This window comes from Paenibacillus sp. BIHB 4019 (assembly GCF_002741035.1).
Taxonomy (GTDB): Bacteria; Bacillota; Bacilli; order Paenibacillales; family Paenibacillaceae; genus Pristimantibacillus.
On sequence record NZ_CP016808.1, the window covers coordinates 2120001 to 2177340 of the forward strand.

Here is a 57340-nt window from a genome sequence, read left to right on the forward strand (position 1 = left end):
GCACATGATCAGAAAACACGATCTCTCCTACCCGTTCATCACTAAGCCTTACCATTGTTCCATTATGGAACTGCGTAACCTTCTCAACAAACACTCGAACATAAGTCGGATCAAGCTTGCCGAAAGCATCGCTTTGGATCTGCTCTAGAACTAGATAAGGCGAGACCGCCTTACGATAAGACTTGTTCAAGGTCATAGCATGAAAAATATCAGCAATAGCTACAATCTTCCCGTATGGATGGATTTTAGCCGCATCAATGCCAAGAGGGTATCCCGTTCCGTCTACCCGCTCATGATGCTGAAGAGCAGCCAGCTTGGCACCATCGTTCAGAGATGCTACATTTTTGAGCATTTGGTAGCCCAGCACGGTATGTCGTTTCATCTCTTCCAGCTCTTCTACGGTTAGCGCAGTCGGTTTAGAAAGAATCGAGCGATCAATACGCGTATTCCCAAAATCATGAAGCAAGCCGCCGAGAGCAACTTGCATCCATTCTTTTTGAGGAAAGCCGTTCCACTGCGCAATAAGATAAGAGGTGAGCGCACAAGCAATGCTATTATGAAGCAAATAATCACGCTCCATAAAACTGCGCGGCACAAACGTCAAAATCTGATAGTTCTTAATATGCTGCAGCAAATTCTCCATCTGATTGCGAATATCCATAATAGGGATGCCTTGCGGCGCTGCATGATCATTAAATACTTGTCTCAGCAGCACCAGCATCTTGTCATATTCATCATGCAGGGATGATGCAGCAATTGGCTTATCGTCCACTTGTTTGGAGGCAGTGCCTGCTTTCGCATCTTCAGACGCTTTAGCAGCAGGTGGTCCATCGACCGTCACGTTTGAAACGGTGAAAGCCCTCAAAATTTCAAGCTCGCGGCCAGCGATAACCTTGCCTTTCTGAAGTAGTACCCTTCCTAAAGGGGTAAGGACATCTTCACTAATCTTATCGCCTAACTTCACTTGTGATAAAGTCACCGTTGGCACAACGGTTCCCTCCCCATGTCCTGGATTCCCCTGATATAAAAATTATTCGTTCTCTTCGCTGTCTGAAGGCTGTGCAGCATCAAATTCAGTTGCTTCGCCTTCTTCCAGGTCATCGCTCACTTCTTCACTGCGGGCAATACGAGTAACCGTTGCTACCGTATCTTCATCACGGGTATTAATCAATTTAACGCCCTGCGTATTGCGGCCCATTGTAGAGATGCCTTCCATGCTTGTGCGAATCAATGTGCCTGATGCAGTCATAATCATCAGATCCTCATCATTTACAACGACCTTCAAGCTGACGATCGGGCCGTTCTTATCCGTAACGTTAAGCGTCTTAATCCCTTTACCGCCACGATTTTGAATACGATATTCGCTCATTGGCGTCCGTTTGCCATAGCCTTTGGACGTAACGATCAGCACATCATTATCATTCATGACGATATCCATATCAATAACAGCATCGCTGTCATCAAGCTGGATACCCTTCACGCCTGTAGCCGAACGGCCCATAGAGCGCACATCATTTTCAGAAAAACGAATCGACATGCCTTCCGCCGTTCCCATAACAATCTCCTGCTGACCGTCCGTCAGCTTGACGCCAATCAGATCATCGTCTTCACGCAGCGAGATGGCAATGAGGCCGACTTTGCGAATGTTGATATAGTCATCGAGAGGCGTTTTCTTCACGACACCTTGACGGGTTGCGAAGAACAGATAGTGATCCGGGTCAAAATCCTGTACAGGAATTACCGCATTAATCGTCTCGCCCTGCTCGATTTGAATTAAGTTAATAATCGGCGTACCGCGTGCTGTCCGGCTGAGATCAGGAATCTCATAAGCTTTCAGCTTGTACACCTTGCCCTTATTGGTGAAGAAGAGCAAGTAGTGATGCGTATTGGATACAAAAAGATGCTCGACAAAGTCATTGTCCTTCGTATCCATGCCGACGACACCTTTACCGCCCCGCTTCTGGCTCCGATAAGTCGTAACCGGCAGGCGCTTAATATAGCCGCTGTGCGTGATGGAAATAATTACATCCTCACGAGGAATCAAATCCTCATCTAGAATTTCCTCATCACTAGCCGTAATTTCCGTACGGCGCTCATCGCCAAAACGATCTCTAATCTCGTTGAGCTCTGTGCTAATAATTGCAAGCACCAGCTGCTCATCAGCGAGAATCGCTTTGAACTCGGCAATTTTCTGTAGAAGCTCTGTATATTCTGCTTCGATCTTATCGCGTTCCAGACCTGTCAGGCGCTGCAAACGCATATCGAGAATGGCTTGTGCCTGCTCGTGGCTAAGGTCGAATCGAGTGATCAAGCCTTCCCGAGCAATTTCTGCTGTTTGGGAACCGCGTATTAACGCAATAACCTCATCCAGATGGTCCAGCGCAATCCGATAGCCTTCCAAAATATGAGCGCGAGCTTCGGCTTTCTTCAAATCGTATTCCGTACGACGACGGATAACCTCGATTTGATGCTGCAAATAATGATAGAGTACTTCGCGCAAATTCAGCGTCTTTGGCTCGCCATTAACAAGAGCCAGCATATTAATGCCGAAGTTGGACTGCATTTGCGTCTGTTTGTATAAATTGTTAAGCACAACGCTAGGATTCACATCACGGCGAAGCTCGATAACAACCCGCATGCCTGTACGGTCAGACTCATCACGCAAATCCGTAATGCCGTCAATCTTCTTCTCCCGAACAAGCTCGGCAATTTTCTCAACGAGACGGGCTTTATTTACTTGATAAGGCAGCTCATATACGATAATACGCGCTTTGTTGCCATTCTCTTCAATCGTTGCCCGCGCACGCATGGTCACCGTTCCGCGACCCGTCAAATAAGCTTGACGAATGCCGCTTAATCCCATAACAATACCTGCCGTCGGGAAATCAGGACCTTTTACATAATCGATCAATTCAAGCGGTGTTATATCCGGATTAGCAATAAGCGCCTGTACACCGTCAATGACTTCCCCCAAATTATGCGGAGGAATATTCGTTGCCATACCTACAGCTATCCCTGTTACACCATTGACTAGCAAGTTAGGAAAACGCGCCGGCAATACCGCAGGCTCCTTCTCTTCACCGTCATAGTTCGGAATGAAATTCACTGTTTCCTTGTTAAGGTCACGCAGCAGCTCCATTGCAATCTTCGATAGACGAGCTTCCGTGTAACGCATGGCTGCTGCCATGTCACCATCAACCGAACCGAAGTTGCCGTGTCCATCTACCATCATGTACCTCATTGAGAAATCCTGTGCCATACGCACCATGGACTCATACACAGCCGAATCACCGTGAGGATGATACTTACCGATAACTTCGCCTACAATCCTTGCGGATTTTTTGTGAGGCTTGTCCGGTGACATCCCAAGCTCCGACATTGCGAATAAAATCCGGCGATGAACAGGCTTGAGTCCATCCCTTACATCGGGCAATGCGCGACTTACGATAATACTCATCGCATAGTCCATAAAGGAATCGCGCATTTCCGTGCCAATATCACGGTCTTTAATCTGCGAATATTGTTCTTCCGCCATGCTTTACCTCCCTGACGTCTATCTGCAAACCTGTAAACATCATTGTCTCTCTAGTTCTTTCTCAAATAAGACGATACTAAACCTAAATTCCACGAACATAGACGAAAAAATAGGTTAAACACCGTATTCCGTTACGCTCCGATTGCCATAAACTAAACAAATCCAACTTTTATTATACCACTCATTCTAAACTCTGTCTCCTGCCGGAATAAGAATCGATAGGCTCAGGCAGTGATTTAAAGAAAGGGGAATCAAGCTTGTCTATACAGCGCGTTACTAGCAAATGGGCTAAAACGCAGGTGCTCCTGCGCTCCGAACATTTGCGCGAATACATGCCTGCTACCGAGCTGTTCAGCAAAGAAAATCTGCTCGCAATGCTTACCGAGTACGGCATGGTTTATGTGAAACCCGTCAACGGCACCTTTGGAAAAGGAGTCATTCGGGTCGAGCAGTATGCCGCTCCTGGCCGAGGCTTCCGATACCAGATTGAAACCAGCGTTCGCACGTTCGCCACCTTCGACCAATTGTACAACAGCCTTTATCGCTATCAAGTAGGCAAACGCTACCTCATCCAAAGGGGGATTTTCCTGCTTCGCCATCAGAAGCGGCGCTTTGATATCCGCGTAATGGTGCAGAAAAATCCGCAAGGTAGCTGGGAAGCGACAGGCATCATCGGCCGCCTCGCCCATCCCGCAAAAATCGTCACCAACTACCATAGCGGCGGCACGCCAATGCCATTTGAACAGCTTATGAATGGTCATTTGTCAGCATCTGAACAGCAAGCGTATAGACAGCGTTTGAACAAGCTTAGCCTATCCATCGTCCACCAATTGCTTCAGGCTTATCCGCGAATAAAAGAAATCGGTGTCGATATTGCAATCGATACGAAGCTGCGCCCATGGATACTAGAGGTCAATACTTGTCCCGATCCGTTTATTTTTCGCAAGCTTCCCGACAAGTCTGTGTTTAAAAAAATATATCGCTACGCCGTTGCCTATGGCCGGTACAAAAGAAAATAGCCGCCACTAGTGCATATCTTCATACTGTGAGCATAGCCCCGTATAAAAACGCATTCTAGAAACGACTATTTTTAATTTCAAGCGGCAAGCTATGCCGCTGTACTTAAAAGATTGAGCAATTAACGATCCCAAGGAAAGCTAAATATCGAGATTTTTAACGCTTAAAGCATACTGCTGGATGAAGTTACGACGCGGTTCAACGTTGTCGCCCATCAGCGTATCAAAAATCGTATCGGCTTCAATGGCGTCATCAATCGTTACTTGAAGCATCGAACGGCTTTCCGGATCCATCGTTGTTTCCCAAAGCTGGACAGCATCCATCTCGCCCAAGCCTTTGTAGCGCTGGATGTTAATTTTGCCGGTTTGACCAAACTCAGCAATAATTTCATCACGTTCCTTCTCGTTCTGCGCATAACGAATGACCTTGTTGCGCTCGACTTTATAGAGCGGCGGCTGGGCGATATAAATATAGCCCGCTTCGAGAATTTTGCGCATGTAGCGATAGAAGAACGTCAGCAGCAGCGTACGAATATGCGCGCCGTCAACGTCGGCATCCGTCATAATAATGACTTTGTGATAACGCGCCTTCGCCAAATCAAAGTCCTCGCTGATGCCTGTTCCGAGCGCCGTAATAATCGCCCGGATCTCCGCATTGCCGAGAATACGGTCGAGTCTTGCCCGCTCAACGTTCAGAATTTTACCACGCAGCGGCAAAATAGCCTGGAAGTGACGGTCACGGCCTTGCTTAGCCGAACCACCAGCCGAGTCACCTTCTACGATGTACAGCTCGCTAATTGCCGCATCCTTGGAGGAGCAATCTGCCAGCTTACCTGGCAGCGAGCTGACTTCAAGCGCACTCTTACGGCGCGTCAGCTCACGCGCTTTGCGCGCTGCTTCCCGTGCTCTGGCAGCTTGAAGGCCTTTTTCTACAATTTTGCGGGATACAGCCGGGTTCTCATCGAGAAACTCCTGAAGCTTCTCTGCAAGCAGCGATTCGACGATACCGCGAACCTCGCTGTTGCCTAGCTTTGTCTTCGTTTGTCCTTCGAATTGCGGCTCGGGAATTTTGACCGAAATAATCGCTGTCAAACCTTCGCGCACATCATCGCCGGAGAAATTGGAATCATTGTCCTTCAGCAAGTTCGTTTTGCGGGCGTAGTCATTGATAACCCGCGTGAGCGCACTTTTGAAGCCGGACTCATGCGTTCCGCCCTCATGGGTATTAATATTATTCGCGAAGGAATAAATGTTTTCGCTATAGCCGTCGTTATACTGGAGGCCTAATTCCACCTGGATATGATCCTTGGAGCCTTCTACATAAATCGGCGCTTCATGCAGCGCTTCCTTGTTGCGGTTCAAAAACTGGACGAATTCATTAAGGCCGCCTTCGTATCTGAACGTATTGGTCATCCCTGTACGCTCATCCGTCAACGAAATTTGAATTCCTTTATTTAGAAAAGCAAGCTCCCGAATCCGGGACTGCAAAATATCGTATTCATAAACCGTCGTCTCCGTAAAAATCTCTGGATCCGGCTTAAAGTTAATCGTCGTACCAGTATCTTCTGGCGATGTCTCTCCGATAACCTGAATGTCTGATTCTGGCGCTCCGCGGCGATATGCCTGCTGATGGATTTTCCCTTTAAGCTTGACGGTTGCTACTACACGCTCCGACAAAGCATTAACGACAGACACGCCGACCCCGTGCAAGCCCCCGGAAACTTTATAGCCTTCTCCGCCAAATTTACCGCCGGCATGAAGCACGGTCATGACGACTTCAAGCGTCGACTTCTTCAGCTTGGCATTCTCGCCGACAGGGATACCACGTCCATTGTCGACTACGGTAATGCTGTTATCTTCATGAATCGTGACATCAATTTGATTACAATAGCCAGCAAGCGCCTCGTCGATACTGTTATCGACAACCTCCCATACGAGATGGTGGAGTCCCTTGCTGCTTGTGGAGCCAATATACATACCAGGGCGTTTGCGGACGGCTTCCAGTCCCTCTAGCACCTGGATCTGACTCTCGTCATACGTATGCTGCGGATTCAAAGACATTAATGCTCACTGCTCCTCTCAACTGCTCTTGCTACACGTTATTCTGGCCCTTGTCAGCCATTCGCTACAAAATGATGAGCCCGCTTCTTCAAGGTGGAGGATGAAATTGGCGAATAATAGATTTTCTGCTTCGTCACAACGATGGATTTCGGCTCCTCTTCGCCAATCGTCTCCACGTCCTTGCGCTTGCGAGCGCCTGCAACGAACTGCTTGGATAACTTGGAGGATTGCTCTATGGATATATCGAAAATGGCTACCAGCTCGGCAGCCCGAATAATTTTCTCGCCGCCCAAATGGATATACATGCTCCCCCGCCTCCCGATCGTTTGCGCTTATCCGCGCGTCACTTGGCCTTCACGCACATTATAGATACAAGCGTCCTGCAGCTTGCTAATATTGACGCTCTCAAGCCCGGTTGTCGTGATGAACGTCTGCACCTTGCTCTGAAATGTTTCTATGAGCTGCGTCTGCCGGTGCTGGTCAAGCTCAGACAGAACATCATCAAGAAGCAGCAGCGGATATTCCCCAATCTCCTCAGCAATCAGCTCAATTTCTGCCAGCTTTAGCGAGAGTGCGGTTGTGCGCTGCTGTCCCTGGGAACCATATACAGATGCCTCTTTGCCGTTAATAAAAAAGGCCAAATCATCGCGATGAGGCCCGACGAGCGACATCCCTCTGCGAATCTCCTGCTCTTTCACTTGTGTTAACTTTATCATAAATTGCTCAAATAAAACAGATTCATCTTCCGGCTCGCCGCTGCCAAGCGATGGACGGTAGGTAATCGTGAGCTGTTCGCTGCCAGCCGTAATGCCAGAATGGATCTGCTCAGCCCAGCGCTGCAGTTTATGTATGAAGTGTTCCCTTTTTTTCATAATTTTAACACCTAGCTCGGCGAGCTGCGTATTCCATACATCCAGCATCGTCTGCTGCATGGAGGCGGGGGATGCAGACTTCAGGTAGTTATTGCGCTGTACAAGCACCTTGCCGTATTGCTGAAGGGTATGCAAATAACCGGGCTGCACTTGACCGATTTCCATATCCAGAAACCGTCTGCGTACACCCGGCGTGCCTTTTACAATTTCGAGATCCTCTGGCGCGAACATGACCACATTCAGCGACCCGATAAAGTTGCTCAGCTTGCGCTGCTCGAGCCCGTTAATTTTCGCTTTCTTCCCCTGCGTCGACAGCAGCAGCTCAAGCTGCGCCGTACCATAGCGCTTATCTACCATGCCTTGCAGGCGAGCCGAATCCGCTTCCCAGCCAATCAGCTCCTTGTCCTTGGACGTGCGGTGCGATTTGGTGAGGGCAAGCGCAAATATCGCTTCCAGCAAATTCGTCTTGCCCTGGGCGTTCGGACCGACGAACAGATTGACCTGATTACTCGTCTCCAGCTCAAGCTGTCCGTAGTTGCGGTAATTTTGCAAATGAATATTTTTTAAAAACACGTCTGCTGCCCCTCCCGGTCCTTAGCTAATCGTTATGAACCGGTAACAGTAAAGACGCCGAAGCCTTCTACTTCGACACGGTCCCCGACATACAGCTTGCGTCCACGTCTGTTATCCGTCTCGCCGTTGATCGTAATCTTGTTCTCCTGCAGAAAAAATTTAGCTTGTCCACCTGTGGATATACAATCCGATAGCTTTAAAAACTGCCCCAACGGAATATATTCGGTGCGAATGGCAACTTCCTTCATCGTGGCTTGCCCACCTTCCTCTTCTCGAGCTCTATCCAAATCTTTCGCTAGCCTTCTCGCGAGGCTGCTACGTTGTTGTCCGGTAAGGCAAAATTACGTACATGTTGTACGAATGATCGGTCGGCTTAATGATAATCGGGCTCATAGCACCTGTAAAGCCAATGAAAATTTGCTCGCTGTCAATTACTTTGAGCACATCGAGCATGAACTTGGAGTTGAAAGAAATGCGCAGCGGCTCGCCTTCAAATTTCTTGGCATCGATCTGCTCGGTTACGCGGCCAAGCTCGGTCGAGCTTGAAGAAATCTCGATCGAATTGTCATCAAGCGTAATCAGACGCACAATATTCGTCTTCTCTTCACGCGACATCAAGTAAGCGCGGTCGATTGCATCCATTAAATTTTTGGTATCGACGACAAGTTCTGTTTTGTACGTCTGCGGAATAATCTTGGAAGTATCCGGGTACATGCCATCAAGCATACGTGTATAGAACAGTACATTTCCAAGCTTAAACATGACCTGGTTGTCGGCGACGACAATATCCACGAGGGCATTTTGCTCAGGGACAAGCTTTGACAGCTCGACCAGCGTTTTTGCGGCGATAATGACATTGGAGAATCGATATTCCGGATCGGTTTCGGTATGCGCATTGCGGCTTGCCAGACGGTGGCGATCCGTTGCTATAAATTTCAGCTGTTGATTGTTCAGCGTCCATAATACGCCGGTCAATACCGCGGTTTGCTCATTGGTGGAAGCGGCTAATACCGTTTGGCGGATCATCGTTTTCAACAAATCGCCTGGCATTTGAAATAAGCCATTTTCTTCAATAGACGGCAAAATTGGAAATTCCTCAGGATCAAGACCGACCATTTGGATGTCGGAGGAGCCGGAGCGGATCATCGTCTGGAACTGAGCGCCAACCTGAATTTCAACATTATCGGAAGGCAGCTTTTTAATAATCTCGACAAAAAATTTAGCAGGGAGAACGACGCTTCCCGGTTTATCCACATGTGCAATAAATAAATTATCGCGTTCTACCGGGATGAAACTTTGAATAGATATTTCAGTATCGCTTGCCGTTAAGGTTACACCTTGATGGGTAACATCTATTTTGATTCCACCGAGAATCGGGATGGCTGGTCTGGAGGAGATTGCTTTCGCTACCTGCTGGATCGCATCGTTTAGTTCATTTTTTGAAATCGTTAATTTCATAATTTCTCTCCTATATCCGCAGGGAGACATAGCGAATCATAGTGGATGTTTCGCGAATGTCTTATTCCGCTTATGGATGATGTTTTTTTAAAGATTTTTAGTAGTCGTAGTAGTAGGGGGCCTGAATATGTGGATAAGCGGGACAAGTGCTGATAGATCAAGCCTATCCACATGTGTATAGACTGTGCATAGGCTTGTGTTCGTTTTCCGTATAAAAGTGGATAACTTTTCAGCGCAAATTGTCCTGCTTAACGGCTTACGTATGATTTTTGATTTTTTCAGTCAGGTTTTGCAAAATTTTGTACAAGTCCTGATCAATTTTAAGCTGCTGCGTAATTTTCTCATGGGCATGAATGACCGTCGTATGGTCCCGTCCGCCAAATGCTTCGCCAATCTTCGGCAGCGAGTGGTCCGTCAGCTCGCGAGAGAGGTACATGGCGATTTGCCGCGGATAAGCCACAGCTTTCGTCCGTTTGCGCGCTTTAAACTCCTCAAGCCGCAATCCATAAAACTCCCCGACTTTCTGCTGGATCTCGTTGATGGTAATCAGCTTCGGCCGGCTTGAAGGAATAATATCCTTCAGCGCTTCGGCTGCCAAATGGGAGGAAATATCCTGATTAATGAGCGAGGAATAGGCGACAACCCTGATCAGGGCGCCTTCCAGCTCACGAATATTCGTATCGATCTGGTTAGCGATATAAACCATCGCTTCATTGGGAATATCGAGATTTTCGGCCTTGGCCTTCTTGCGCAAAATGGCAATTCGCGTCTCCAGGTCAGGCGCTTGGATGTCGGTAATTAAGCCCCATTCAAAGCGGGAACGAAGGCGTTCCTCCAGGGTCGGAATTTCCTTCGGCGTGCGGTCGCTGGAGATGACGATCTGCTTGCGTTCTTCATGAAGCGCATTGAAGGTATGGAAAAACTCCTCCTGCGTCCCGTCTTTTCCAGCCAAAAATTGAATATCGTCAATAAGCAAAACGTCGATATTCCGGTATTTATTGCGAAAGCTTTCCCCACGGTTGTCACGAATCGCGTTAATAAATTCATTGGTGAATTTCTCCGACGAAATGTACATGATCTTCGTATTGGGGTTGTGATCCTTAATATAGTGGCCGATCGCATGCATCAAATGCGTTTTTCCAAGGCCAACGCCGCCGTAGAGAAACAACGGATTATAAGCTTTGGCCGGTGCCTCGGCTACCGCAAGCGATGCCGCATGGGCAAAGCGATTGTTGGCACCGATAACGAATGTCTCGAACGTATATTTGGAGTTCAGCACATGCGTGTGGCTTTCTTCCTGTACGACGGGCACATCCATTGCCCTGGGCGGCATCATAGCTGCCGGCTCAGAGCTTCGAGCCTCTTCAATGGAAAAACGCACATCGACCTGTCTGCCTAGAAATTCAAACAGGGTTGTGCGAATTAATTTTGTATAACGGCCTTCCAGCCATTCAGCTGCAAATGTTGTCGGTGCCGTAACTTCAAGCAAAGTATCATTCACGAACGAAGCTTTAGTAGCCTTAAACCAAGTATCAAAACTTGGCTTGCTCAGCTTCGTCTGAATAATTGACAACACTTGCTGCCATATATCATAAGCATGGCTGTCCACAGACGTCACTCCTTATCAAAATCGCCGAAACGGCGCAATTAAGCCATATTCTGTCGAATGAATGTCTTTTTTCCAAGGAAAACATCCACAATATGAAGAAATGAAAACGGTTGAGTTATAAATAGGGGATTAACTTGTTCACATTTTTATCCACAGGCTGTTAATAAGATTGAGGATAAAGGGAAGGTATCCACATATAAAACATATCCATCATAGCAAAAGATCCCTTGTATTTCAACGGATTCGAAGATTTTATCCACATATTCAATAGCTTGTGTATAAAAGTTGCGCACAACACTAGATATTGTTTATATCTTGTTAAGATTTCGACAAAGTTCGTAAGTCGGCTGAAAAAGTTGTGCACAGCTTATTCATTTTCTGCAAAATCGCCGATTTCATTCATTTATCCACAGCTTTCGATTTCTTGTCTGAAAGGCGCCTGATGAGTTGACTTTCCGAAGGGTACGTGCTTTAATTGAACTACCTGTTTTTTTTAAGAAGAAGTACGGGAGGTGCAGAGTAAATGAGACCTACATTTAGACCGAATGTTAGCAAACGTAAAAAAGTGCATGGATTCCGCAAACGGATGAGCACGAAAAACGGACGTAAAGTTTTGGCGGCGCGTCGTCAAAGAGGCAGAAAAGTTCTTAGCGCATAAGCAAAAGACCACGTCGGGTGGTCTTTTTTTTTGCCTTGCCCACGATACTTTTGAACATATTAAGGAAAGAACGGTGAAATGGAGTCGTGCAAAGAAGATTGCGTCTGCGTAACCGTAGCGACTTTGGCCGGGTCTACCGGGGAGGCAAATCGTTCGCCAACGGGCAGTTCGTCGTATATTGGTCGAAGCAGCCTGTGGCGGAGCCTTTCCGACTGGGCATTTCAGCAAGCAAAAAAATCGGCAATGCGGTTGTTCGCAACCGGATGCGCCGTGTCATTAAAGAAATCATCAGGTTGAATGAGGCACGGATCGTTCCAAAGGTCGACTTCATTATTATTGTAAGAAAGCCTGCCGTAGCGATGGAGACGAGCCAACTGGAAAAAAGCATTATGCATGTGTTAAGGAAGGCCGGGCTCCTGAAACGCTAAGCGTAGAAGGAGTTATTGTCCTTTGGAAACCGTCCGTTTTGCGTAGAAAAAGAAGCTCCTGAATAATAGAAATGGTTATCCCTGACCATATTAAAAAAACGTTTACATAGGTACCGAAAATACCTCATGCCATTCCTTTCTTTTGTCCTACCAATTATGGTATAGTTTAAAGGATGAGAAGGTATAAGAAATATGTCTGTAACGATGCAGATTTATCTCATGCGAAACTGCGTAGTTTGTGCTAAATGGCGACGAAACCGTTTATGCTGGATAGGCGAAGCATCGGCTCTCAAGAGAGGAGTTTTCATGTTGTTTCGGAAAGAAAACCGTAAATGGCTTTTTGTTTTAGGCATGCTAATGGCAGTGGTAGTCATTGCAGGCTGCGGTTCGCAGGTAGCTCAAACGACGAGTACAGAGGATTTGCTTAAGGGAAACTTCTGGCAGAAAAATGTCGTTTATTATTTTGCGCTTACGCTTGATACGTTCGCAGATTGGTTCGGCGGTGCTTATGGCATAGCCATTCTGCTCATTACCATTATTGTAAGAACAGCCATTTTGCCGCTGACGATTAAGCAATATCGCAGTTCGAAGGCTATGCAGGCTTTGCAGCCGCAAATTGCTGAGATGAAGAAGAAATACAAGGATGACCCGAAAAAGCAGCAGGAAGAGACAATGAAGCTGTTCCAGGCCAATCAGGTAAATCCGATGGCAGGATGTTTGCCGCTCATTGTACAGATGCCTGTATTTATCGCGCTCTATAATGCGATATATATGAACCCTGAGGTGCGTACGCATGCTTTCTTGTGGTTGCAGCTAGGGGAGAAGGACCCTTATTACATTCTTCCGGTTATCGCCGCGGCGACGACTTTTATCCAATCGAAGATGATGCAGAAACAACAGACGCAAACAATGCCTGGTATGGGAGCGATGCTCGCCATTTTCCCAGTGTTGATTTTCGTCATGGCGATTAATTTCCCAGCAGCTCTGCCGCTTTACTGGATTTACAGCAACATTTACACAATCATTCAAAACTATTTCTTGTATGTGCGCAATGCTGACAAAAAAGGCAATGACGATACAGGCACCAACGATAAACAATCTAAAGGTAAGGGTAAACGTAAGGGGGCCCTCGCGAAATGAAGAAAATCGTTGCATCAGGGAAAACGGTAGAAGAGGCTGTACAAAGTGGTTTGACACAATTAAATGTGGCTGAGGATCGTGTGAGGGTGGCTGTTCTTGAGCAGCCGTCCAAAGGATTCCTCGGTTTGATCGGCGTGAAAGAAGCGAAAGTAGAACTGGAGCTTATTCCTGATCCAACAAGTGAAGCTGAGCAGTTCCTTCGGGAAGTGGCGAGCACAATGGGACTAGATGTATCCATTGAACGCAAGCAGACGAGGGAAGGCACGCAGCTTTCGATTTCAGGCGGGGGAGATCTCGGCATGATAATCGGAAGGCGCGGGCAGACGCTCGATGCATTGCAGTACTTGGTTAATATTGTGGCAAACCGCTATTCGGACAGTCATCTTCGTATCGTACTTGATGCAGAGGATTTTCGCGAGCGCCGGCGCAAGACGCTGGAAGAGCTGTCAGAGCGCCTTGCGGGCAGAGTGATTCGCACGAAGAAAGAGGTGGTGCTGGAGCCGATGTCTTCCCATGAGCGGAAGGTCATTCATTCCCAGCTGCAAAATCATCCTCGTGTGAAAACATACAGTAAAGGTGATGAGCCGCATCGGCGGATTGTCATTGCACTGAAGTGATAAAGGTAGAACAGATTCGCAGCAATGGCTCCCATGGTCATTGCTGTTTTTCCATTTGAGAGGTGCTGAACACAATGATACAAGATACGATAGCCGCGATTTCAACCGCTGTTGGAGAGGGCGGTATTGCCATTATCCGCATTAGCGGTCCTAATGCGATAGCGGGGACAGCTGCGCTATTTCAGAGCCGAACGGATCTGCGTGAAGCAGACAGCCATACGGTACATTATGGGCATATTGTTCACCCGGCTACCGGCGAGCAGATTGAAGAGGTGCTGGTGACGCTTATGCGTGGGCCGCGTTCTTTTACAGCCGAGGATGTTGTGGAAATTAATGCTCATGGCGGCGTAGTGGCGGTTAAGAAGGTGCTTGACGTCGTGCTGATGCAGGAAGATATGCGATTAGCTGAGCCCGGCGAGTTTACGAAGCGGGCCTTTCTGAACGGGCGCATCGATTTAATGCAGGCGGAAGCGGTCATCGATCTTATTCGTTCAAAGTCGGATCGCGCTTTCTCCATTGCGCGCAAACAGGCAGAAGGCTTGTTGTCCAAGCGGATTAAAGCACTCCGGCAGACGGTCATTGAGCTGCTGGCGCATATTGAAGTAAATATCGATTACCCGGAGCATGATGTCGAGGAAATGACGACTGCTTATATTCGTGATCAAAGCCAAATTGCGCTGGATGAAATCGCTAAGCTTTTAAAAACAGCAAATGAAGGCAAAATACTAAGAGAAGGTATTATGACGGCAATCGTCGGCAGGCCTAACGTGGGCAAGTCATCATTGCTTAATATGCTGGCGCAGGAAAATAAAGCGATTGTGACCGATATTCCCGGCACAACGCGTGATGTTATAGAGGAATATGTCACGCTTAATCATATCCCGCTGCGGCTGCTGGATACAGCAGGCATTCGCGAGACAAGCGATCTCGTCGAGCAGCTCGGGGTAGAGCGGTCGCATACGGCGCTTGCGGAAGCCGATCTTATTTTATTCGTGCTGAATTACAATGAGCCGCTGCATGCCGATGACCGTGAGCTGCTGGACCGTATGGCGGGACGCCAAGTGGTATTGGTTATTAATAAAACCGACCTGCCCGGCAAGCTCGACATGGAAGAAATCGAGCAGCGTTTTAGCCCGGAGGCTATTGTCCGCATGTCGGTCCTGCAGGAAGCGGGACTGGATCATTTGGAGAAGGCGATTAGCGGGATGTTTTTTGAAGGCAAGCTGGATTCAGGCGATTTGACCTACGTCAGCAATGTGCGGCATATTGCTTTATTGAAACGGGCGCAGCAGTCGCTGCTTGATGGCATTGAGGCATCAGAAGCAGGCATTCCGATTGATGTGATGCAAATTGACGTGCGCTCTGCTTGGGAGTCGCTCGGTGAAATTCTTGGGGATGCCGTCGGAGATTCATTGATTGATCAAATCTTTTCACAATTTTGTTTGGGCAAATAATAAGCGATCAATAGCCTCCGGACGAACATCCATCAGGCTAGCAGCGCTTTGGGAGGTACTTGGAATGGGATACGAAGCAGGGCAATATGACGTTATTGTCATCGGTGCGGGGCATGCGGGCAGCGAAGCTGCGCTTGCGGCAGCGCGTATGGGCTGTGAGACGCTATTGCTGACGATAAATTTGGATATGGTAGCCTTCATGCCGTGTAATCCGTCGATTGGCGGACCGGCGAAAGGGCATGTTGTACGTGAGCTGGACGCTTTAGGCGGCGAAATGGGCCGTAATATTGATAAAACCTTCATACAGATGCGGATGCTGAATACAGGCAAAGGGCCTGCGGTTCACGCGCTTCGCGCACAAGCTGACAAGTTCGCCTATCAGCATGAAATGAAGAAGACGATTGAGGAGACGCCTAAGCTGACGCTGCGCCAAGGAATGGCGGAGGAGCTGATGGTGGAGGAAGGCAAGATAGTGGGGCTTGTGACCAAAACAGGCGCAATCTATCGCTCGAAGACGATTGTCCTGACAACAGGCACCTATTTGCGCGGCAAAATCATTATGGGCGAGCTGATGTATGAGAGCGGCCCGAATAATCAGCAGCCGTCGCTGAAGCTGTCTGCAAGCTTGAAGGAGCATGGCTTCGAGCTGGTACGTTTCAAAACCGGTACGCCGCCACGCGTACACAAGGATACGATTGATTTTTCAAAAACAGAAATTCAACCGGGCGATGAGCAGCCGAAATTTTTCTCGCATGAGACGATTTCCTCCAATAATGAGCAGCTTCCTTGCTGGTTGACCTACACGTCCGAGCAAACGCACAAAATCATTAACGATAATTTGCATCGCGCGCCAATGTTCTCGGGAGCAATTGAAGGCACAGGCCCAAGATATTGCCCATCGATCGAGGATAAAATTGTCCGTTTTGCCGATAAGCCAAAACATCAAATCTTTTTGGAGCCGGAAGGTCTGCATACGTCGGAGTATTATGTACAAGGGCTTTCCACAAGCATGCCGGAGGATGTCCAATTGGGCATTTTACGATCAATCCCAGGATTGGAAAAAGTTGAAATGATGCGCAATGGCTATGCGATTGAATATGACGCGGTCGTTCCAACACAGCTTTGGCCTTCATTGGAGACAAAGGTTGTCGACGGGTTATTCACAGCTGGACAAATCAATGGAACTTCCGGTTATGAGGAAGCCGCTGGTCAAGGTGTTATTGCCGGTATTAACGCTGCCCGTAAAGTGCAGGGGAAAGAGCCGGTCATTATTGCACGTTCCCAAGGCTATATTGGCGTAATGATCGATGACCTTGTAACGAAGGGGACGAATGATCCTTATCGCTTGCTGACTTCCCGTGCGGAATATCGTTTGCTGCTTCGCCATGATAATGCTGACCTGAGACTGACGCCAATTGGCTATGAGATTGGTTTGATTTCGGAAGAGCGTTATGAAAGCTTTTTGAATAAAAAAGCATTGGTTGAGCAGGAAATTGAAAGATTGCGTATAACAAAAGTGAAACCAGAAGAAGCGCAGCCCGTATTAAAAGCTGCGGAATCAGCTGAAATTCCGTTTACAGTAGATGCGTTATCATTGCTGCGCCGTCCGGAAATTACGTATGCGATGCTGGAAAGCATCACACCTTCAGAGCTTGCTTTGACAGAGGAGATGAAGGAGCAGGTCGAAATTCAAATTAAATATGCTGGATATATCGAGAAGCAGCTGCTGCAGGTTGAACGATTGAGCAAAATGGAGAAGAAGCGTATACCGGATGATATCGATTATTTCGACGTGCAAGGACTTGCTTCGGAAGCGAAGCAAAAGCTGTCGGACATCAGACCGTTGTCTATCGGTCAGGCTTCCAGGGTAGCTGGCGTAACACCAGCCGATATTTCCATACTGCTCGTTTATTTGGAGCATTATAACCGCGTTGTAGCGGCGAGAGGATAGAAGAACAAACGATGGAACAGACGATAGAGTGGTTTCCAAAGCTGATGCAGGAGCGGGGGATAGCCTTATCCCAGCATCAGCTCGATCAGTTCGATACGTATTATCGTTTATTGGTCGAATGGAATGAACGTATGAATTTGACCGGTATTACAGAGCGTGAGGCCGTATATGAAAAGCATTTTTATGATTCGGTTTCCCTTTCTTTTTTTATCGATATGGAGGCAGTCAGCAAAATAGCTGATATAGGATCCGGAGCAGGCTTTCCGAGCATTCCGCTTAAAATTTGCTTCCCGCATTTGAAAATTGTAATTGTTGATTCCTTGAATAAACGTATCCAGTTTCTTAATGCTTTAGCAGAGCAGCTAGGTATTGCAGACGATGTCAGCTGTGTTCATGGCCGTGCCGAAGATATCGGCAGACTGCAAGGCCATCGCGATGCATATGACTTGGTAACAGCAAGAGCGGTTGCCAGGCTGAATGTATTGAATGAGTTTTGCTTGCCATTTGTACGCAAGGGCGGTCTGTTCGCAGCGATGAAGGGTTCGCAAAGTGAGGAAGAGGTTCGGGAAGCGGGGACCAGCTTGAAGGAGCTGAAAGCTGCTGTTCGTTCCGAGCACAGCTTCACTTTACCATTTGAACAATCCGAAAGGCATATTGTGCTGATTGAGAAACGTGAAGCCACTCCGCGCAAATACCCCCGTAAGGCGGGAACACCGCTAAAACAACCTATTGTATAAAGAAGATTTAAATGATCCATTTTATAGATTTTAAGATTGAGGCAGATAAATGGAAATGGTAAGTTTAGGATGTTTCACGTGAAACATTGCTTACTATTTCCAAATTTCTGCTTGTATTTTTATTTGGCATTCAAGGCTGTCAAGCAGGAAATACTTAGGCGCAAGTAGAAATAATAGAGAGAACAAATTAGCAGGATGCGCTGTGTTTTTGCAGTGCAGCACACATTTTTTGAAATAGGAGCTGGCATAAGATTTTGCTTTATGCTGCTTATATTTTCTGGAATGAAACGCGCCGTGCCGCCAAAGGTTGAAGACAGCCGTTTCACCTTATTCGTTAGCATAGATAAGCAAGGTACATAACATCTGCTGTTGTTTCAAGGCGCAAATCTTAAATCGTTAGTGGGGCAGATGGATCAATTTCCTTTAAAGGATAAAAATTTATAAGACTCCCCCTATAATCGGCGTATATTTCACCCTCAAAACGGCAGCTTTTCCGTCAGAGGACGAAGACAGCCGTTTACGCTTGAAATATAGGAAAGTATATCATTTGTAGCCGTCTGTAAGTTTTCCGATTGTCTCGATTGAAGTGGAACAGAACACAAGCAAGACTGTTATTTGGCAGCACATCTTTGAAGCTGGCTCTGCTGATGGGGCCGTTTCTTGATCGGGTGGTAGTGGATAAATGAAAGAACAACTTTCTCGTTTGTTTGGTTTGCATGACCAACGCAGCAACAATAGTGAAGAGGTTAAACAAATTCCGGTTAATGAAATCGACACGAGTCCATTTCAACCGAGGTCGATATTTGATGATGAACGAATTGATGAGTTATGCCAGACGATTAAGACGCATGGCATTATTCAGCCTATCGTCGTGCGGATGCGGAACAACCGCTATGAAATTATTGCGGGAGAACGCCGCTGGCGTGCTGTGACGAAGCTTGGTTATGATACGATACCAGGCATTATTCGTGAGTTTAATGACTCGCAAACGGCATCTATCGCATTAATCGAAAATTTGCAGCGGGAAAATTTAACGGCTATTGAAGAGGCTGTTGCTTATCAGAAGCTGATTGAGCTGCATCAATTGACGCAGGAAAGCTTGGCGCAGCGATTGGGCAAGAGCCAATCAACGATTGCCAACAAACTAAGATTGCTGGCACTTAATGAGGTAGTTAAAAGCGCGTTAATGGAACGCAAAATTACCGAGCGTCATGCACGGGCATTGCTGGCTCTGCCTACTGAAGAGCTTCAGCTTCAAGTGCTGGAAGAGATTATTTCCAAAGAGCTCAATGTAAAGCAAACGGAAATTCGGATTGCTTTCCTGAATGAAACGGTTAAAGCAAAAAAAGCGAAGCGGGTATCTTTTACGAAAGATGTTCGGCTTGCTCTTAATACGATTAGACAGTCTATCGAGATGGTGTCAGGCTCAGGCTTGCAAATTAAGACAAATGAGAAGGATCACGAGGACCATTATGAAATTGTGATTCACATTCCTAAACGTTAAGCGTATGATTCGTTAAAGGGGCTCGCAAATCCTCATTTGCATGTAGATACTATTAAATGCGATAATAGATTTAACTGCTGCCGTCCTCGCTGCTTGCTGAGGGCGGCGAATCCATTTATGCTAATATTACTACTAGGCGATGTCCCGCTACTGGACGGTTACCGCTTGTATTGCTTCTTTGTTAATAGCTTTTACACAGAGTATAGAGGTGAAAGACTTGTCTAAAATTATAGCAATAGCGAATCAGAAGGGTGGCGTCGGCAAGACGACGACATCAGTTAATTTGGGTGCTTGTCTGGCGACGCTTGGCAGACGGGTACTGCTTGTTGATATTGATCCGCAAGGCAATACGACTAGCGGAGTAGGTATTAATAAGGCAGATGTTGAAAGCTGTATTTATGATGTGCTTGTTAATGATATTGATCCACACGAAGCGTTGGCTGATACGAAAATTCCTGGCTTGAAAATTATCCCTGCTACCATTCAACTTGCTGGGGCGGAGATTGAATTAGTTCCAACCATTTCCAGGGAAGTTCGTTTAAAGAAAGCGCTGCATTTATTAAAGGATCAGTTTGATTACATTTTAATCGATTGCCCGCCATCATTGGGATTATTAACGATTAACTCCTTGACTGCTGCGGATTCGGTCATCATTCCGATTCAATGTGAATATTATGCCCTGGAGGGCTTGAGCCAATTGCTGAATACGGTAAGATTGGTGCAAAAGCATTTAAACACGACGCTGCAAATTGAAGGCGTATTACTTACGATGCTTGATGCCAGAACGAATCTGGGCATTCAAGTTATTGAAGAAGTGAAGAAATATTTTCAACAGAAAGTATACCAGACGATTATTCCACGTAATGTGCGTTTAAGTGAAGCGCCTTCTCATGGACAAGCGATCATTACGTATGATCCCAAATCGAAGGGTGCAGAAGTATATCTTGAACTGGCGAAGGAAGTGATTACGTATGAGCAAGCGGCTAGGTAGAGGTCTGGATGCGCTTATTCCATCGCTTTCGGTAAACGATGATGATAAAGTCATTGAAGTTGCAATTACACAATTGCGGCCGAACCCTTACCAACCACGAAAAACATTTGATGAGCAGTCGATAAAAGAATTGGCCGAATCGATTAAGCAGCACGGTGTCATTCAGCCTATTATTGTTCGTACTGTAATGAAGGGCTATGAGATTATTGCAGGTGAACGTCGCTTCAGAGCGTCGCAGCTTTGTGGCAATACGACCGTTCCGGCAGTTGTCAGATCTTTCTCGGATCAACAAGTTATGGAAATTGCGCTGATTGAAAATTTGCAGCGTGAAGACCTGAATGCGATAGAAGTGGCAATAGCTTACCAGAACCTCATGGACAAGTTCAAGTTAACACAAGAAGAGCTTTCTATGAAAGTAGGCAAGTCCAGATCGCATATTGCTAACTTTGTAAGATTGCTGGCATTGCCAGAGTCGATTAAAGATAATGTTTCACGTGGAACAATTTCCATGGGACATGCTCGCGCTCTTGCAGGCATTAAAGATTTAAAGGTGCAGTTGGAATTGGCTGAACTCATTATTAATCAAGGCTGGAGCGTACGTGAGCTTGAAGAAGCGATTCAAAAGCTTGAGTCACTTAAGGATGAGGACAGCAATGATGGCAAACAGGCGAAAAGCAAAGCGAAGAAGCGTGATCCTTATATTGAAAGTTTAGAGGAATCGCTCAGAGAACGATTCAAAACAACGGTGAAAATTAAGCAGCAAAAGGATAAAGGTAAAATTGAGCTTCAATATTATAATAAACAGGACTTGGAACGGCTTCTGGAGATGCTTCAATACATGGCGTAGTCTTGATAAGATAGCATACCCGAGGTGTAATCTTTGATCCTGAAGATTAAACTAAGGTATGCTATTGTTATGAGAAGACACGTAAGTGATGGTGGGAGTGGATGAATGATGAAGGCTAATGGTGAGGAAATCATTTATTTAGATCATGCTGCAACATCATGGCCGAAGCCTGACTCGGTTATTGAAGCGGTGCAGCATGCTATGATGCATGACGCGGCTAACCCGGGGAGAGGCAGTCATCGCATGGCTGTGCGTGCTAGTCGTGTATTGTTTGATACACGAAAGCAGCTGGCTAAGTTGTTTAAGGTGAGAAACCCTAATGATATTGCCTTTGCAGGGAATACAACAGGCGCTTTGAATATGGCGATAAAAGGGTATATAAAAGAAGGCGATCATGTAGTTGCTACTGGGATTGAGCATAATTCCGTAAGACGGCCGTTAGAATTTCTGAAGCAGTCGCTCGGAATAAAGGTTACCTATATTGAGGCAGATGAACAGGGGAACATAACGGTAGATCAAGTGAGAGATGCGCTTATGCCGCAGACGACGCTGGTTATCGTAAGTCATAGTTCAAACCTGCTCGGAACCATTGTTCCTTTAGCTGAAATTGGCGAGCTAACCCGCCAAAGAGGTGTAAAGCTGCTAGTGGATGCGGCTCAAAGTGCGGGGATTTTGGAAATTGATGTTGAAGCAATGGGAATTGATATGCTGGCTTTCCCAGGACATAAAGGGCTGCTCGGTCCACAGGGCACAGGGGGCTTGTATATCCATCCGGAGCTAGACCTTGTCCCAATGCTGCATGGAGGCACTGGAAGCCAATCTGAGGCAGCTGAGCAGCCTCATGTGCGTCCAGATCGTTATGAAGCAGGAACTCAAAATACACCCGGCCTGGCAGGTTTGAAGGCAGGCGTAGAATATGTTCTGAATGAGACGGTTCATAAAATCCATACTAAGGAATGGACACTTACTCAGCAGATGATGGAGGGGTTATCCGAAGTAGAAGGAATCAGGCTGCTTGGACCGAAGCTTGGGGAGCAGCGGACGGGCATGGTTTCTTTTGTGGCGGATGGCGTTGATCCTTCGGAGATGTCTTTTATTTTGGACCAGCATTATCAAATCGCTGTGCGTGCGGGCTTTCATTGCACACCGCTTGCTCATGCCAGTGCGGGTACGATGGCTACAGGAGCGATTAGAGCGAGTGTGGGTTATTTTACAACGGAAGCGGAAGTGCGTGCGCTCGTTGATGCGGTGCGTGAAATACGTGCGCAATATAAAATTTGATTTTCTTCTGGGGGCGGAAAGGTTTACATGAATGATTGGATGAACAACCCTTTATACGGTTTGTTGGCATTGCTGGTAGTGCTGCTTTTTATTATTTTAATTTGGGTTATAAGTCTAGGAAGAAGGCTTAAAAAATTACGCAAGCAGTACGTAGAGGTTATGGGTGATACGGGTATTACGAACATTGAAGAAGTCGTTATTGGGTTGAAGCAGGAAATAGCCGAGCATGCCAGGTATTCGAGAGTAGTAGAAGCGAAGCTGGAACAACTGGAACGGCGCCAGCTTGAGGAGAAGGGACGCTTGGGTGTTATTCGCTATAATGCATTCTCGGAGCAAGGAAGCGACCTTAGCTTCTCCATCGCGATTGTAAATGCGGCGCAAGACGGAGTCGTCGTATCAAGCATTCATAGCAGGGATAGTGCATATGTGTATGCCAAGCCATTAGAGGCTGGACAATCAACGTATCCGTTAACACCGGAAGAGCTGCAAGCAATTGCGAAAGCGAAATAAAAACGGCGGGCCAAAGGCTGGAGACTGGATCATTCGGCTGATGCAGCTTGCTCCCTAGCCTGCAGCATAACTCGATTGCTGCCCATTATAGCGGAGAAAAGACTAAAAGCAATAAGGTCGGCCATCTTGATGACAAGATGCAGACGAGTATTTTGCAGCACGAAATATTCCATAAAACCGCCCACATTCACAATGCCGGTAATGTGCATATCACCTACAGGCGGGAGCTCCTTATTAACACCGGCGCCTGGGCGTACCGGACCCGTCCCGATATGAACAGAGCCGATGCTGGAAACTTGTCCTAAACAAGCATCAATGCCTATGATGAATGGATTGTGATGGTTGTGATGGATAAGTGCCAGTGTATCGGTCAGGTTCATCGCGTGAACCGGCTCTTCCAGCGTGCCGTATAAAGTAAAGTAAGGGCTGTTGTATTTTGCGAGAGAGGTTCCGATAATGGGGCCAAGCGAATCGCCCGTAGAACGGTCAGTGCCCACGCATACAATGATGAGCGGCCTGGTGCCTGAAAGCTCGTTGAGCATAAGGGAGAGGCGGTTTACGATTAACGTCATAGCGTTGGTATCAGTATGCGGAACTTTCAACGGCACTTCTTTCAAAAAAGAAAGTTTCATAGAATCCCTCCGTTATAGCTAATATGTTATCTAGTATATGGATAGGACAACCATTTTATACGTCATAAACCCACTGATTACGTTGCGTAAAAAGAGGGAGAGGAGAAAAGTGGCTTATGTTGATTGCTTTTGATTCCACACAGCAGGCGTTGCGCGCTGAAATGCTGCTCGAATATGCAGAAATTGAAATAGATATTTGTCCGACCCCCAAAGAGATTACGGCGGGCTGCGCCTTGTCCATTCATTTTCCAGAGGATGATTTGGATACGGTACAGCAGGTTATTGTATCTGAGAAGGTTGAAATAAGAGGGATTTTTAAACCTATTCATTCGGGATATGAACAAGTGAATCTGTAGGAGGAAATAGCTCTTGAAAACACTAAACATGTACAAAAACTTCATGGAGTGGTTGACGGATGTAGAGACATGGCAGCGTTTTGGCGAATCTGCGATTCGAATAGCGCTCATTATTGTTATTACGCATTTGCTGATATGGATTGTCAATAAATCGATTGATCGTATATTATCAAATAAACAAACGAGCCGTTTGCCGATGCAGACTAGAAGGATGGTCACGGTAGGACGGCTGCTCAAAAATATCGTCATGTACGCCTGCTATCTAATTGGCGGCATGCTGTTGATGTCGGAGCTGGGCATTCAGCTGGGGCCGCTGCTCGCAGGTGCCGGAATCGTCGGTTTGGCTATTGGGTTTGGCGCGCAAAGCCTGGTGAAGGACATTATTACGGGGTTCTTTATTATTTTGGAGGATCAGTTTGCTGTAGGGGATGTCATTCAGGCTGGACAGTTCAAAGGGACGGTCGAGGTTATTGGATTGCGGACAACTAGGCTGCTGAGCTGGACAGGGGAGATTTTCATCATTCCGAACGGCATGATTAATGAGGTGACGAACTTCTCCTTGCGAAATTCTGTAGCCGTCGTGGACGTTTCGATCGGTTATGAGGAAGATGTAGATCGGGCGACGAGCATTATTCAAGCAACGGTAGATAAGCTGGAAGATGAAAATCTTGCGAAGCCGCCGGAGGTGCTCGGCATTCAGCTAATGGGCGCAACGGAAGTTAAAATTCGTATTATAGCGGAATGCCTGCCTAATACGCAGCATGCGCTGGCCAGAAAAATTAATTTGCAGGTGAAGAAAGCGCTGGTTGAGAACGGTATGGATACGCCGTATCCACGCATGGTTACCTATCATCGCGATGAGAGGAGCGGAGAAAGAAATGGAGCGTAAGCAATTTGAGCTTGGCGATGTCGTCCAGATGAAAAAACAGCATCCCTGCGGTTCGAATGAAATGGAAGTGATTCGAATGGGCATGGATATTCGCATTAAATGCGTAGGCTGCAAGCACAGTGTATTAATACCGCGGGCTAAATTTGAGAAAAATATGAAAAAGGTGCTGCGTTCCACCGCTTCTGCTGATGGCGGGCAAGCGCCGGGCCAGACTGAGCCGGACCCCATTTAGATTGTTAATGGAATGAAGGATAAAGGGAATGAATGACCTCCAGCCTTATCGTTAAGGGCGATGGAGGTTTTTTTGTTGTTGTTTTTGCATTATCATTATTTACAGCTTGGAAACAAGGTGGACGTCTTTCGGATACTTTTGCTCCGTATAGTATGTTTTGACATTAGAAATACTATGTCTTAGCGATCAGGAGAGAGTGGAGGAAAGAAGCCGATGTGTGGAATTTCCGGAATCATCCGATATGGCCATGGAAGTGATCCAACGGATAGGGAGATCAGCAGTATGATGGAGCAGATGGGACATCGAGGTCCTAACCAATCCGGCATACAGCTTATGGATAGAGCGGCATTAGGCTTTAACAGGCTATCAATTGTAGATATTGAAGATGGCACCCAGCCGATGACCAATGAAAATGGACAGGTTTGGCTTATATTTAATGGAGAAATATACAATTATAAAGAGCTGAGGCTCATGCTGCAGAGCAAAGGCCATCAGTTTCGCAATCGAAGCGATTCAGAGATCATCGTGCATCTCTATGAAGAATATGGTATAGACTGCGTGCACCATCTGAGAGGCATGTTTAGTTTTGCCATTTGGGATCGGGCGGAGCAGCGGCTGTTTGCTGCGCGGGACCATTTTGGGATAAAGCCGTTTTATTATGCGCAGGAGGAGCACCAGTTTCTTTTTTCATCGGAATTAAAAGGGCTCCTGGCTGTAAGCGGGCAAGCGCCGCATGTGGATTATGCCAGTATGATGCATTATTTGACCTTTCAGTACGTCCCGCAGCCGCAGACGATGTTTGAAGGGATTCAGAAGCTGGAGCCGGGGCATTTTATACTTGTCGATCGGGAGGGCAGGGTAACCAAGCGGCGATATTGGGAGCCTGCTTTTGAACCGGAGCAGCGGCCGATCGGCACATTTATCGAGGAAATCAGAGCCGTGCTGCGTGATTCGGTGAAGCTGCATCGCCAAGGGGATGTGCCGCTCGGCAGTTTTTTATCAGGCGGAATTGACTCGTCGGCGATAGCAGCGTTATCGATGCAGGAGCAGTTAACGAAAACGTTCTCGGTAGGCTTTGCAGGAGAGCGTAATGAAAATGAGTACGCCCGGGCAGCCGCACAGGCGCTTGGCTCCATGCATTATGAGGAGGAAATCACGCCTGAGCAATTTTTTGCAAATACGCAGAAGGCTGTATGGCATATGGACGAGCCCGTTGCCGATCCGTCAGCCGTCGCGTTATACAGCCTATCTCAGCTGGCCGGAAATCAGGTAACGGTTGTGATGTCAGGGGAGGGGGCGGATGAGCTGTTCGGCGGTTATGGCATCTATGGCGAGCCGCGCTCGTTGCGCCCTGTATCGTGGCTGCCAAACGGCATGAAGTCTCGGCTGCATCGCATGGTGGAGCGGGTTCCGCTCGCTTTTCGCGGGAAAAACTATTTGCTGCGGGGGTTCTCGCCGATTGAACAGCGTTTTTATGGAAATGCTAAGCTGTTCAATGAAGCAGACAAACGGCAAATCGCGCTGCTTAGCCCCGAGCGTTTGGCGTCGATGCAGCCTTCGGCTTCGCTGACAAGCGACGTTTATTATAACAGCCGCCATCTGGATGATCTGACTCGTATGCAGCTGATTGATATGAACTTCTGGCTGCCGGGCGATATTTTGATGAAGGCGGATAAAATGAGCATGGCGCATTCGCTGGAGCTGCGCGTTCCTTTTCTCGATAAAGAGGTGTTTGAGGTGGCCCGCAAAATTCCAGCCGAGTACAAGCTGGCAAACGGCACGACCAAATACGTGCTGAGGGAAGCGATGCGAGGCATTCTTCCAGAGCCGTTATTGCAGCGGCCTAAGCTCGGATTTCCGATCCCGCTGCGCAAGTGGCTGCATGGCAAGATCGGGGATCAAATGCTCGAACAAATTAGCGTTGTGCCGCAATGGTTTGATGTCTCTGCTGCGCGTCTCATGCTGATGCAGCACCGGGAGGGCAAGGGCGATTACTCGCGGAAGCTGTGGGCACTTTATATTTTCGCGGTGTGGCATTCCACCTTTATTGGCGAATATCGCTATGGGCAAGCTCGCACGCAGCAAATGCAAACAGGGACGAACCGACTGCATGCAAACGGCATAAAAATATAAGAGGTTTTAGTTGCATCGGGGCGGCAAATATGATAAGATCTTCTTATATGCGGAGAGGTACCCAAGAGGCCCAAGGGGGCTGACTCGAAATCAGCTAGGCGTGTCAAAGCGTGCGTGGGTTCGAATCCCACCTTCTCCGCCATTCTCGCACATATGCGCTGTAACGGCGATTGCAATACTATAGAGTTGATATGAAAAGGCTGATTCCTCGTTGAAACGGGAGTCAGCCTTTTTTGTTGTGCTTGGCTTGAAGGAAGCCAGCTCCTTAAGGGGCTGGCTTTGCTTCCATCGTTCTTTTGGACAGAATAATTATAAGTGCCGCTGCTAAGGATAATAGCGTACAGCAAGTAAACATGGCAGGGTAGGAGCTGCTTTGCAGTAGAATGCCCATGGCGAATCCGCCAAGCGAAAAACCGAGATCGTAGGACGATAAAAAAATCGCCATCAGCACATAGCGGCTTTTCTCTGGCAAAATAAAGGAGAGATAGGTCGTCAGCGTCGGATAGAGCAGCGCCACGGCGAAGCCATTACATACGGCTGATACATATACAAAGGCGCCTACAATGTCCAGCATGGCTAGCAACTGGCTCCCAAGCGCAGCAGACAACAGCATCCCGGCCATGAGCCACGTATTCCAGCTGCCATTGGACGGGATTTTTTTGCGCAAAATAAAGCGGCAGGCGATAACGACCAGGCCCTGTATCGTTAAATATACGCCTGCATCCCCTGAGCCGGCGGCAAGCATAAATAGCGGAAGAAAGGTAGCAGTTGCTCCAAACACGCAGGAGGCCAGCAGCATAACGATGCTGCTAATGAGCATGGGCGGGCTTTGCCAAATCGTACCGAGTGACGCTGCCATATCGCGGAGCGTATAGGTTTTATCCTGCAAGGTCCGTTTCGGAAGTGCCGTGCGATAGAAAATGAGCAGAGGGCCGGCAGCCAGTACGATCATCAACAGGGCGAATAACAGCTCGCTGCTGCTTTGCCATATTTGTAAAGCGGCAATCGGGATTATGAGTGACGGGACCATCGTAAACAAGGTATACATGGATAGCCCCTGGGCCCGATCTTTATTTTCCAACGATTCCACGATTCCTACCTGCATCGTCATGGAAAAGAAAGCGGTTATAGCTCCCTGCAGAGCTCTAAGCCATAGGTATTGCTCCGTTCCGCTAACGGTATAAAGGAGAAGGAGTACAGCATGGGCGCAAAGCAGCCATTTCATAACGGAAAGCGGGCCAAAACGGCCAATTAGCTGTGCGGCAAAAGGTCTAAGGAGCATGCAGGTAAACATATAGGCCCCCATAATTAAACCAATCTCCGCCTGATTCATCCCCACCGCCTCGCTTCGGAGCGGCAAAATAATCGTTAAAGCGGAATTGGCGGCGAAAAAGAAAAAGGCCAAAACATACAAGCGAATAAAGGAAGCAGAGGACGGATGCTGCTTCGCCGTTACAGAATGCAAGATAATACCCACCTTTGTGCAAAGCAATTGCTGTCAATTGTAATTCAAACTCTAAATTCTAAACCTCAATTTCATACGGCATACTCTGAATACTTTACCATGGAACGAGCATTTTATAATGAAAAAAATAAGCATACGAAAAAGGAGCTCTTGCGAGCTCCTTCTCCGGACGGTGTTTGATCGATTGAGTACATTTTCACACTACTTTGCAACAGAAACATGGGAGCAATCACTATTCAATCAGTACCAACGTTTCCGCTGCTGCGTATTCGTTAACTGACCTGTCCATTCTTTTGGCAGGCGGCATAGGCCGCTTTACTTTTGGAGATGGGCAAGTGTGCGTGTGTTACGGACATTGTCTTTGGCACAACCCTCCGCTTCTAAAGCTCAGTGGACAAATTCCTCTTGTAGCAGCCCTTGCACTATGAAGTCCAACGGAACCACACCTCTCTTCACACCGTCAAAAATAGAATGCCCACGCTGGGCGAAAGCTATACATGCGTTTTGAAATTTAGTGGCCCATTCGCTTCCATTTGCGTTCATGGTTCGTGTTGTCCGGGAAGCGCTGGCCTTTGCTCAGTTTCACCTTCTGCGGATTTTGAATGCCTTGGTGAAAGGAATTGACGCCATCCTCGATGTACGTGCCATCATTCGGCGCCTTATCGCCAGCGGAAAACAACGTTCCTTCGCCCATCGTAAATTACCTCCTGTATATGATGTGAATTGCCACTTAAGCAGTTATGCCGTAATGGCATCAGGCCTGCAAGCAGGATGAGTTCAGCTGCCCGCTACCTTAATATGAGCCGGGGGACGGACGTTCATGAACACCAGATAACGGGAGGAAATAGAAGCTTGTTTTTGGGCTGAATATTTGGTATAGTTAGAGGATGCGAGTAAGAACCTCGCTCCTTGCTCCATTTATGGGGCCGTTAGTCCAAAAGGAGGTGAAACATAATGCGCAAATACGAAGTGATGTACATTGTTCGTCCTGATGTTGAGCAAGAAGCTCTTCAAGCTGTCGTTGAGAAATTTAATGGCATCATCTCCAATGGTGGAGAAGTTACGAAACAAGATGTTAGCGGTAAACGCCGTCTTGCGTATGAGATCAACAAGATTCGTGAGGGATACTACGTTCTGGTTCATTTCAACGGAACTACGGAAGTCGTTAACGAACTTGACCGTATCCTGAAGATTACGGATGAAATTATCCGCTTCTTGGTCGTCAGAGACGTAGCTTAGTTGAAGCCAAGGATTGATCGATTGGGAGGTCAGAGACGATGTTGAATCGTGTAATACTTATTGGTAGATTGACGAGAGACCCTGAATTGCGTTACACGCCTGCTGGCGTTGCAGTAGCGCAATTTACAATAGCAGTTGACCGTCCGTTTACGAGCGGTCAGGGCGAGCGTGAAGCGGATTTCATTCCGGTAGTCACGTGGCGCCAGCTAGCCGAGACATGCGCCAACTACTTGCGCAAAGGCCGCTTAACGGCGGTTGAAGGTCGTATTCAGGTTCGGAACTACGAGAACAACGAAGGCAAGCGCGTCTATGTGACGGAAGTAATCGCTGACAACGTCCGTTTCTTGGAATCCAACAAGGATGCGGGCGGAGCGCGTGAAGAGAGCGGTGCCATGGGCGGCGGAAGCGGTTCTTTCGGAGGCGGTTCTTCCTACGGTAACGGTGGAGGAGGCGGAGGCGGCTATAACAGCAACAACAACAGTAATAACAATAGCGGCCGCTCCAGTAACAACTCACGTAACGACAACCGTGATCCGTTCTCGGATGATGGTCGACCGATCGATATATCTGAGGATGATTTGCCATTTTAATTGAAAGGATGGATTCGAATGAGCTTTAAGCCAAGAGATGGCGGAGACGGAGAGCGTCCAGAACGCAAATTCGGCGGCCGCAAAGGCGGACGTAACAAACGCCGTAAAGTTTGCTTCTTCACCGTGAACAAAATCACTAAAGTTGATTATAAAGACACGGACCTGCTTAAAAAGTTTATCAGCGAGCGCGGCAAAATTTTGCCACGTCGTGTAACTGGAACAAGCGCGAAGTACCAACGCCTGCTGACTGTTGCGATCAAACGTTCGCGTCAAGTAGCATTGCTGCCGTACACAACTGAATAGATTTTTCTATTCGAAAGAAGTCTGCCTGAGATTCGTCTCGGCAGGCTTCTTTTTTATGCATATTTTCGATGACTAATTCGGGCAGGCTGAATAAAAGACAAAAAGAGACACACAGCAACGGGCTGTGTGTCTAAGCATTTATATTAATTAAAAGGGGGGTTGAGTACTAGTATAGAGGTTGTTTATTAAAGCAAGATGAAGAGAACTTTGCAAATACATTACTAATCATTGCAAGTCATTTCAAGCCTGTGGAGCGACGCTAGGAACGGTTGCTGGCTCGCGGTTGCTGGTCAGCTTGCGTGAAAGGACAATAAGAACTACCGCGAGCAAGACGCCGAATGCGCCAATCCACGTAATGCTAGGCAAGGAGACTTTGGCGACGATTAGTCCGCCTGCGCTTGCCCCAACTGCCATAGCGAGCTGCAGCACGGAAGTGTTCAGGCTCAGCATAATGCTTGATGCGCTTGGCGCAAGCGTCAGCAAATTGTATTGCTGTGTAGGCCCGGATGACCAAGCGGCAAATGACCACAGCATAAGCAGCGGGAAAACAATAGCCGAGGAGCTGGCACTGAAGGAAATGAGCAGCAGGGCAGCGGCATGAACGAGCATGCCACCCATTAACGTACGCTTCACGCCCCATCTGTCTGTGCTGTAGCCGCCTAGCTTGGAGCCGATCAGGCTGGCTACTCCAAATCCGAACAAGGCGATGCTTAGTGTATTTTCGCTCATAGCGGTCACTTGCAGGAGGTAGGGCGATATATACGTATAAGGAATCGAGTAGCCGACGATCCATAAAAAAGTGACGCCTAAAGCAGCAGCAATTTTTGGTGTTTTGAGCAAGGCTAGCTGCTCGCGCAGCGGTACAGAAGGCTCGCCATCGTATCGCGGAATGGCAAAGACAATCATAATGATGGCAAGCAGTCCGAGCACGCCAATGCCACCGAAAACGCTTTTCCAGTCATAAGATGCGGCTACCATACGTCCGATCGGAATGCCGATGATTAGCGCGGCAGTAAACCCGGTGACGACGGTGGCGATTGCGCTGGCCTGTTTGCCGGGCGCGGCCATTTTTGCAGCAAGCGTTAGCGAGGTTACGACGACGACGCCTGCTCCAAGCGCCATAATGATGCGGGCGGCGATGAACAAGCCGAAGCCTGGCAGAGCAATGGCAAGCAAGTTGCCAAGCACAAAGACAACCATTGCGTAAAGCAGCAGCTTGCGCCGTTCAATCCGTCCTGTCAGGGCCATCAGAATAGGTGTGCCAAGCGCATAAGTAAGCGAGAAAAAGGTAATGAGCTGGCCGGCGGCACTGACCGATACGCCAATATCCTCCGAAATTTTATCCAGTATCCCCGCAATGACATATTCCGACGTTCCAACCAAAAAACTAATTAAGGCAAGCAAATAAATTTTCAATGTGTTCGACAGCATGATGATAGTCCTCTCCACTTATATTTTCATATTTCTAAAAATATAGAAATATAAACTAAAAAAATTACACCAGCAAATAAGGAGCGTATTTCTGTATTACGTCCATATCCGGGCTGTAGTAAATAAACGTGCCTTCCTTGCGCATTTTTAACAGGCCGCATTCTGATAGCTGCTTCAAATGATGGGAAAGCGTAGAGCTTGCAACCATCTCTAATTGCTGTCCAAGCGTGCTGCAGCATTGATCAGGCTGCTTGGCAAGCAGTTGGGCGATTTTGAAGCGGGTCGGTTCTCCGAGCGCTTTATAAACTTTAACGGCTGCTTGAATGGCTTCCTGCTCCTCCATGCATAGTCCCTCCTTAATTACTATTTCTATATCTGTAGAAATAAGGCTAACATACTGGCCCCTGATTAGTAAAGCTTTAATTTCAGGCTATGCTGAGATGAGATTTTCTTTGCAATATCCCCCATGGGGGGATATGATGAGGAAACTAAGCTTAAACGATCAGGGGGGCTGGGATGCCATGCTGGAAGCTCAACAGGCCGGAATGACAACACGGCGGCAAAAAATAAAAATCATATTGGCGCTTGCTGTGCCGACAATGATTGAGAACTTTTTGCTCACGATAGTTGGATTTATCGATACATTATTTGTTTCTAGAATCGGTCTGAATGAAGTAGCTGCCGTTGGGGTGGGCAACACGGTTATAGCGGTCTATATTGCGTTATTTACGGCTTTAGGAATTGGCACCTCTTCACTAATAGCCAGAGCAGTAGGCGCCGGGGATTTCACTAAGGCTAAGGCCATTGCCAGGCAGTCGACATGGATATCGGCGTTTGCAGGCTTAGCATTAGGCATTGTAAGCTTATTTTTTGCGGAGCCCATTTTGCATTTAATGGGAGCAGCGCCAGATGTTTTGGCACAAGGCGTTATTTATTTTCAAATTGTTGCGGTGCCTTCCTTGTTTATATCGCTTATGGCGATCTTCGGCAGCATTTTGCGTTCTGCGGGCAATACAAGAGCGCCGATGATTGTTGGCATATGGGTCAATCTCATTCATATCGTGTTGGATTATGTACTCATATTCGGCATTGGCGGCTGGGAAGGCTGGGGAATTGCCGGAGCAGGCTGGGCGACGTCCATAGTCCGCGTCATTGGAACTGTGGTGTTGTACAAATACATACAGCAATCGAAGCTTTCTTTTTCCCTATTTAAAAAACAATCTTCTCAGAACTATACATATCCGCTATTAAATTTATCGTTGCCGGCTGCAGCAGAACGGCTGATTATGCGTGTCGGACAAATGTTTTATTTGGGCCTCGTCATTCGAATAAGCACCGAAGTATACGCTGCGCATTTAATAGCAGGCAATGTGATTGCGCTGTCTTATCTGCCTGGTTATGGCTTGGCAGTAGCAGCTACAACGCTGGTTGGCCAGCAGCTGGGGGCGGGGCGAACGCGGGATAGCTATGAATATGGGCTGCTGACGGCATGGATAGCCGTAGTGTTCATGACCATAATCGGCATCGTTTTCTGGCTTGGCTCAGGAATAGCGGCAAGCTGGTTTACGGAAGATATCGTCATCGTTGAAATGGTCCGTACTGCGCTCGGCATTGATGCATTTGCCCAGCCGTTTCTGGCGATGAGTCTAGTCCTTGCAGGCGCTCTTCAAGGGGCGGGTGACACGAAGAGTCCAATGTATAGTACAATCATTGGTATATGGGGAATACGAGTGCTGGGCATTTATGTGCTGTGCTTGCATTTTCAGATGGGCATCGCAGGCGTCTGGCTGGTCAGCGCGATTGATCAACTGGTGCGCTCCATTTATTTGATGCAGCGCTTTAAGTCTCGGATGAATGCGAAACAGACGATCGCTCAAGTCGAGTAGAGGAGGATGTGCCTTGGAGCAGGATCATACACAGACGCACACGCATACACATACGCATGAGCATAAGCATCGCAAACAAATTATTAATCGATTGGCCCGTATTGAGGGACATGTTCGATCCGTGAAGGAAATGACGGCTGACGGACGTGACTGCTCTGATATTTTGCTGCAGATTGCAGCGGTGCGCAAGGCGCTCGATAATGCGGCCAAGCTGCTGCTGAAGGATCATCTGGAAAGCTGTGTGGTGGATGCCATTCACCATGGGGAGAAGAAGACGCTGGAGGATTTGAATAAGGCGCTGGAGCATTTTATACGCTAGATAAAGCTTGCTACAAAAGGTAAAAACAAGCCGTGTTTCTCTGCTGCAGAGAAGCACGGCTTGTTCTATGCTTATTTTTTACATAAGGCTATTCGCTCTTCCTTCGGGTGAGTGCCAGCATAAGGAAGGAAATGAGAACGATGGCAATCGTCCATGCCCAAGCCATCGCCATGTTGCCTCCGTCTACAGCGACGTAGATCGCGGTTGGCACTGTCTGGGTAACACCCGGAATATTGCCAGCAATCATAAGTGTTGCACCGAACTCGCCGATCGCTCTGGCGAAGCCGAGTATATAAGCGCTGATGAGTGAAGGCCAAACAAGCGGCAGCGTAATGTAGCGAAAAATCTGCCATTCATTGCCGCCCATAGAGCGGCCTGCATCCTCTAGATTATGATCGACCCCGGAAAAGCCAACCTTCATCGTCTGGTAGACGAGGGGGAAGGCAACGACTATGGAGGCGATAACCGCCGCCCACCAGGTGAAAATGACTGGAGCATGAAACACCCACTCGATCAGCTTGCCCATCCAGCCTCTGCGGCCGAGCAGCACAAGCAGCAGAAAACCAACGACCGTCGGCGGCAGTACAAGCGGCAGCATAAATAGCGTCTCAAGCAGCAGCTTGCCTTTGAACTTTGCTTTTGACATCCATCTTGCAATAAGGACCCCTAGCAAAAGGGTTACGACACTCGATAGTAAGGCAACCTGTAGAGAAAGCCGGATCGGCGTCCAAAATGCGGGCCAATCTATGCCTGCCCCAATCATTTCGCCGCGGAGAACCCGTATTTAGTGAATACGTTCATGGCATCTTCTGTTTGCAGGTAAGCGTAAAAAGCTTCCGCTTCACTTTGATGCTTCGTTTCTTTCACAATACCGATTGGATATACAATTGGCGTATAAGTTGCTGGATCAACAGCAGCAGCGATTGTCACTTTATCGGAAGTCAACGCATCTGTACGATAGACGAAACCAGCGTCTACATTTCCTGTTTCTACATATTGCAGCACTTGGCGCACGTCTTTCGCTTGGACAAGCTTGGATTGCAGGCTGTCCCACAGCTTAGCGTTCGTCAAAGCTTCCATTGCATAGTTGCCGGCAGGCACGCTCTCTGGAATACCGATTGCGATTTTGCCAAGGGTATCTTGGCTGAGATCAGCAATAGCGGATACTTTCACTTTGCTGTCAGCTCCCGTTACAATAACGAGCTCGTTAGCCAGAAGTTTCATTTGCTGGTCTTCCGCAATAAATCCTCCTTCAACGAGCGCTTTCAGGTTTTTGGAAGAAGCAGAGAGGAACAGGTCAGCCGGGGCGCCTTGTTCTATTTGCTGCTGCAATGCGCCGGATGCGCCGAAGTTAAAGTTTAAGGTAATGGATGGATTCGCAGCTTCATAAGCTTGCTTGAGCTCTTGAAGGGCATCGGTCAAGCTGGCAGCAGCAGAGATCGTTAAATCTACTTTCTCGGCAGGTGCAGGAGCTTCGCTCGCCTGCGGAGATGCGGATTCTGCAACAGCAGCGCTAGGACTGCTTGCGCTTGTGTTTGAGGCAGCCGTTCCAGTATTGTTCGCCCCGCATGCCGCGCATACAAGCAGCACAGCCAACATGAAAAATAGTACAGCAGGTTTCTTGAAAGGTGTAAGCATAAACTCTCCTCCAAATATAGTTTATTATATCTATTTATAACTAAACATCATTATAGACTGGTGTCAATTCGACTGTAAAGTGAGATGGGAGGTTTGAAATAGATTATGCTACAATTAAAGGTATGAAAATAATAACCGAATTCAACCTGCGACCTGGGCTGGACGAGGCTAAGGAGATCCCATATGTCCGCTGACATCTCATATACTACTGAAGAAATTGCCAAGCTTCTGAAAATTTCCAAACTAACCGTATACGATTTGATTAAAAAAGGAGATCTGCCCTCCTACCGGGTAGGCAAGCAGATGCGGATTGACGCTTCCGATCTGGAAGCGTACAAGCTGCGGGCAAAAGGCCTCCAAGCCAGTGCGCCTGCCGGCAAGCCAATGGCTTCCCAGCAGCAAGGCGCTCCATACGCGAAAGCGCTGGATTTATCGGACCGAAACGCTGCCTTGTCAACGGCTGGCGGGGGACGCCCGATTGTCATTACCGGGCAAGATATGAGCCTGGATATTTTGGCCAAGCATATCGAGCGGGAGGGACCCGGCTTGCGCCCGCTGCGCTCCTATGTCGGCAGCATGGACAGCCTGATATCAATGTATAGGGGAGAATCTGACATCGTCAGCACGCATCTGCTGGATGGCGATACAGGGGAATATAACGTTCCCTATATTCGTAAACTATTGATTGGGGCACCTTATATCGTTGTTCATATGTTGGCGAGGAGCGCAGGCTTGTTCGTGCAGCAGGGCAATCCGCTTAAGCTGGCAAGCTGGGCCGATTTGGCGAAGCCAGGACTTCGCCTCATAAATCGGGAGCGCGGGGCCGGTGCTCGCGTGCTGCTGGATGAGCAGCTTCGATTGCATGGTATTCCGGCAGCTTCCATAATAGGCTATGACCAGGAGCAGACGAACCATCTTGGAGTAGCGGCTCAGGTTGCGTCAGGCGAGGCAGATGTGGGTATTGGAACGGAGAGGGCTGCAGCGATCGTCTCCCGCCTTACCTATATTCCACTCGTTCAGGAGCAATACGACCTGGTTATGCTGAAGAAGCCGGACAATCAACTCTTCATTGATGCGGTCATTCGCATTTTACGGTCGCAAAGCTTCAAGCAGGAGTTGGGAGCCATCGAAGGGTATGACTTGACGCGTACGGGAGAAATCGTTGCAGAAAGCTGAGAACATCATAAGCAGGAAGAAGGAACAGCGGATGGACCATTTTAAAACAGGAAAAGAACGGTTTGTACAGTTTATTTTAAATAATAAATTCGTCATATTTTTGCTCGTGCTGCTCCTGGTTAGTCTGAATATTTTTGTCATGAGCAAAATCTCCTACGTGTTTACGCCGCTCGCTGTATTGTTCAAGACGGTGCTGCTGCCGATTATTTTGGCGGGTGTAGCTTATTATTTGCTGAATCCGATTGTGGATTATTTGGAGACGAAGAAGGCTCCGCGTGTTTATTCCATCTTTGTGATTTTTGCGGTTATTTTAGGCCTGCTTACGATTTTGATGACGGTGGTCATTCCGCTTGTAACTACACAGATCGTCAGTCTGGTCGATAATTTGCCGGGCTATGGGGATCAGTTGCGAACGAAGTTTGATGAGCTGATGCACAGCGGCGACCTGCGGGATATTGAGCGGTGGCTCAATGTTAACCCGTCGGATTTAAGCGGCAATATTGCGAAGCGGGCGACTGAACTGCTGAATGGCGTATGGCAAAGTTTGGGCTCATTCGTAGGGGCGCTTAAAGATGTCGTGCTTGCGGTCATTACGCTGCCATTTATTTTGTTCTACTTATTAAAAGATGGCAAAAGGCTGCCGGATTATATTGCAGCTATTCTGCCAACGAACATGAGAGCGCACACGAAGCGCATTATGGGCGAAATGAACGGCCAAATCAGCAGTTACATAAGAGGTCAGATTATTGTAAGCTTCTGCATTGGGGTGCTGCTGTATATTGGTTATTTGATCATTGGGCTTGAATATTCGCTGGTGCTGGCGCTGATTGCCGCATGTACAGCCATCATTCCGTATCTGGGCCCAGCTATCGCGATTACGCCAGCGCTCATTGTTGCGATGGTAACCTCACCTGTCATGCTGCTGAAAATGCTTGTGATCTGGACGATTGTCCAGCTTATCGAAGGAAAGTTTATTTCTCCGCAAATTATGGGAAAAAGCATGCATATTCATCCCATTACGATTATTTTCGTCATTTTGACCGCTGGAAACTTGTTTGGATTGGCGGGCATTATTTTAGCCGTTCCAGGTTATGCGGTGCTGAAAGTGATTGCGACGAATTTCTTCCACTGGCTGCAGGCGCGTTCGCCGCTTTACGCAGCGGAGGAAGTGAATGCGGATAATGATTTTAAGCTATAATATAAGCATTATAAAACGAAGGGCTGCTTGCAAAAGCAGTCTTTTTATTAAAATATAAGGATGCATAATCTGGCTGCACAACATTTTCCTCTATTTCAAAGCGTAACGGCAGCGCCTTTAAGGGGCGGCAATGCCGTTTATGTTTGAACTTTTCAAAAGTAACTAAAAGTTGTAATTGCAGTTTTTGTCGCAAAGGAATAAAATGAACATGAGTGTGGTCAAGTCCCTCTAATGATGCATCCTTATTGTGAAACATTTCACAATTTCAGGCTTTTTTCAGAGGCGGCTTGCAGTTGTAACGGCGTTTAACTAATCATGCAACAATCAACGCAAGGGAGGCATTTTTCGTATGTCGGAAACATTAACAGAGCAAGAAGTACAGACGGGATCTGTACGTAGTGAACTGGACGTTCTGGAGCAATTGCTTAAACCGGAAATCCAAAGCTCGCTGAATCAGCTGGTAGAAAGCTTGCCTAAGCTTGCTGAAATGGTTACTTTGATGACCAAAGCTTATGATGTGGCAACAACTGTAGCGAATGACCAAGTGCTTATGGGCGACATGAAGCATGGTATCGAGGAATTCGTTAAGCCAATTACGGACAAAGCCAAAGGCATTGCATCGGCTGCTGTAGAAGCTAATGATCGTGCACATGCAGAGCCTACGACAATCGGTCTGTTCGGCATTCTCAAAATGCTGAAAGATCCTCAGGTCCAACAAACATTGCGTTTCGCGCAATCGTTCTTGGATGTATTGGCAGAGCGCAACAAACAGCGTTAAGATCGGATCAGAATGAGAACGGAGGATCAGTATGTCTAAGCATATTTTGATTTTGGGTGGCGGTTATGGCGGTTTGCTGAGCGCATTGACAACTCGCAAATATATGTCTCCCGAGGAAGCAAGCATTACCGTTGTTAACCGTATTCCATCGCACCAAATCGTAACGGAATTGCATCGTCTGGCCGTTGGCGGCGTTCATGAGAACAACGTCGCTTTGCCGCTGACGAAGCTGTTCAAAGATAAATCCATCAATTTGGTTATCGACACAGTCGACAAAATTGATCCGGACCAGAAGCAAGTTCACCTTTCCAGCGGTGCAAAAACTTCCTACGATACGCTTGTTATCGCTCTTGGCGGCGAAACAGCATTTTTCGGCATCCCAGGCCTTGAAGAGAACAGCCTGACGCTGAAATCGGTTGAGGAAGCAAACTGCGTGAGCGCGCACATTCAAGAGCGTCTTGCTGCATATGCAAAATCCAAAGACAAAGCTGACGCAACGATCGTTGTTGGCGGCGGCGGCCTGACTGGTATTGAGCTGATCGGTGAAATTGCCGACATGCTGCCAAAATGGTGTGAGCAGTACGGCGTTAACATCAGCGAAGTATCGGTATACAACGTTGAAGCAGGCCCGTCGATTCTGGCTGGTTTCCCTGTGGAGCTTGTTGACCGTGCGAAAGCAAGCCTTGAAAAACGCGGCGTTCAATTGCTGATGGGTATTGCGGTTACAGAAGTAAAAGGCAACCAAGTTATTTTGAAAGACGGTCAAACGCTTGTGGCTAACACATTCGTATGGACTGGCGGCGTTACAGGCAACCCTGTTGTAGCAAACTGCGGTATTGAAGTAAACCGTGGACGCGCTACAGTCAATGAGTTCCTGCAATCGACTTCGCACCCTGAAGTTTACTTGGCTGGCGACAACGCAGTTGTATTTAGCCCAGACGGCCGTCCATATCCGCCAAGTGCACAAATCGCATGGCAAATGGGCGAAGCAATCGGCTACAACCTGTTCGCGCAATCCAAAGGCTTGCCGCAAAAATCGTTTACATTCGTTAACTCCGGCGTTCTTGCGAGCCTTGGCCGCAAAGATGCAATCGGAACCGTTGGCGCAAGCCAGCTTCGTCTGAGAGGCACTACAGCTTCCCTGATGAAAGAAGCAAGTAACGTTCGTTACCTGTCGCATGTTAACGGCTTGTTCTCGCTTGTTTACTAATTAATGAATTAATAACCATAATAAGTCCTCGTTTAAACGGCAGCAGCTGTTTGGGCGAGGACTTTATTTTGTTCCCTTGAAGATGGTACGATAAGGAGAAAGGGGGACAACGGGTATGGAGCATTATGTTGAATTTTGCCTCGGCAAGAAGGGCGCTTATGAAGATTATCCTTTCGGACCGGAAGCGCTGGTTATGAAGGTTGAGGGAAAGATGTTTGCTTTGATTTCTGACGACCGGAAATCGATATCGCTCAAATGCGACCCTGTCATTGCTGAAAATTTACGCGAGCAGCATGCGGCGGTCATCCCTGGCTACCATATGAACAAGAAGCACTGGAATACGGTGCTGCTCGATGGCAGCTTGGAGCAAGACGAGGTCGAGAGCATGATCACCCATTCCTATGAGCTGGTTGTAAAGTCGCTTCCGAAGGCGGTACGCGAGAGCTTGAGCGGCAGTTAATGGGCGGAAAGTATGGTCTTTGAGGCTCATTTTAGGTATAATAAAAGTATTGAGCGTTTAATTGAATAAAAAGCTGTTTTTCGGAGGAGTCTGTCAACAACGGGATTTCTCTGTCTGCTTGTAAAGAGCCCGTATATATGCGGGCTCTTTTTTATGTTTTTTGCTGCAAATAAGGAGGAAAATAAAATGGAATTTATTTTAACGTTAATGCTAATTATCGCGGTGTCCAAAATAGCAGGGGCACTCTCCGTCAAGGCCGGCCAGCCTGCTGTACTCGGAAAGCTGCTTGCAGGCATAGTCGTGGGTCCCGCCTTGCTTGGGTGGGTAAACAATAGCGACTGGCTGGCTCATTTCTCAGAAATCGGCGTGCTGCTGCTCATGTTTATCGCAGGGCTTGAGACGGATTTGGAGCAGCTGCGTAAAGACTGGAAAGCGTCATTTTCAGTGGCGCTAGGGGGCATTATTTTGCCATTCGCCGGAGGATATGGGGCTGCTGTTTTGTTCGGCTTATCCTCCGCGCAGGCGATTTTTCTAGGGCTGCTGCTCTCCGCCACCTCGGTCAGCATATCGGTGCAAACGTTGAAGGAAATGAACAAGCTGAGCTCTAGAGAAGGCACGACGATACTCGGAGCGGCGGTTGTAGATGACGTGGTAGTCGTTGTTTTGCTGGCTGTGGTCATGAGCTTGCTTGGATCAGGAGGAGATGTCTCGATTCCGCTGCTGCTCGGGAAAAAAGTGCTGTTCTTTGCTGTTATTATTGCCGCGAGCTGGTGGCTGGTGCCGATCGTCATGAAGCGGCTGGCCCGCTTCCCGGTTACAGAGGCAGCGATAAGCGCTGCGCTGGTTATCTGCTTCGGCTTCGCTTATTTCGCAGACGCTATGGGCGTTGCTGGCATTATCGGAGCATTCGCTGCGGGGATTGCGATTGGGCAAACGCCGCTTCGCCATACGGTTGAAACGAAGATCGAGCCGATCGCCTATTCGCTATTTGTACCTGTTTTTTTCATCAGCATTGGGCTTAACGTTACTTTTGCGGGAATCGGCGAGCAAATAGGGTTTATCGCTCTATTATCCGTTGTTGCGATACTGACGAAGCTGTTCGGCGCCGCAGCCGGAGCAAGACTCACAGGCTTCAATATGCGCTCGTCCATAGGAATTGGGGCAGGAATGATATCAAGAGGCGAGGTAGCGCTCATTATCGCCGCTTCCGGCTTGCAGTCGGCGCTGCTGCCGCAGGCTTATTTTACCCCGGTCGTACTCGTTATTATGGTGACAACGTTAGTCACGCCGCCGCTCATGAAGCAGCTGTTCAAGCGGGAGCAGCCAGCTAACTAATGCTATTGAGAAGGAGCCGGTTATGGGGAAATTGCAAAAAGAATTTATCGTCAATGTCAGCGCAGTGTCCTTTATTTTAAGCGCGATTTACAGCTTTGTATGGATCAAAGCGGATTATTATTTTTTATCTCATGATACGGACATCAATGGGGATTTCGGTTTTGCTGTGTTCTTTATATTTTTTGCTAGTTTATACGTCATACATGTTCTTATGTGTGCGTTCCATTATGCTGCATTTCGTATAGGCCGTACTAAGGCAAGAGCAGCCATAAAGTTTGTGGTGTTTAACAGCGCAGGTGTCCTTTTAATCGGGGGGATTTGCTATTTAACGGGCAGCGCTGTTCCGCTTTCGCTTGTCTGCTCGCTCGTTGTATTCTCCATCATTTCAGGGTTTCATCGTACATGGTCTCCGTCATGAGGCAGGGGGACCAAACATTCGAAAAAACGGGGCGCTTCTCATTTAAGAGATGCACCCCGTTTTTATTTTATTTGCCTTAGGCCGTTGTCTCGACCTGAGCTTCTATTTCATCCGTTTCAATGATCAGCTCAACCTTCTTAATGCGGTGTTTGCCGATCTCGCGAATAATAAATCGCATATTATGATGATGAAGTTCTTTGCCGATGCGCGGATCTTGAATTTCGCTGTACAGCCAGCCGCCGACCGTATCGACTTCCTCATGCTCCAGGTTGACCCCTGTAAGCTCGCTCAATTCGTCGAGTGATACTTTGCCGTCAAGCAGGTAGCAGTTGTCAGCAAGCTTCTCAATGTCCTTGCGCTCGTCAGCATCAAATTCATCACGAATTTCGCCAACAATTTCTTCTAGAATATCTTCAATCGTAATGAGGCCTGACGTTCCGCCGTATTCATCCATCAAAATGGCGATATGCACTTGCTCCTGCTGCATGCGCTTGAGCAGCGTTTTGACAGGCAGCACTTCGGAAACCGTAAGTACAGGATGGATCAGCTTTTTGAAATCAAACTCTTTATTATGATGAAATTGCAAAAACATTTGCTTCGTATTGATCATACCGATAATGTTGTCTTTGCTGTCTTGTGCGACAGGAAAGCGTGTATATTGTTCTTTATGAATGATTTCCATGTTCTCAACTAACGATTTATTGGAATACAGGCAGATCATATCGGTGCGGGGCACCATAATCTCCTTCGCGAGCATTTCGTCAAAGGCGAAAATGCGGCTCACGTAGCCATACTCCGTGTTGTTGATTTTGCCGCTTTGGTAGCTGTCATTCAGAATAATCTGAATTTCTTCTTCGCTATGAGCGTCTTCATGCTCTTTCACCGGCTTTAGTCCGAACAGGCGCACAAGCGCATTTGCAGAACCGTTCAATACCCAGATGAAAGGATACATAATTTTGTGGAACCAGATGATTGGCTTTGCTACAGTAAAGCTGATAAATTCCGCTTTTTGAATCGCCCACGTCTTCGGAGCAAGCTCACCAATAACGACGTGCAGAAAGGTTACGGAAGCAAAAGCGATAATAAAGGACAATACGTGACTGACTTCACTACTTATACTAAGCTGTTGAAAAAGAGGGAACAGGATTTTCTCCACTGTCGGTTCACCTAGCCAACCTAACCCGAGCGCTGTAATGGTAATACCAAGCTGACAGGCCGACAGATAACCATCCAAATTGCTTGTAACCTGTTGTACGGCAAGAGCGTTTTTCTTGCCTTCAAGCACTAATTGATCGACCCGGCTTGCCCGGAGCCTGATAACAGCAAATTCCGTTGCCACGAAAAAGGCAGTCATCACAATTAATAATGCAATCAATAACAGATTAAGTCCTATACCCATGTCTACTTTTCACTATCCTTTTTAAATGAATTTTAAGTTCTTATGAACTAATATACCGAACTCAAGGGTCAATATGCAATCTCGCCATTCGTTGTTAGCAGGCCATATGAGGCAAATTACAGGCAAAAATGCGAAAAATGTTGATATTATTGGCTATTATCTCATCTTTACATTCCTATATCGCGGGCGTATGATAAGTTCATTCGAACTTGAAATGGTTCAGTACAAGTAGGAGGAAAGCGATATGGAGTCATTCACGCTTACTCGAAAAGAAATGGCTTGCCTGCTGATGGCGCTGGATGGACAGGATGGACATCGTCCTTTGCAGGTGCTGCAGGATGCCTGGAAGAAGACGCACCGCAATGCATTGGAAGCTGGAGCTTCCCTGCCGGCCTTCTTATCCACGGCCCTTCCCCCCATTCTGGAGAAGATGATAAAAGGCAATGAGGTGAGAGGCTTCTCACTGCAGGAAATCGCTACGCTCGGCCATATGGTGGAGTATTCCAACATGTCTATTACCTCTATGCAGAATTGGGTGAAGCGCGATTTCAAAGCGTATTTTAATTGTCCAAAAATGGGCAAAAAGTATTCCCTGAATCAAGCGGCGCTGTTGTTCGTCATTGATGATTTGAAGTCGAATCTTGATTTTGAGTCGATTCGCAAGCTGCTTGAGATTTTATTCATCAAGCCGGAGGATGAATCGGCCGATCTGATCGGCCCGCTTGAGCTATATGCGTCTTACTCGGCCATGTTTGAAGAGCTGGATGCGAATAATGACCAGCTTCTAGATACCTTCGGCCATGTGAAGGGCGGCAGCAAGCAGGATGCATTGACGGAAAATGCGATTAGAGCATCGGCGGACCGTTTTGCCCAGAAGCTGCCGGATTTGACGAATGACCAGTCGGAGGCGCTCCGCAATATTTTGTTCATTGCGGCGATTTCGATCCAAACGGCGTATTTCCACTCGCTGGCTCGCCGGTATTTGAATGCTACCCTGTTTCTGCATCGGTAATGATGCGGCAGGGGACCTGTCCGATTAGGCTGGCTGCGCAAGTGTGCGTTAGGCGGGTAGGCAGCTGTAAGCAGCAGGTAAGCAATAAGGCTCCTATCCTTGAGCGGATGGGAGCCTTATTTTTAAACAGCTTATTTGAATTGTGCAGCTTGCTTCTCGGCGATATCGCCAACGTAAGGCAACTTGAATTGCTTGCCTTGATAAGCTTGAAGCATGAGGACGATCCAAAGGACGAAGGTGAGAATGCTAATCAGGGCGCTAATTAGTGTGCCGATAATCGGAATAATGTTTATGACCAATGAAACGACTCCCAAGCCAGCAAACGTAATGATCGATTGCATCGCGTGAAATTTCACATACCGGCTGTTTTTCTCCAATACAAGGAAGATGATTCCAGAGATAAAGCCCAGAACATAACAAAGCAGCGCTGCGACCTTAGGATCGAGCCCAGTTGAGGATTGATCAGGTTGATTAAATTGTTGCATTTGAGTAGGTCATCCTTTCTGATTCTAAAAATGAATGTGCGTTACACTATATTCTTCCTTGCTTGCTATTATTCCTGCCAAAACTCGCTAGAATACATCATTTGGTAGCAAAGTCTTGTAAAAGTTTTGTAACCTATGCCTTAGTGTTGTCGTTTATGATGGTGAGTGTGCTTCTTAAGCACTATAATCTTACTAGTTAGGAGTTAGAGCAATGTCAAAATGGACAAAAAAGAAGAAGTGGATATATACGCTCTGCGCAGCGGTGCTTGTGCTTGGAACGGCGGGCTATTTCAATCGTGGAGCGCTTGCTATGCTGGGCTTCAACTGGTTTCTCTCCGATCAGGTAGCTACGCAGCTGGAGCAAACCTATAAACCAATAGAAGGCCGCGAACCTATTCAGGTCGGCAATATGAATACGAACCCGTTCGCCCTTATGCTGCTCGGCGTTGACCAGCGCGGCAAGGAGACGGGAAGATCGGATACGATGATTTATACGGTCATACGTCCGAAGGATGGCGCTATTCTCATGGTGTCTATCCCGCGTGATACGTATACGGAAATTGTGGGTAAAAACAAAGAGGACAAAATTACGCATGCGTACGCATTTGGTGGAGCCAAGATGGCGATAGAGACGGTCGAAAATCTATTTAACCAGCCTATCAACTATTATGCTGCTATTAATTTTCAAGGGTTCAGAGATGTTATTGATGCAATGGGAGGGATTTCCCTGCCGATTGCAGAAGATATAGTAAATAAAGATCCCGATCACGAAAAGTTTGTCGTGAAAGGCGGTCAGGATGTATATAATGGCAATGATGCGCTGAATTATGTTCGTTACCGTGAAGATGCCGGAGGCGATATGAGCCGTACGGGAAGACATCAAATTTTTCTGAACCAGTTGCTGGATAAAGTATCTGAGGTCGGCCAATGGAGCAAAATTCCTGACCTGATTGACATTATGGGCGAAAATTTCAGTACGGACATCCAGCCTGACCAGATGATCAAGCTGGCCCAGCAGCTGCTGCAGCAGGATAACCGCACGATATACAGCCATACGCTGAAAGGCGAGGGACACAGGCTGACGAACGGCGGCGCATGGTATTATTTTGCGGATAAAGACGATTTGTCCAAGACGCAGGCGATGATTGGCAGCTGGCTGAACCCCGATACGGCAAAGCAGGATTTAATTATGCCGGATGAGTACGCTTCGAAAGTGCAGAAGCCGGTTGGCTCATTGTCCAGCGCAAGCGACGCTGAGTAGACTGCAGGCAGTCTCATGGCGGTAAGCGAAGGAAGAAATGGAGTTGAGTGACGGATGAACATTGCGTTTTTTCTGCTGCCCAAGCAGGAAGTCGTAACGGTAACGCATGACGCAACACTTAGGCAGACGCTGGAGAAAATGGAGCATCACCGTTATACAGCCGTACCGATTATTAATGCCGAGGGCGAATATGCAGGTGCTGTCACAGAAGGCGATTTATTATGGTTTATGAAAAATAGGCCGGAGCTGACTTTCGAAATGACCAATAAAGTCAAGCTGGCGGACGTCCCGCTGCGGCTGAATCACCGCTCGGTTCGAATTGACGCGAACATGGAAGACCTCATTATGCTGGCGAAGGTGCAGAACTTTGTGCCGGTCGTCGATGACAGCGAGCATTTTATTGGCATTGTGCGGCGCAGTGAAATTATTGATTATTGTCAGACGATTATGCAAAGCGCGATTGCGATTGAAGCATAGTCTATTTCAAGGAAGGCGGAGAGCAGCGGCTCTTCGCCTTTTATCAATGTAAGGACTCTGCTGCGGAGATCACGCCGTTCGGGACGCTCGCTTCATTTTTGACGGACTGAGGTTCCGCTATTCTGGCTTTTGATACGGTTTCTGGCTGTAGGTGGACAGGAAAGCCGTTATTGTCTTCATTACCCCGTCAAAATGGCTATTTGCAGCGCATTAGCAGCTCCTGAGTCCGCGAGCTGTACCCAAACCTGCGATTCTGTTGAAATAGCTGCTGCTGTGTCCGCCAAGTTTATCTTTGTTCAGGATAAAGGCGCAAAGCCCTAAATTTGTTTTTATAAATAGGCTTCTATTTCATCGCGAAACGAAGCATGGCCTGCAAAGTATGGCCATGCCGTTTACGCTTGTTGGATGCGGTGAAGCTTATTTATGATATAATGGGGTCTGGCAAGCATGGCGGCAAGAATTACGAATATACATGTGCAAGAGGTGAACGGTTTGAAGACCGGTATGAAATCTGTTTTGTGGAGCGCGGCAGCACTGCTCCTGTTATTGTCCATTGCTGTACCTGTTCTCAATATTTTGACCATATTGTTTCTTATGGTTCCTTATGTGGTGTTGTACACAGCGCTTCCCGCGCGTGGGTTCATTCTGCATATGCTGCCGGTATGGGTGCTGTCCTTCCTCATATTAGGAGCTCCAGCGTTAATTATCGGTTTGTTTTTCCTTGTTCCTTCTATAGTGATGGGGCATATGTTCAAGAAGCAGCTGCCTGCACATAAAGTGCTGTCAAGAACGGTTATTACGCTGCTTGTACTGTTTTTGATGGAATTTGCAGCTTTTGAAGTGATTTTAGATTTGTCCCTGACTAGCGAAATGGGCAATTTTGTTCGTTCCGTATTTAATGATCCGCAATTGCAGCCTTTGCTCCCTGTGGAATGGAGCGATGAGTATACCGAGATGCTCATTCAAATGATGCTGAATACGATTCCGCTCGCTGTTATTAGCGTATCGTTCTTTTACACTGTTGTTACCCAGTATATTTCACGGCGTGTGCTTGGTTCTTCAGGCATTGAGGTGCCGAGAATGCCGCTGGCGAAAGATTGGATGCTGCCGCGGGTTTTAGTCATTTATTATGTGATTGTTTACATTCTAAGCTTGTTTGTCAGTCCTGACAGCAAGTCCTTCATTGGAGTAGCAGTGCTCAATTTGCTGCCATTGCTAAGGCTGGCTTTTGCAATTCAAGCCGTCGGTTTCTTCTTCTATTTGGCTCATGAACGCAAATGGAATCCGGCTATCCCGGTGCTGATTGCAATACCTGTACTAATTTTCTCGCCGCTTAGCTTAATCGGTGTGCTTGATGCTGCTTTCCCCATCCGTAAGTCATTTACGAAGAAATCCTAGCACAGGAGCGATCAGGAAATGCCAAAGTTTTTAGTTGTTCGCTGGCATGGCATGCATCAGTTGGCGGCTTTCGCTATTATGGCGGTTATGACGACAGCCCTTGCTTGGTTCGAATGGCGAATCGGGCTTATTGCTCTGCTGTTTATGATCGGTTTCAGCGTATATGGTTTTCTGGCGGAGCGGGCGTTCCGCAAAGATTTAAAAACGTATTTAGGCACGATTTCTTACCGGGTAAAGAAGGCTGGCAATGATGTCATTAGCGAGCTTCCTTTCGGTATTATTTTGTATAATGAAGACAAGACGGTTGAATGGCATAACCCTTATATTGCTGAAATTTTGGGCCATGATTCTGTCGTGGGCCAGACCATCGCAGAGCTGTTTCCCTCCTTGCACCAGTCAAAGGACAAGGAACGCGAGGCAGAGCAGCAGGTTATAGTGGGGAACTATGTTTTTCAACTGATTTTCAAGCCGGAAGAGCGCATTTTGTACGTGAAAAATATTACGGAGCTCTGGCATCTCTCCAAGAAATATGAAGAAGAGAAGCTGGCGCTTGGTATCGTCATGATTGACAGCTTGGATGAAGTGACGCAGGGCATGGACGATAATCAGCGTTCGGCGCTGCTGTCCAAGGTGACGACGGAGATTACCGAGTGGGCGCAGCGCTTTCAGCTTCATATTAAGCGGCTTACCTCAGACCGGTTTATGCTCATTACGGACCTCAAGACCCTTAGACAGCTGGAGCAATCGCGGTTTGTCCTGCTCGACGAAGTTCGTGAGCTGACCTGTGATCAGAAAATCCCAACAACGCTCAGCATCGGCTTCGCTGCCGAGGCTGAGAGCATCGTCGAGCTGGGCCAGTGGGCGCAATCCAGCCTTGATATTGCCCTTGGGCGCGGCGGGGATCAAGCAGCTGTCAAAATCGGCGGCAGGCAGTCCTTCTATGGCGGCAAGTCCAATGCGGTCGAGAAGCGGACCCGCGTTAGGGCTCGCGTCGTGGCGCATGCGCTTAGAGATTTGATTAAGGAAAGCGGCAATATTATTATTATGGGCCATAAAATGCCGGACATGGATGCAATCGGCGCAGCTATTGGGATTACGAAGGCGGCGCAAATGTTCGGCAAGGAAGCTTTTATCGTACTGGAGGGCATTAATCCTTCGATTCAGAAAATGATGGAGATGCTGCGCGAGGATGAGCGTTTCTCCAAACGGTTCATTACGCCAGAGCAGGCGATGTCCATGACGAACAATAAGACGCTGACGGTTGTCGTCGATACCCATAAGGCATCGATGGTGAAGGAACCGCGGCTCATTGGAGCGCATGGGAAAATCGTCGTCATCGACCATCATCGCCGCGGCGAGGAGTTTATTGCGAATGCGCTGCTGGTTTATATGGAGCCGTATGCGTCCTCCACTTGCGAGCTCGTTGCCGAGCTTCTGCAATACATTGCGGATCGGATCGTGCTTGATGTCCGGGAAGCGACCGCGCTGCTCGCCGGCATAACGGTAGACACGAAGAGCTTCTCGCTTCGTACCGGTGCCAGAACGTTTGAGGCGGCATCGTTCCTGCGTCGCAATGGCGCGGATTCGATGCTGGTGCAGCGGATGCTGAAGGAAGATTTGGAAGAGTACGTCCGCAAGGCGGAAATTATTAAGCATGCGAGCGTTCATTATGAGCACATCGCGATTGCGGTTACCGAGCCGGGCCGCAAGGTTGGCCAGCTGTTGATTGCGCAGGCAGCAGATACGCTGCTCAATATGACCGATATTTTGGCATCGTTCGTCGTTGGCGAGCGCACAGACGGCCTAATCGGCATTAGCGCGCGTTCGCTTGGCGACATGAACGTGCAGGTCGTAATGGAAAGAATGGGCGGAGGCGGGCATTTAACGAACGCTGCCGCCCAGCTTGAAGGCACCGTTAGTGAAGTTGCGGAGAAGCTTAAAGCGGTACTAAAAGAAATTGATAAGGAAGAGGGGTTATTTGAATGAAAGTAATTTTTTTGGCAGATGTTAAGGGACAAGGAAAAAAAGGCGAGGTTAAAGACGTATCCGAAGGTTATGTGCGTAATTTTTTACTTCCTAAAGGACTGGCAAAACCGGCATCAGACGGCAATCTGAAGACGCTCGAAGTGCAAAATGCTTCCGAGCAGAAGCGTAAAGCGCAGGAGAAGGAAGATGCGAAGACGCTTGCGAAGAAGATGGAGGAAATGACGATCGTGCTGAAGACGAAGGCTGGCGAAGGCGGCCGCCTGTTCGGCGCCATCACATCCAAGCAAATCGGCGAGCAGCTTGCTGCACAAGGCGTCAAGGTCGACAAACGTAAAATTGAGCTGGAAGAACCGATTCGCACGCTCGGCATGACGGAAGTGCTTGTGAAGCTGCATCCTGAAGTGAAAGCCAAGCTGCGCGTTCAAACAACGGAGGAATAATAGATTATAGGGGGAAATGATGAGTACAGAGCTGAAGTTTGATCGCGTTCCGCCGCAGAACATGGAGGCGGAACAAGCCGTTATCGGTGCCGTACTGCTGCAGGCGGAAGCGCTGATTACAGCTATGGAGCGTCTTCGCAGTGAAGATTTTTACAGCGGCCCCCATCAGCGCATATATGAAGCGATGATTGAATTGGCTGAAAATAATCAGCCGATCGATCTTGTCACGCTGACTGCGCATTTGCAGGACCAGCAGCTGCTCGACGAAATTGGCGGCGTGTCTTATTTGGCACGGCTGGCCAGCTCCGTTCCAACGGCAGCGAATGTCGATTATTACGCGCAGATCGTAGAGGAGAAATCCTTGCTGCGGCGTCTGATCCGTACTGCTACGAATATCGTAACCGAAGGTTACGCCGGAACAGAGCAGGTGGGTGCGCTGCTCGGCGATGCGGAGCAGAAAATTCTCGAAATTTCCAATCGGCGTTCCAGCAGCGGGTTTATTTCTATCCGCGACGTGCTGATGGAAGTGTTTGAGAAGGTAGAGCATTTGTATATGAACAAAGGCGGTACGTCAGGCATTCCATCGGGCTTTGTCGATTTGGATAAAATGACGTCCGGCTTCCAGCGCAGCGATCTCATTATCGTTGCAGCCCGTCCTTCCGTTGGTAAGACAGCATTCGCGCTGAATATAGCCCAAAACGTCGGCGTGCGCGCACGCGAGACCGTCGCCATATTCAGTTTGGAGATGTCGGCAGCCCAGCTTGTGCAGCGGATGATTTGTGCAGAAGCGAACGTGGATGCAGGCCGGATGCGGACAGGTTATCTGGAGGGCGACGACTGGGAAAAGCTGACGATGGCGATTGGTGCCTTATCCGAGGCGCAAATCTTTATTGATGATACGCCCGGCATCACGGTTGCCGATATTCGTGCGAAATGCCGTCGTCTGAAGAAAGAGCGCGGGCTTGGCATGATTTTGATCGATTATCTCCAGCTCATTTCCGGGCGCGGCAAGGCAGGGGAAAATCGGCAGCAGGAAGTATCGGAAATTTCCCGTACCCTGAAGCAGATTGCCCGTGAGCTTGAAGTGCCGGTTATTGCGCTGTCGCAGCTCAGCCGGGGCGTTGAGCAGCGTCAGGACAAGCGTCCGATGATGTCCGACCTTCGGGAATCCGGTTCGATTGAGCAAGATGCTGATATTGTATCCTTCCTTTATCGGGATGATTATTATGATAAGGAATCGGAGAAAAAGAATATTATCGAAATTATTATTGCCAAGCAGCGGAATGGACCCGTTGGTACGGTAGAGCTGGTGTTTCTGAAAAATTTCAATAAATTCGTCAGCTTGGACCGTTCTCATGAGGATCCATCGCAGGCATCTTAATGATATCCGAACAATTGTAGAGCTACTTCTACAATTGTTCGTTTTTAGTTTGACTTCTATTTCGGGTACTGCTACACTAATATTGCTGTCTTCGTGTGACACCCGTTGTTCTCGTACGAAAGGGAAAACCGGTGCAATAGAAGAACAGTAAATTTCGGTGTGTCTATACACCGGACGGGGGTATGTTTATGTCTACGGTTGTTGTGGTTGGTACGCAGTGGGGAGACGAAGGAAAAGGCAAAATTACCGATTATCTGGCTGAAGGCGCCGACGTCGTCGCTCGCTATCAAGGCGGTAACAATGCCGGGCACACTATTCTCATTGACAATAAGAAATATAAATTAACGATGGTACCTTCGGGTATTTTTAATCACAATAAAGTGTGTGTCATCGGTAATGGTATGGTTATTAACCCTAAAGCGCTAATTGAAGAAATTAACTATATTCAAGAAAACGGGTTTTCGACTGAGAACTTGAAAATCAGCGATCGTGCCCATGTCATTATGCCTTATCATATCGTACTTGATGCATTGGAAGAAACGCGTAAAGGCGATAATAAAATTGGTACAACGGGCAAAGGCATCGGTCCTTGCTACATGGATAAAGCTGCTCGCAACGGCATTCGGATCGCCGATTTGATGGATGCAGAAGAGTTTGAGCAAAAGCTGCGCCGTCTTGTTGTTGAGAAAAACCAAGTGATTGAGCAAGTATTCGGCGGCGAGCCGCTGAATGCAGACAGCATCGTTGAGGAATACCTCGCTTATGCTGAAGTGCTTCGCTCGTATGTAACGGACACATCCGTTGTACTGAATGATGCTATTGATGCTGGCAACAAGGTGCTGTTCGAAGGCGCGCAAGGCGTTATGCTGGATATTGACCAAGGTACATATCCATTCGTAACTTCGTCCAATCCATCCGCTGGCGGCGTATGTATCGGTTCTGGCGTAGGCCCATCGAAAATTCAGCAAGTTATCGGAGTAGCGAAAGCTTATACAACACGTGTAGGCGATGGCCCATTCCCAACGGAGCAAAACAATGCAATCGGCGATTTGATTCGCGATAAAGGCCACGAGTACGGCACAGTTACTGGCCGTCCGCGCCGTGTAGGCTGGTTCGACAGCGTCGTTGTGCGCCACGCTCGCCGTGTTAGCGGAATTACAGGCTTGTCGCTTAACTCGCTTGACGTTATGACAGGCATTGAAACGGTTAAAATTTGCACAGGCTACAAATATAAGGGCGAAATCATTACGCACTATCCTGCAAGCCTGAAAATGCTTGCGGATTGCGAAGCGGTATATGAGGAGCTTCCAGGCTGGTCCGAGGATATTTCTGGCGCAAAAACGCTGGATGATCTGCCAGTGAACACGCGCAATTACTTGAACCGCGTATCGGAGCTGACAGGTATTCCGATTGCGATTTTCTCAGTCGGCCGCAACCGCGAGCAGACAAATCCAGTTGTAGCTATTTACGAATAGACGAATCCGTTAGGCGGATATAGAAGGGGAAGACAGCTGCAAAGGCTGTCTTCTTTCTTTTTTTCACAATAATGAATGAAAAGGGATGATGAGGGATGAAGAAGGAGATTCAGCTTTTGGCCATTTCGGGGAGCTTGCGTGAGAAGTCTTCCAATACTTCGCTTATGAATGCTATTATCGCGCTCGCTGAGGAGCATGTACGTTTCAGCGTTTACGGCGGGCTGGGAGAGCTGCCGCATTTTAATCCGGATTTGGATGTAGAGGAAGGGCCAGCAACGGTTGGGGAGCTGCGGAGGCAGCTAAAGGAGGCAGATGGCGTCCTCATCTGTACACCGGAATACGGGAATGGCGTTCCAGGCTCCTTGAAAAATGCACTCGACTGGATCGTGTCCTCTGGCGAATTCGTCAACAAGAGGGTAGCGGTCGTCACCGCATCGCCATCTCCGATGGGCGGGGATCAAGCAAATGCTTCGCTGCTGCTTACGCTCAATATGATTAATGCTATTATCGTAGATCACGGCGTAGTGATGATTCCGCATATCACTCTCAAGATGAGCAAAGAAGGCGCCATTACGGATGAAGCAACGAAGCAGCAGCTGCTCGCCATGCTGGCTAGTCTGGGACAGCCCCATTCCAAAGCTTTATAGATTCATCGCGCCAAGCAGCGGTTATGCACCCTTTCTCTTGTCCATAATGGTAAAAGAAACCAATCAAATGTTATGAGCCAGCAGGTCTCATTATATGGATGGGTCAAGCAGGAAGGGTATGGTGGAGAGCATGTGGAAGATGACGGGCTGGCTGGCGAAAACGGTGGCAGCAGGAATCATTATAAGCTTTTTGTCGATTTGGACGACGGGCTATATTGTGAGCAGTTACTTGGATACGATATTGAAGCAATATAATTTGCCCCTGGAAGTAAAGCCAATGGCGCTAACTGGATTATGGGGAAAAATGTGGGGCGCTGATCCGCTGATGGCGGATACAGGCGGCTCCAAAGGGCAGTCTGGCGCCTCGCAGACTGGAAAGGATAGCTCAGGGGCAAGCAGCAGCAGCTCGGCTGAGCAAGGAAAGACGGGGTTGCAGAAGCCAGATGGAGCGATTTCTTCAGGCGAGGACGCAGGGGCAGGGGAAGATTCCCCGCTTGCGATTGATGCTTTCGGGCAGCAAACGGAGCCGCCGCTTACCGATATTGGCATTGGCGGCGGGACGAAAGCGGATAGCGGCGCGGCCTCCGGCATAGGAGCGGGCACCGCAGAAAGCGGTACAGAAGGCAGCGCGACGAACGGGACTGCGGAAGCAGTGGACGGAGAGCAGCCTTTAGCGGAATCAGAATCCGGCACAGGCAGCTCCTCCATTGACGGTACGGAAACAGCGGTTACGACGGATCAGCTGAACCAAGTCAAAAGCCAAATGAGCGACACGGACAAGACGGAGCTGTTCGGATTATTAATGACCAAGCTGCCCCAAGAAGCTTGGCAGACGATATCCGGCTACATGGAAGATGGCCTTACAGATCAAGAGCTGACCCAGCTTCAGCAGGTCATTGCCCAGCATTTGAGCAAGGAAGAATACGAACAAATTATGAGTATTCTGAAGAAATATTAATATTAGGCGGTATTCGGAGAGGTTGCTCCTCGTATTAAGGCTATGTTAAAGTAATATTCGGGTGTTCTGACGGGACAAAGGGCCCTGATGTAATTCGGAAGACCTAATTATGATAGCGGCATTAAGGCGAGAAGGAGAAGATCATGACCGATTTTAGGGCAACGGATCGGATCCGAAAGGCGTGGAATACTTCCATTCAGTTCTTTCGGCAATTCCGAACACAAGACTCGAAAGGCATCAATCAACAACCGACCGCAGCGGTGCAGACAACATTGACATCGACATCAGCAGCTACTAACTATAAAAAACCTATCATCCTTGCAGGCGGAATAATCGCGATTTTGGCGGCAGTCGGAATTGGCGGTATACAATATGTGAAGGCAAATACGAATGACTACTATCACTTATATATGAACGGCACCGAAGTAGGAACGATCGGCAGCCCGCTGGAGGTTGGAGCGCTGCTGGAGCAGAAGGCATCCGAAGCGCAGCAGGCAACGCCAGATATTCCAATCATGGTGGAATCAGGTCAACTTACATATACGAGTACAAGTGCTTATAAAGGCAACCCGGATACGCAGCAGACGCTTGCGAAGCTGGAAGGTCTGCTTACAACCCACGCCGTTGGCGTAGAGGTGAAGGTAAATGGCAAAGTAATCGGTATTGTGAAGAGCCAAGCAGCAGCAGACGCCGTACTCGCACGGGTGCAGAGCAAGTATGCACCGGAGGAGAAGACGGAGAAGGATTCAACGAAGGTTCGCGCACTCGCTTTTTCACCAGAGGAAGAAGAGGCGGCCAAGAATGCACCTAAGGCAGGCAAAGAACTGACGGATGTCGCATTCGTAGAGAAGGTGGAGACAGGGGCAGTATCGACTTCGCCTAGCGACATCGTCTCAGATACGGATATGTACAAGCTCCTCGTAGAGGGCACGATTAAGCCAACGAAATATACGGTACAGCAAGGCGATTGCGTCGGTTGTATCGCGCAGAAATTTGATATTTCACCGCAAGTGATTTACGAGAATAACAAAGGCATTGAAGATGATATGATCAAGGTTGGAGATGTGCTTGATCTTACCGTTCGCCAGCCGGAGCTGTCGGTACGGACAACCGAGAATTTGACGGAGATCGTGACGATCGACCCGCCAACCGAGGTTCAGAAAAACGACGAGATGCGCGTTGGAGAATCCAAGCTGATTAGCGCAGGCGTCAGTGGCTCCAAGAGCCTGACCTACAAAATCGTGAAAGAGAATGGTTACCTAATCAGCGAAGAGCTGGTAGACCAGCAGGTCATCAAGGAAGCTGTTCCAACGGTCATGATGAAGGGTACGAAGGTCATTTTGGGCGAAGGAACGGGATTATTCGCTTCTCCCGTATCGGGCTATTCGGTGTCCAGTACGTTCGGAACACGTTGGGGCCGATTGCATAAAGGGATTGACATGACGGGCGGCAAAACGATTACAGCAGCCGACAATGGCGTTGTCATTTTTG

Annotated in this window: 57 protein-coding genes and 1 tRNA gene (2 of these 58 only partly in view); 41 read left to right on the forward strand and 17 right to left on the reverse strand. The window is 48.0% G+C overall.

Translation table 11 applies throughout. The annotated features are described in order from the left end of the window. Both BBD42_RS08970 and gyrA read right to left on the reverse strand, forming a co-directional pair. A protein-coding gene (locus BBD42_RS08970) for an HD-GYP domain-containing protein (RefSeq protein WP_099517857.1) crosses the window boundary here: on the reverse strand, positions 1-988 show its 5' portion. Its footprint begins 92 nt before the window's first position; 988 of the gene's 1080 nt are visible here — the first part of the coding sequence; the start codon lies at positions 986-988; the stop codon falls past the left edge of the window. Positions 989-1030: 42 nt separating this feature from the next. Beyond that, positions 1031-3535 carry a DNA gyrase subunit A gene (gene gyrA / locus BBD42_RS08975; protein WP_099517858.1) on the reverse strand — a complete coding sequence of 835 codons (2505 nt, stop codon included), beginning with the start codon at positions 3533-3535 and terminating at the stop codon, positions 1031-1033. Positions 3536-3792: 257 nt separating this feature from the next. Here gyrA and BBD42_RS08980 point away from each other — a divergent pair, with 257 nt between their 5' ends. Next, positions 3793-4554: a YheC/YheD family protein gene (locus BBD42_RS08980; protein WP_099517859.1), complete on the forward strand. Its 762-nt coding sequence runs from the start codon at positions 3793-3795 to the stop codon at positions 4552-4554. A gap of 138 nt (positions 4555-4692) precedes the next feature. On the opposite strand, the gene gyrB is transcribed toward BBD42_RS08980, so the two are convergent. From gyrB to dnaA, 6 genes are all read right to left on the reverse strand, one after another. Further along, positions 4693-6612, reverse strand: coding sequence for a DNA topoisomerase (ATP-hydrolyzing) subunit B (gene gyrB / locus BBD42_RS08985; RefSeq protein ID WP_056035999.1), 1920 nt, complete (start codon positions 6610-6612; stop codon positions 4693-4695). Between the two features lie 53 nt (positions 6613-6665). Continuing rightward, on the reverse strand, positions 6666-6917 hold the full coding sequence (gene remB / locus BBD42_RS08990) for an extracellular matrix regulator RemB (protein ID WP_028608695.1): 252 nt from the start codon (positions 6915-6917) through the stop codon (positions 6666-6668). Positions 6918-6944: 27 nt separating this feature from the next. Further along, positions 6945-8057 (reverse strand): DNA replication/repair protein RecF, encoded by a 1113-nt coding sequence (gene recF / locus BBD42_RS08995; protein WP_099517860.1) that lies wholly within the window; start codon positions 8055-8057, stop codon positions 6945-6947. A 32-nt stretch (positions 8058-8089) separates the two neighbouring features. After that, on the reverse strand, positions 8090-8305 hold the full coding sequence (yaaA, locus tag BBD42_RS09000) for a S4 domain-containing protein YaaA (RefSeq protein WP_046234561.1): 216 nt from the start codon (positions 8303-8305) through the stop codon (positions 8090-8092). Positions 8306-8372: 67 nt separating this feature from the next. Next, positions 8373-9515: a DNA polymerase III subunit beta gene (gene dnaN, locus BBD42_RS09005; protein ID WP_046234562.1), complete on the reverse strand. Its 1143-nt coding sequence runs from the start codon at positions 9513-9515 to the stop codon at positions 8373-8375. Positions 9516-9771: 256 nt separating this feature from the next. Beyond that, on the reverse strand, positions 9772-11124 hold the full coding sequence (gene dnaA / locus BBD42_RS09010) for a chromosomal replication initiator protein DnaA (protein WP_099517861.1): 1353 nt from the start codon (positions 11122-11124) through the stop codon (positions 9772-9774). A gap of 523 nt (positions 11125-11647) precedes the next feature. Here dnaA and rpmH point away from each other — a divergent pair. The 12 genes from rpmH to BBD42_RS09070 all read left to right on the forward strand — a co-directional run bounded on the left by rpmH (position 11648) and on the right by BBD42_RS09070 (position 23242). Next, a complete protein-coding gene (rpmH, locus tag BBD42_RS09015; RefSeq protein ID WP_074904820.1) occupies positions 11648-11782 on the forward strand; it encodes a 50S ribosomal protein L34 in 135 nt (44 codons plus the stop codon). Positions 11783-11868: 86 nt separating this feature from the next. Next, positions 11869-12210: a ribonuclease P protein component gene (gene rnpA / locus BBD42_RS09020; RefSeq protein WP_056036007.1), complete on the forward strand. Its 342-nt coding sequence runs from the start codon at positions 11869-11871 to the stop codon at positions 12208-12210. 306 nt (positions 12211-12516) lie between these two features. Next, positions 12517-13350, forward strand: coding sequence for a membrane protein insertase YidC (gene yidC, locus BBD42_RS09025; protein ID WP_056036010.1), 834 nt, complete (start codon positions 12517-12519; stop codon positions 13348-13350). Next, positions 13347-13967, forward strand: coding sequence for an RNA-binding cell elongation regulator Jag/EloR (jag, locus tag BBD42_RS09030; RefSeq protein WP_099517862.1), 621 nt, complete (start codon positions 13347-13349; stop codon positions 13965-13967). The genes yidC and jag overlap by 4 nt, the downstream gene beginning before the upstream one ends. Positions 13968-14041: 74 nt before the next feature. Then, positions 14042-15421: a tRNA uridine-5-carboxymethylaminomethyl(34) synthesis GTPase MnmE gene (mnmE, locus tag BBD42_RS09035; RefSeq protein WP_099517863.1), complete on the forward strand. Its 1380-nt coding sequence runs from the start codon at positions 14042-14044 to the stop codon at positions 15419-15421. Positions 15422-15485: 64 nt separating this feature from the next. Continuing rightward, positions 15486-17372 (forward strand): tRNA uridine-5-carboxymethylaminomethyl(34) synthesis enzyme MnmG, encoded by a 1887-nt coding sequence (mnmG, locus tag BBD42_RS09040; RefSeq protein WP_099517864.1) that lies wholly within the window; start codon positions 15486-15488, stop codon positions 17370-17372. 11 nt (positions 17373-17383) lie between these two features. After that, positions 17384-18109: a 16S rRNA (guanine(527)-N(7))-methyltransferase RsmG gene (rsmG, locus tag BBD42_RS09045; protein WP_099517865.1), complete on the forward strand. Its 726-nt coding sequence runs from the start codon at positions 17384-17386 to the stop codon at positions 18107-18109. Between the two features lie 682 nt (positions 18110-18791). Next, positions 18792-19613 carry a nucleoid occlusion protein gene (gene noc, locus BBD42_RS09050; protein WP_099517866.1) on the forward strand — a complete coding sequence of 274 codons (822 nt, stop codon included), beginning with the start codon at positions 18792-18794 and terminating at the stop codon, positions 19611-19613. Between the two features lie 217 nt (positions 19614-19830). Then, on the forward strand, positions 19831-20604 hold the full coding sequence (locus BBD42_RS09055; RefSeq protein WP_056036038.1) for a ParA family protein: 774 nt from the start codon (positions 19831-19833) through the stop codon (positions 20602-20604). Next, a complete protein-coding gene (locus tag BBD42_RS09060; RefSeq protein WP_056036041.1) occupies positions 20585-21451 on the forward strand; it encodes a ParB/RepB/Spo0J family partition protein in 867 nt (288 codons plus the stop codon). Before BBD42_RS09055 ends, BBD42_RS09060 begins: the two co-directional genes overlap by 20 nt. Before the next feature lie 108 nt (positions 21452-21559). Next, a complete protein-coding gene (locus BBD42_RS09065) occupies positions 21560-22732 on the forward strand; it encodes an aminotransferase class V-fold PLP-dependent enzyme (protein ID WP_099517867.1) in 1173 nt (390 codons plus the stop codon). Positions 22733-22759: 27 nt separating this feature from the next. Then, positions 22760-23242, forward strand: a complete 483-nt coding sequence (locus BBD42_RS09070) for a DUF4446 family protein (protein ID WP_099517868.1) — start codon at positions 22760-22762, stop codon at positions 23240-23242. 29 nt (positions 23243-23271) lie between these two features. On the opposite strand, the gene yyaC is transcribed toward BBD42_RS09070, so the two are convergent. Next, the gene (gene yyaC / locus BBD42_RS09075) at positions 23272-23874 is read right to left on the reverse strand and encodes a spore protease YyaC (protein WP_099517869.1); all 603 of its coding nucleotides are present in this window, start codon (positions 23872-23874) and stop codon (positions 23272-23274) included. 116 nt (positions 23875-23990) lie between these two features. Between yyaC and BBD42_RS09080 the strand changes: the two genes are divergently transcribed. The 5 genes from BBD42_RS09080 to BBD42_RS09100 all read left to right on the forward strand — a co-directional run bounded on the left by BBD42_RS09080 (position 23991) and on the right by BBD42_RS09100 (position 27626). Further along, positions 23991-24230, forward strand: coding sequence for a putative Se/S carrier protein (locus BBD42_RS09080; RefSeq protein ID WP_056036053.1), 240 nt, complete (start codon positions 23991-23993; stop codon positions 24228-24230). A gap of 13 nt (positions 24231-24243) precedes the next feature. Beyond that, positions 24244-25119, forward strand: coding sequence for a mechanosensitive ion channel family protein (locus tag BBD42_RS09085; RefSeq protein ID WP_237163424.1), 876 nt, complete (start codon positions 24244-24246; stop codon positions 25117-25119). Further along, a complete protein-coding gene (locus tag BBD42_RS09090) occupies positions 25109-25351 on the forward strand; it encodes a DUF951 domain-containing protein (protein WP_099517870.1) in 243 nt (80 codons plus the stop codon). Before BBD42_RS09085 ends, BBD42_RS09090 begins: the two co-directional genes overlap by 11 nt. Before the next feature lie 213 nt (positions 25352-25564). Then, complete coding sequence (gene asnB, locus BBD42_RS09095; RefSeq protein WP_099517871.1) at positions 25565-27484, forward strand: asparagine synthase (glutamine-hydrolyzing); 1920 nt, start codon at positions 25565-25567, stop codon at positions 27482-27484. Between the two features lie 51 nt (positions 27485-27535). After that, positions 27536-27626, forward strand: a tRNA-Ser gene (locus BBD42_RS09100). A gap of 123 nt (positions 27627-27749) precedes the next feature. Here the strand turns inward: BBD42_RS09100 and cntE are convergent. Next, positions 27750-28949, reverse strand: a complete 1200-nt coding sequence (gene cntE / locus BBD42_RS09105) for a staphylopine family metallophore export MFS transporter CntE (RefSeq protein WP_099517872.1) — start codon at positions 28947-28949, stop codon at positions 27750-27752. A gap of 511 nt (positions 28950-29460) precedes the next feature. Beyond that, the gene (locus BBD42_RS09110; RefSeq protein WP_056036068.1) at positions 29461-29643 is read right to left on the reverse strand and encodes a YjzC family protein; all 183 of its coding nucleotides are present in this window, start codon (positions 29641-29643) and stop codon (positions 29461-29463) included. 260 nt (positions 29644-29903) lie between these two features. Here BBD42_RS09110 and rpsF point away from each other — a divergent pair, with 260 nt between their 5' ends. The 3 genes from rpsF to rpsR are packed head-to-tail and all read left to right on the forward strand — an operon-like array spanning position 29904 to position 31081. Continuing rightward, entirely contained in the window at positions 29904-30188 is a 285-nt protein-coding gene (rpsF, locus tag BBD42_RS09115) for a 30S ribosomal protein S6 (protein WP_099517873.1), read from the forward strand. 38 nt (positions 30189-30226) lie between these two features. Then, on the forward strand, positions 30227-30778 hold the full coding sequence (ssb, locus tag BBD42_RS09120) for a single-stranded DNA-binding protein (protein WP_099517874.1): 552 nt from the start codon (positions 30227-30229) through the stop codon (positions 30776-30778). Between the two features lie 18 nt (positions 30779-30796). Further along, entirely contained in the window at positions 30797-31081 is a 285-nt protein-coding gene (gene rpsR / locus BBD42_RS09125) for a 30S ribosomal protein S18 (protein WP_099517875.1), read from the forward strand. A gap of 240 nt (positions 31082-31321) precedes the next feature. Here the strand turns inward: rpsR and BBD42_RS09130 are convergent, their stop codons facing one another. Together BBD42_RS09130 and BBD42_RS09135 are read right to left on the reverse strand one after the other, a co-directional pair. Further along, on the reverse strand, positions 31322-32509 hold the full coding sequence (locus BBD42_RS09130; RefSeq protein WP_099521533.1) for an MFS transporter: 1188 nt from the start codon (positions 32507-32509) through the stop codon (positions 31322-31324). Positions 32510-32576: 67 nt separating this feature from the next. Beyond that, positions 32577-32855: an ArsR/SmtB family transcription factor gene (locus BBD42_RS09135; protein WP_099517876.1), complete on the reverse strand. Its 279-nt coding sequence runs from the start codon at positions 32853-32855 to the stop codon at positions 32577-32579. A gap of 178 nt (positions 32856-33033) precedes the next feature. On the opposite strand from BBD42_RS09135, the gene BBD42_RS09140 reads away from it, so the two are divergent. Both BBD42_RS09140 and BBD42_RS09145 read left to right on the forward strand, forming a co-directional pair. Next, positions 33034-34398 (forward strand): MATE family efflux transporter, encoded by a 1365-nt coding sequence (locus tag BBD42_RS09140; protein WP_237163425.1) that lies wholly within the window; start codon positions 33034-33036, stop codon positions 34396-34398. Positions 34399-34411: 13 nt separating this feature from the next. Further along, positions 34412-34717 (forward strand): metal-sensing transcriptional repressor, encoded by a 306-nt coding sequence (locus BBD42_RS09145; protein ID WP_269467262.1) that lies wholly within the window; start codon positions 34412-34414, stop codon positions 34715-34717. An 88-nt stretch (positions 34718-34805) separates the two neighbouring features. On the opposite strand, the gene modB is transcribed toward BBD42_RS09145, so the two are convergent. Together modB and modA are read right to left on the reverse strand one after the other, a co-directional pair. Next, positions 34806-35480: a molybdate ABC transporter permease subunit gene (gene modB / locus BBD42_RS09150; RefSeq protein WP_099517878.1), complete on the reverse strand. Its 675-nt coding sequence runs from the start codon at positions 35478-35480 to the stop codon at positions 34806-34808. Beyond that, positions 35477-36355: a molybdate ABC transporter substrate-binding protein gene (gene modA / locus BBD42_RS09155; protein ID WP_099517879.1), complete on the reverse strand. Its 879-nt coding sequence runs from the start codon at positions 36353-36355 to the stop codon at positions 35477-35479. Before modA ends, modB begins: the two co-directional genes overlap by 4 nt. A gap of 183 nt (positions 36356-36538) precedes the next feature. Here modA and BBD42_RS09160 point away from each other — a divergent pair, with 183 nt between their 5' ends. From BBD42_RS09160 to BBD42_RS09190, 7 genes are all read left to right on the forward strand, one after another. Then, positions 36539-37531: a substrate-binding domain-containing protein gene (locus tag BBD42_RS09160; RefSeq protein WP_099517880.1), complete on the forward strand. Its 993-nt coding sequence runs from the start codon at positions 36539-36541 to the stop codon at positions 37529-37531. 31 nt (positions 37532-37562) lie between these two features. After that, positions 37563-38729, forward strand: coding sequence for an AI-2E family transporter (locus BBD42_RS09165; protein WP_099517881.1), 1167 nt, complete (start codon positions 37563-37565; stop codon positions 38727-38729). A gap of 349 nt (positions 38730-39078) precedes the next feature. Continuing rightward, positions 39079-39507, forward strand: coding sequence for a DUF1641 domain-containing protein (locus tag BBD42_RS09170; RefSeq protein ID WP_056036104.1), 429 nt, complete (start codon positions 39079-39081; stop codon positions 39505-39507). A 31-nt stretch (positions 39508-39538) separates the two neighbouring features. Next, complete coding sequence (locus BBD42_RS09175) at positions 39539-40717, forward strand: NAD(P)/FAD-dependent oxidoreductase (RefSeq protein WP_099517882.1); 1179 nt, start codon at positions 39539-39541, stop codon at positions 40715-40717. 115 nt (positions 40718-40832) lie between these two features. Continuing rightward, positions 40833-41177: an MmcQ/YjbR family DNA-binding protein gene (locus BBD42_RS09180; protein WP_099517883.1), complete on the forward strand. Its 345-nt coding sequence runs from the start codon at positions 40833-40835 to the stop codon at positions 41175-41177. A 186-nt stretch (positions 41178-41363) separates the two neighbouring features. Next, a complete protein-coding gene (locus tag BBD42_RS09185) occupies positions 41364-42512 on the forward strand; it encodes a cation:proton antiporter (protein WP_099517884.1) in 1149 nt (382 codons plus the stop codon). 31 nt (positions 42513-42543) lie between these two features. Next, positions 42544-42930: a hypothetical protein gene (locus BBD42_RS09190; RefSeq protein WP_150131530.1), complete on the forward strand. Its 387-nt coding sequence runs from the start codon at positions 42544-42546 to the stop codon at positions 42928-42930. 76 nt (positions 42931-43006) lie between these two features. Here BBD42_RS09190 and BBD42_RS09195 read toward each other — a convergent pair whose 3' ends face one another. Then, positions 43007-44329, reverse strand: coding sequence for a hemolysin family protein (locus BBD42_RS09195; RefSeq protein ID WP_099517886.1), 1323 nt, complete (start codon positions 44327-44329; stop codon positions 43007-43009). Between the two features lie 244 nt (positions 44330-44573). Here BBD42_RS09195 and BBD42_RS09200 point away from each other — a divergent pair, with 244 nt between their 5' ends. Next, positions 44574-45341 carry a DUF1836 domain-containing protein gene (locus BBD42_RS09200; protein ID WP_056036123.1) on the forward strand — a complete coding sequence of 256 codons (768 nt, stop codon included), beginning with the start codon at positions 44574-44576 and terminating at the stop codon, positions 45339-45341. A 131-nt stretch (positions 45342-45472) separates the two neighbouring features. Here the strand turns inward: BBD42_RS09200 and BBD42_RS09205 are convergent, their stop codons facing one another. After that, positions 45473-45826: a DUF4870 domain-containing protein gene (locus BBD42_RS09205; RefSeq protein ID WP_099517887.1), complete on the reverse strand. Its 354-nt coding sequence runs from the start codon at positions 45824-45826 to the stop codon at positions 45473-45475. Between the two features lie 211 nt (positions 45827-46037). Here BBD42_RS09205 and BBD42_RS09210 point away from each other — a divergent pair, with 211 nt between their 5' ends. The 10 genes from BBD42_RS09210 to BBD42_RS09255 form a co-directional block, all read left to right on the forward strand. Then, positions 46038-47087 carry an LCP family protein gene (locus tag BBD42_RS09210; RefSeq protein WP_099517888.1) on the forward strand — a complete coding sequence of 350 codons (1050 nt, stop codon included), beginning with the start codon at positions 46038-46040 and terminating at the stop codon, positions 47085-47087. A 54-nt stretch (positions 47088-47141) separates the two neighbouring features. Beyond that, the gene (locus BBD42_RS09215; protein ID WP_046232653.1) at positions 47142-47564 is read left to right on the forward strand and encodes a CBS domain-containing protein; all 423 of its coding nucleotides are present in this window, start codon (positions 47142-47144) and stop codon (positions 47562-47564) included. A 447-nt stretch (positions 47565-48011) separates the two neighbouring features. Next, a complete protein-coding gene (locus BBD42_RS09220) occupies positions 48012-48962 on the forward strand; it encodes a DUF2232 domain-containing protein (RefSeq protein WP_237163426.1) in 951 nt (316 codons plus the stop codon). Positions 48963-48980: 18 nt separating this feature from the next. Further along, positions 48981-50948 carry a DHH family phosphoesterase gene (locus BBD42_RS09225; protein ID WP_099517889.1) on the forward strand — a complete coding sequence of 656 codons (1968 nt, stop codon included), beginning with the start codon at positions 48981-48983 and terminating at the stop codon, positions 50946-50948. Beyond that, a complete protein-coding gene (rplI, locus tag BBD42_RS09230; protein WP_056036137.1) occupies positions 50945-51388 on the forward strand; it encodes a 50S ribosomal protein L9 in 444 nt (147 codons plus the stop codon). The genes BBD42_RS09225 and rplI overlap by 4 nt, the downstream gene beginning before the upstream one ends. Before the next feature lie 19 nt (positions 51389-51407). Beyond that, positions 51408-52769 (forward strand): replicative DNA helicase, encoded by a 1362-nt coding sequence (gene dnaB, locus BBD42_RS09235; protein ID WP_056036140.1) that lies wholly within the window; start codon positions 51408-51410, stop codon positions 52767-52769. Between the two features lie 188 nt (positions 52770-52957). Continuing rightward, on the forward strand, positions 52958-54244 hold the full coding sequence (locus tag BBD42_RS09240) for an adenylosuccinate synthase (RefSeq protein ID WP_099517890.1): 1287 nt from the start codon (positions 52958-52960) through the stop codon (positions 54242-54244). 95 nt (positions 54245-54339) lie between these two features. Then, positions 54340-54891, forward strand: a complete 552-nt coding sequence (locus tag BBD42_RS09245; protein ID WP_099517891.1) for an NADPH-dependent FMN reductase — start codon at positions 54340-54342, stop codon at positions 54889-54891. A gap of 94 nt (positions 54892-54985) precedes the next feature. Further along, on the forward strand, positions 54986-55849 hold the full coding sequence (locus BBD42_RS09250; RefSeq protein ID WP_150131531.1) for a hypothetical protein: 864 nt from the start codon (positions 54986-54988) through the stop codon (positions 55847-55849). A 143-nt stretch (positions 55850-55992) separates the two neighbouring features. Beyond that, positions 55993-57340: the 5' portion of a M23 family metallopeptidase gene (locus BBD42_RS09255; protein ID WP_099517893.1), read on the forward strand. The gene runs 224 nt beyond the window's last position; 1348 of the gene's 1572 nt are visible here — the first part of the coding sequence; its start codon is at positions 55993-55995; the stop codon falls past the right edge of the window.

What these genes read in the sequence shown, in the direction of transcription:
- BBD42_RS09090 (WP_099517870.1), top strand. Translation starts at nt 25,109, where the DNA reads ATGGAGCGTAAGCAATTTGAGCTTGGCGATGTCGTCCAGATGAAAAAA.
- modB (WP_099517878.1), bottom strand. Translation starts at nt 35,480, where the DNA reads ATGATTGGGGCAGGCATAGATTGGCCCGCATTTTGGACGCCGATCCGG.
- yidC (WP_056036010.1), top strand. Translation starts at nt 12,517, where the DNA reads ATGTTGTTTCGGAAAGAAAACCGTAAATGGCTTTTTGTTTTAGGCATG.
- BBD42_RS09205 (WP_099517887.1), bottom strand. Translation starts at nt 45,826, where the DNA reads ATGCAACAATTTAATCAACCTGATCAATCCTCAACTGGGCTCGATCCT.
- BBD42_RS09170 (WP_056036104.1), top strand. Translation starts at nt 39,079, where the DNA reads ATGTCGGAAACATTAACAGAGCAAGAAGTACAGACGGGATCTGTACGT.
- BBD42_RS09180 (WP_099517883.1), top strand. Translation starts at nt 40,833, where the DNA reads ATGGAGCATTATGTTGAATTTTGCCTCGGCAAGAAGGGCGCTTATGAA.
- rpsR (WP_099517875.1), top strand. Translation starts at nt 30,797, where the DNA reads ATGAGCTTTAAGCCAAGAGATGGCGGAGACGGAGAGCGTCCAGAACGC.
- yaaA (WP_046234561.1), bottom strand. Translation starts at nt 8,305, where the DNA reads ATGAAGGAAGTTGCCATTCGCACCGAATATATTCCGTTGGGGCAGTTT.
- BBD42_RS09165 (WP_099517881.1), top strand. Translation starts at nt 37,563, where the DNA reads ATGGACCATTTTAAAACAGGAAAAGAACGGTTTGTACAGTTTATTTTA.
- dnaN (WP_046234562.1), bottom strand. Translation starts at nt 9,515, where the DNA reads ATGAAATTAACGATTTCAAAAAATGAACTAAACGATGCGATCCAGCAG.
- BBD42_RS09250 (WP_150131531.1), top strand. Translation starts at nt 54,986, where the DNA reads ATGGATGGGTCAAGCAGGAAGGGTATGGTGGAGAGCATGTGGAAGATG.
- BBD42_RS09080 (WP_056036053.1), top strand. Translation starts at nt 23,991, where the DNA reads ATGTTGATTGCTTTTGATTCCACACAGCAGGCGTTGCGCGCTGAAATG.
- remB (WP_028608695.1), bottom strand. Translation starts at nt 6,917, where the DNA reads ATGTATATCCATTTGGGCGGCGAGAAAATTATTCGGGCTGCCGAGCTG.
- BBD42_RS09160 (WP_099517880.1), top strand. Translation starts at nt 36,539, where the DNA reads ATGTCCGCTGACATCTCATATACTACTGAAGAAATTGCCAAGCTTCTG.
- mnmE (WP_099517863.1), top strand. Translation starts at nt 14,042, where the DNA reads ATGATACAAGATACGATAGCCGCGATTTCAACCGCTGTTGGAGAGGGC.
- BBD42_RS09220 (WP_237163426.1), top strand. Translation starts at nt 48,012, where the DNA reads ATGGCGGCAAGAATTACGAATATACATGTGCAAGAGGTGAACGGTTTG.
- BBD42_RS09210 (WP_099517888.1), top strand. Translation starts at nt 46,038, where the DNA reads ATGTCAAAATGGACAAAAAAGAAGAAGTGGATATATACGCTCTGCGCA.
- BBD42_RS09245 (WP_099517891.1), top strand. Translation starts at nt 54,340, where the DNA reads ATGAAGAAGGAGATTCAGCTTTTGGCCATTTCGGGGAGCTTGCGTGAG.
- BBD42_RS09060 (WP_056036041.1), top strand. Translation starts at nt 20,585, where the DNA reads ATGAGCAAGCGGCTAGGTAGAGGTCTGGATGCGCTTATTCCATCGCTT.
- BBD42_RS09135 (WP_099517876.1), bottom strand. Translation starts at nt 32,855, where the DNA reads ATGGAGGAGCAGGAAGCCATTCAAGCAGCCGTTAAAGTTTATAAAGCG.
- BBD42_RS09195 (WP_099517886.1), bottom strand. Translation starts at nt 44,329, where the DNA reads ATGGGTATAGGACTTAATCTGTTATTGATTGCATTATTAATTGTGATG.
- mnmG (WP_099517864.1), top strand. Translation starts at nt 15,486, where the DNA reads ATGGGATACGAAGCAGGGCAATATGACGTTATTGTCATCGGTGCGGGG.
- BBD42_RS09140 (WP_237163425.1), top strand. Translation starts at nt 33,034, where the DNA reads ATGCTGGAAGCTCAACAGGCCGGAATGACAACACGGCGGCAAAAAATA.
- BBD42_RS09065 (WP_099517867.1), top strand. Translation starts at nt 21,560, where the DNA reads ATGAAGGCTAATGGTGAGGAAATCATTTATTTAGATCATGCTGCAACA.
- BBD42_RS09225 (WP_099517889.1), top strand. Translation starts at nt 48,981, where the DNA reads ATGCCAAAGTTTTTAGTTGTTCGCTGGCATGGCATGCATCAGTTGGCG.
- noc (WP_099517866.1), top strand. Translation starts at nt 18,792, where the DNA reads ATGAAAGAACAACTTTCTCGTTTGTTTGGTTTGCATGACCAACGCAGC.
- rpmH (WP_074904820.1), top strand. Translation starts at nt 11,648, where the DNA reads ATGAGACCTACATTTAGACCGAATGTTAGCAAACGTAAAAAAGTGCAT.
- asnB (WP_099517871.1), top strand. Translation starts at nt 25,565, where the DNA reads ATGTGTGGAATTTCCGGAATCATCCGATATGGCCATGGAAGTGATCCA.
- dnaB (WP_056036140.1), top strand. Translation starts at nt 51,408, where the DNA reads ATGAGTACAGAGCTGAAGTTTGATCGCGTTCCGCCGCAGAACATGGAG.
- BBD42_RS09070 (WP_099517868.1), top strand. Translation starts at nt 22,760, where the DNA reads ATGAATGATTGGATGAACAACCCTTTATACGGTTTGTTGGCATTGCTG.
- gyrA (WP_099517858.1), bottom strand. Translation starts at nt 3,535, where the DNA reads ATGGCGGAAGAACAATATTCGCAGATTAAAGACCGTGATATTGGCACG.
- BBD42_RS09240 (WP_099517890.1), top strand. Translation starts at nt 52,958, where the DNA reads ATGTCTACGGTTGTTGTGGTTGGTACGCAGTGGGGAGACGAAGGAAAA.
- jag (WP_099517862.1), top strand. Translation starts at nt 13,347, where the DNA reads ATGAAGAAAATCGTTGCATCAGGGAAAACGGTAGAAGAGGCTGTACAA.
- rplI (WP_056036137.1), top strand. Translation starts at nt 50,945, where the DNA reads ATGAAAGTAATTTTTTTGGCAGATGTTAAGGGACAAGGAAAAAAAGGC.
- rpsF (WP_099517873.1), top strand. Translation starts at nt 29,904, where the DNA reads ATGCGCAAATACGAAGTGATGTACATTGTTCGTCCTGATGTTGAGCAA.
- BBD42_RS09185 (WP_099517884.1), top strand. Translation starts at nt 41,364, where the DNA reads ATGGAATTTATTTTAACGTTAATGCTAATTATCGCGGTGTCCAAAATA.
- rsmG (WP_099517865.1), top strand. Translation starts at nt 17,384, where the DNA reads ATGGAACAGACGATAGAGTGGTTTCCAAAGCTGATGCAGGAGCGGGGG.
- BBD42_RS09175 (WP_099517882.1), top strand. Translation starts at nt 39,539, where the DNA reads ATGTCTAAGCATATTTTGATTTTGGGTGGCGGTTATGGCGGTTTGCTG.
- BBD42_RS09110 (WP_056036068.1), bottom strand. Translation starts at nt 29,643, where the DNA reads ATGGGCGAAGGAACGTTGTTTTCCGCTGGCGATAAGGCGCCGAATGAT.
- gyrB (WP_056035999.1), bottom strand. Translation starts at nt 6,612, where the DNA reads ATGTCTTTGAATCCGCAGCATACGTATGACGAGAGTCAGATCCAGGTG.
- modA (WP_099517879.1), bottom strand. Translation starts at nt 36,355, where the DNA reads ATGCTTACACCTTTCAAGAAACCTGCTGTACTATTTTTCATGTTGGCT.
- yyaC (WP_099517869.1), bottom strand. Translation starts at nt 23,874, where the DNA reads ATGAAACTTTCTTTTTTGAAAGAAGTGCCGTTGAAAGTTCCGCATACT.
- BBD42_RS09215 (WP_046232653.1), top strand. Translation starts at nt 47,142, where the DNA reads ATGAACATTGCGTTTTTTCTGCTGCCCAAGCAGGAAGTCGTAACGGTA.
- ssb (WP_099517874.1), top strand. Translation starts at nt 30,227, where the DNA reads ATGTTGAATCGTGTAATACTTATTGGTAGATTGACGAGAGACCCTGAA.
- BBD42_RS09200 (WP_056036123.1), top strand. Translation starts at nt 44,574, where the DNA reads ATGGAGTCATTCACGCTTACTCGAAAAGAAATGGCTTGCCTGCTGATG.